This window comes from Achromobacter sp. UBA2119 (assembly GCF_002331005.1).
Classification (GTDB): Bacteria; Pseudomonadota; Gammaproteobacteria; order Burkholderiales; family Burkholderiaceae_B; genus Achromobacter; species Achromobacter animicus.
The window spans coordinates 166,071-223,741 of record NZ_DCYD01000012.1 but is presented as its reverse complement, the minus strand read 5'-3'; the positions used below and the strand labels follow the sequence as shown (position 1 = coordinate 223,741).

The window sequence follows — 57,671 nt, the reverse complement described above, 5'->3', positions numbered from 1 at the left end:
GGATCAGGCGGGCGCCGACGTACACGTGGGCGAGGGCGCCCAAGGTCAGGAAGCGCAGGAAGAATGAGGATTGGCGCAGGGACACGGCGGCGGACGGGCGCGCCGCAGCGGACGCGCAGGGAATCAGTGAACCGCCATTCTATGCTCCGGCGGCGCCGCGATTGATAAACGTGGCGCTGCGCGTCCACCTCGCGCAGCACCTCGGCATGGCGCGTCGGCCTCAGGCCGGCAGATCGCCTTCCCGGCAGATCAGGCTGGCGTCCATCTCGCCAAGGCGGTTGATGCCCAGCATGGCCATGTTGCGGTCGACCTCGGCGCGCAGCAGTCCGATGGCGTGCGCGACGCCTTGCTGGCCGCCGACCGCCGCGGCGTAGTTGAAGGGGCGGCCCACGAACACGCAGCGCGCGCCCAGGGCCAGCGCCTTGAGCACATCGCCGCCGCGCCGCACGCCGCTGTCCATCATCACGGTCATCGCGCCGGCCTGGGCGACCACGCCGGGCAAGGCGCGCAGCGGCGAGATGGCGCCATCAAGCTGGCGCGCCCCGTGATTGGACACGATGATGCCGTCGGCACCATGCTGCCTTGCCAGCGCCGCGTCGCGCGGGTGCAGGATGCCCTTGATGACGAGCGTGCCCGGCCATTGCCGGCGGATGCGCGCCACGTGCTCCCAACTGAGGTGGTCGCGTGCCGTGAAGTCGCGCAGCACCGAGGCGGAGACGATGGGCGCGCCGCGCGTGGCGAAGGAATTCTCGAAGTGCGGCATGCCATGCGCCAGCAGCGTGCGCACGAACGTGCCGGCCAGCCAGCGCGGGCGCGCCAACCCGTCCAGGGCCAGGCGCAAGCTGGGCTTGAGCGGCGTCGAGAAACCCGTGCGCACGTTGTTCTCGCGGTTGGCGGACACGGGAATGTCCACGGTCAGCACCAGGGTTTCGAAACCCGCGCGCCGCGCGCGTTCGATCAGCGCGTCGATCTTGGCGGGGTCGCCGGGCAGGTAGGCCTGGAACCAGGTGCCGGGCGCTTCGGCGATGACGGCTTCAAGAGGAATCAGCGAGGTGCCGCTCAGGATCGCGGGCACGTTCTGCTCGCGCGCCGCACGCGCCAGCACGATATCGCCCCGGTAAGCCGACAGCGCGCTGATGCCCATGGGCGCGATGCCGAAGGGCGACGCGTAGGTGCGGCCAAACAGATCGGTCTGTTGCGTGCGGCGGGAGACGTCCACCAGGACCCGCGGCGTGAACGCGTACTGCGCGAAGGCTTCGCGGTTGCCTTTGAGCGATTGGTTGTCTTCGGCTGCGCCGGCGATGTAGCCGAAGATCGGGCGCGGCAGCCGGCGGCGAGCCGCGGCTTCGAAATCGTCCAGGGACAGCATGCGCCCGAGCGCGCGGGGCAGCTTGCGGGGGAGGGAGCCAGAGGCGGCGTCAGGGGTCGCGGCGGGCAGGGTGGTGGTAGTCATGGCGGGCCGGTAAAAGCCCGTAATCTAGCAACGGCCGTCGAACGCAGAAAGCGAATAAAACTGAAGTGGCCTGTTCGCTTCTGGCGAACAGGCTTCGCGATTTATGGCTGCGTGGGCAGCGCCAGCAGTTCGCCCATACGCACCGGGCCCGTCACCGAGGGCGTGTCGGCCCAGCGGATCTTGTCGGGTCCGAACAGGACGATGGCCGTGGAACCCAGCTTGAAGCGGCCCATCTCGGCGCCCTTTTCAAGAAAGATGGGCGCGCGGGCAGCCGCGTCGTAGCGCACGGACTTGACCCGGCGCTTGAACGGCGTGACCAGGCCTGCCCACACGGTTTCGATGGACGCCACGATCATCGCGCCCACCAGCACCACGGCCATGGGACCGTGCTCGGTGTCGAAGATGCAGACGACGCGCTCATTGCGCGCGAACAGGCGCGGCACGTTGCGGGCGGTCAGCGGGTTGACGGAGAAGAGGCGCCCGGGCACGTGGATCATTTCGCGGAGCGTGCCGGCGACGGGCATGTGGACGCGATGGTAGTCCTTGGGCGACAGGTAGATGGTGGCGAACTGGCCGCCCTGGAACGGCGCGGCGCGCTCGGTGTCGCCACCCAGCAGGTCCGCGAGTCCGTAGCTGTGGCCCTTGGCCTGAAAGATGCGGCCCTGTTCGATCGCGCCCATCTGGCTGATGGCGCCGTCGGCCGGACACACCACCGAGCCAGGTTCTTCGTCCAGCGGGCGCGCGCCGTCTTTCAGCGCACGCGTAAAGAAGTCATTGAAGCAGTCGTAGGCCAACGGATCTTCTTGCAGCGCCTCGCTCATGTTCACGCCGTACTTGCGGACGAAACGCGAGATCATCCAGTTCTTCACCGCGGGTTCGCGGCAGTCCGATGCGTATCCGAAGAAGCGCGACACCAGGTGGTGCGGCGCGAGATACTGGCTGGCAAGAAAAAGTTGGTCTTTGATAGGCATCTATGGCGCTAAAAAAACGCGTCCCGCATACAGCGGGACGTGGTTGATGGTTGCCGTGCGGGCCAGGTTGACGCTGGAGTCCGGCAATTCGGCGCGATTGTAACGCGGTTGCGCGCGCACGGCGCGCAAAAACGCGCTCAGGCCGCCTTGGCCGCCAGCTTGGTCTTGTAGAGCCAGTCCTTGTAGTCGTCCAGATCGCCGTCGAACGGGTTGACCTTGCCGTCGGCAACGATGATGAATTGGTCGGTCGTGGCGCGCAGCAGATGGCGATCGTGCGACACGAGCACCAGCGTGCCTTCGAACTGCGCCAGCGCATCCGTCAGCGCCTCGCGCGTTTCCAGGTCAAGGTGGTTGGTGGGTTCGTCCAGCAGCAGCAGGTTGGGGCGTTGCCACACGATCAGCGCCAGCGCCAGCCGTGCCTTTTCGCCGCCGGAGAAAGGCGCGATCGAGCTGGTGGCCATCGCGCCATTGAAATTGAAGCTGCCCAGGAAGTTGCGCAGTTCCTGTTCGCGTACGGTCGGCGCAATCTTGGTCATGTGCCACAACGGAGATTCGTCGTGCCGCAGCATCTCGACCTGATGCTGCGCGAAGTAGCCGATGGACAATCCCTTGTTGAACTGCGTGTCGCCGGCCAGCGATTCGATCTCGCCCGCGATCGTCTTGATGAAGGTCGACTTGCCTGCGCCGTTGATGCCCAACAGGCCAATGCGCTGGCCCGCCTGCAGCGAGAAGTTGATGCCCGACACGATGATCTTGTCGGACACGGCTTCGGTGGCCTCGTCCTCGATGCGATAGCCCGCGCTGACCTTGTCCATCGTCAGCAGCGGATTGGGCGCGCGCAGCGGCTCGCGGAATTCGAACGAGAACTCGGCCGCGGCGCGCAGGGGCGCCACCTCTTCCATGCGGGCCAGGGCCTTGATGCGGCTCTGCGCCTGGCGTGCCTTGCTGGCTTGCGCCTTGAAGCGGTCAATGAACGATTGCAGGTGTGCGCGCTGGCGCATCTGCTTTTCCATCATGCCCTGCGCCAGTTCAAGCTGCGCGGCGCGCTGGCGTTCAAAGGACGAATAATGGCCCGAGTAGCGCTTGAGCTTGCGTTCGTCGATGTGGACGATCACGTTCACCACGCCGTCCAGGAAGTCCCGATCGTGCGAGATGACGATGAGCGTGCCCGGATAGCGCTTGAGCCAGTCTTCCAGCCAGATGATCGCGTCCAGATCCAGGTGGTTGGTGGGCTCGTCCAGCAGCAGCAGGTCGGACGGGCACATCAGCGCCTGCGCCAGGTTCAGTCGCATGCGCCAGCCGCCTGAAAAGCTGGTGAGCGGCAGGTGCATCTGCGCCTGCGTGAAGCCCAGGCCGGTCAGCAACTGCTCGGCGCGCGAGTGAACGGTGTAGGCATCGGCGTCGGCCAGCGCGGCGTAGATCTCGCCCATGCGCAGGCCGTTTTCCGCGCTTTCAGGCTCCGCTTCCAGCGCGGCCAGTTCTGCTTCCAGCTTGCGCAGCGTGGTGTCGCCGTCGATCGCGTACTCGATGGCGGGGCGGTCCAGCGCAGGGGTTTCCTGCGCGACGTGGGCCACTCGCCAGGAGGCGGGGTAGTCCAGGTCTCCCTGATCGGCGTGCAGCGTGCCGCGCAAGAGGCCGAACAGACTCGACTTGCCCGCGCCATTGGCGCCGATGAGGCCGATCTTGTCGCCGGGGTTCAGAAGCAGGTCGACCTTGTCGAGCAACGGCTTGACGCCGCGCATGAGTGAAACTTGTTGGAAACGGATCATGGATGTAGGGCTGGATGGCGCAATGCGCGCGCGGCAAGACGCCCTCTGGGGGCTGTATGCAGGAATGCAGGAACCGCGGCGGGATGGCACGCGCATCATGCGCGCCGGCGCGAACGTGTTCGGATGAAAGCGGACTCAATCCGAACGAAGGGGGGGATTGTACTCGGCCGGGCAGGTCTGGGCGGGAAGCTCCGGCCGGGCAGGTCCGGCCGGGGAGGTCTGAGCGGGGCGATCCGGCCGGACAGTTCCGGCCGCATCCCCTACGGCGCCTGAATCGCCGCCGCCAGCGCCAGCACGCGCTCGGCCTCGCTGGCATGCAGGTTCTCGACCAAGGCCCCGTCAACCACCGCCACGCCTTTACCTTCGGCCTGCGCGGCCCGCCACGCGTCCAGCCGTTTGCGCGCCGTATCGAGCTCTTCTGCCGTCGGCGCAAAGGCGGCATTCGCAGCGGCGATCTGGCGCGGATGGATCAGCGTTTTGCCATCGAAGCCCTGGTCGCGTCCTTGCCGGCAGGCGTCCTGCAAGCCAGCATCGTCGTTCAGATCCAGATGGACGCCATCCAGAACCGCAAGGCCGTGCGCCCGTGCCGCCATCACGGCAAGCGAGCGCGCCAGCAGCGTCTCGTCGCGCGACGGCGTGTGGCGCGCATGCAGATCCTTCACCAGATCAGACGTCCCGACGACGATGGCGGCCAGCCGCGCATGGCCGCCGGCGATGGCATCGAGCCGCAGAAAGCCCAGCGGTGTTTCGGCCATGGCCCACAACGGCAGATCCATGGGCGCGCCCGCCGCGTCCAGGGCCTGCGCCAGCGCGGCCAACTGGGCGGGGGATTCGACCTTGGGCAGCAGCACGGCATCGGCGCCGGCTTGCGCAACGGCGCGCACGTCGTCCATCCCCCACGGCGTATCCAGCGCGTTGACGCGCACGATGCACTCGCGCCGTCCGTAGCCGCCTTCGCGCAGCGCCGCAGCGACCTGGGCACGGGCCTGCGCCTTGGCGTCGGGCGCCACCGCGTCTTCCAGGTCGAGGATCAGCGCGTCCGCATCGAGCGTGCGTGCCTTGTCCAATGCGCGCGCGTTGGCGCCGGGCATGTAGAGAACGGAGCGGCGGGGGCGGATAGGAGCGTTCATGCGGGCGGTCTCAGAGTTTGGGCAGGCTGCCAACGATGGTGACGGGCGTGGTGCAGACGTAGCCCACGCCATAGACGGTGCGGATGCCCAGGTCGCCACCGGCCAGCTCGCGCAGCTTGCGCCGCAGTCGATGCATGTGGGCGTCCAGCCGATGCGTGTCGTAGGCCTCGGCGCTTGCGCCCAGGGCTTCAACGAGGCGGGCGCGCGTCAGCGGCAGTGGCGCCGCCTGGATCAGCGCGCCGATCAGGCGGCTTTCGGTATCGGTGATGTCGACGCTGATCTGACTGGGCGAGGTCAGCGTGCGGCGCGCGGGGTCGAAGCGCCAGGCGTCCGATTGCGCATCCTCTGCGTCGGCGGCCGGCACGATGCGCAGGCGCCGCGACAGCGACACCAGCGTGGCGCCGAGTTCGGCCAGGTTGACGGGCTTGGTCAGGTAGTGGTCGGCGCCCAGGCTCAGGCCCGACACCTTGTCTTCGCTCAGGAGCCGTCCGGTGAGCATGATGATGCCCATTGACGGATAGGAAGTGCGCAGATGCGACACGCGCGCCAGCCCATCGCCGTCCGGCAGCATGGCGTCCAGCACGAGGATCGCGGGCGTTACGGTGAGCAACAGCTCGTCAAGCTCGGCCAGCGAGCCTGCGGTGAGGATGGTCTTGTCCAGGCCAAGGTCCTGGATGTACTCGGCGATGGAATCGCGCCAATCCCCGTGGTCGTCGACGACGATGATCGTCACGGTGTGGCGCGCTTGGGCGCTCCGGGGGCGAACAGGTGTGTTCTGGTCATGCTGTGAATTCTTGAATGGCCGCGATCGCGCGGAAAAATCAGAGGACGACGGTATACGTCTTTGGCGTGCGTGCGCGCAGAATATCATTCCCGCCGATGCGGCGGCGCGGCATGGATCAAGGATGCGATCCAGGCGGCAGGGAAAAATCAGTTGGTCAAAAATTGCGCAGCCCGGTGCGCATCGCCCGAAAGGCCATCAGCCGGGCGTTTGGGTTTTTCTTATCCACAAATTCTGTGGATAAGAAGAACCGGGGTGGATACCGTCCCGCCTACGAAGGGAGTAATTCGACCGGCACACCCTCGGGCACTTTGCGCATCCGATCGCGTTCAATCCGGGCCGGCGCAAAGCGCGTTTTGCGCGCAGCAGCATTTTGCAGCAGCACGGACAGCACCGAGCCCTTGTCCTGGATCCAGCGCGTCTTGCCGCGCAAGAGCTTGACGGCATTGTCCGCGGTGCCCAGCCGGTACGACATGGCATTGATCTCGATCGAGGACTTGCCGTTGAACCGCGATTCGTCGATCTCGGTGATGGCGGCCGCGTCCAGATTGTTGCTCTCGTGGTCGATGCGGTAGACGTACTTGAGCCCGTGAAACGGGTCTTCCACGACGATGAGTTTTTCCGACCCGGACACGTCGGACATCATGCCGATCACGCGGGACTCGACCATCTGGTTGCCGCGTTGTTCTTCGGTGTAAATGAAAATGCTGTGCCGCATGGGGGCGGACTGGGCCGGTGCGGCCCCTACAAGGCGAGAACGATCCATACCTGAACGAAAAGAAGCGGGAGGGGACGCAAGGCCCCCGAAGACGCGCATGATACCAATTGTTTCAGGTGCGTGCTGTAACAGCTGGCGCGGGGGCGACCCCGCGCCGGGCAACGCGAGCGATCAAGCGCGCGCGGCGAGCTTTTCGCGGCGCTGGCGCACGGCCAGGGCCAGTGCGGCCAGCACGGGCTCGGTCTGTGTCCAGCCCAGGCAGGCGTCGGTGATGGAGACGCCATGACGCAGCGGCTCGCCGGGCTTGAGGTCCTGGCGGCCTTCCTCAAGGTGGCTTTCGATCATGACGCCCGTGATGCGGCTGTCGCCTTCGGCAAGTTGGGCGGCGATGTCGTTGGCCACGTCGATCTGGCGCACGTGCGATTTGTTGGAGTTGGCGTGCGAGCAGTCGATCATGACCTGTTCGCGCTGGCCGGCCTTGCGCAGGGCGTCGCAACAGGCTTGCACGCTGGCGGCGTCGTAGTTCGGGCCTTGCTTGCCGCCGCGCAGGATCACGTGCGTGTCCTGATTGCCGCGGGTTTCGAAGATGGCAGCCATGCCCATCTTGGTCATGCCCATGAACGCGTGCTTGGCGCTGGCGGCGACCATCGCGTCGGCAGCGATCTGCACGCCGCCGTCGGTGCCGTTCTTGAAGCCCAATGGGCAGCTCAAGCCGGAGCTGAGCTGACGGTGGCTGGGGCTTTCCGTGGTGCGTGCGCCGATGGCGCCCCACGCGATCAGGTCGGCGATGTACTGCGGGCTGAGCAGGTCCAGGAATTCCGTGGCGATGGGCAGACCCAGGCCGCCGATGTCCAGCAGCAGTTCGCGGGCGCGGCGCAGTCCTTCGTTGATGCGGAAGCTGCCGTCCAGGCGCGGGTCGTTGATGTAGCCCTTCCAGCCGACGGTGGTGCGGGGCTTCTCGAAGTACACGCGCATGACGATCAGCAGGTCTTTCTTGTGCTCGTCGGCAGCGGCGCGCAGCTTGCGCGCGTATTCCATGGCTTGCGCGTGGTCGTGGATGGAGCAGGGGCCCACCACCAGGACCAGCCGGTCGTCGCGGCCGTGCAGCACGTCGGCGATCTGCGCGCGGCTTTGCTCAACGAGCGTCTGGATGTCGGCCGACACCGGCAATTCATCCTGCAGCAGCGCGGGTGAGATCAGCGGGCGCACGGCGCTGATGCGGGTGTCGTCGGTGCGCGTGTTGTCCTGGGTGGCGTCGGCGGCGCCGACCTCGCGGTCGTGCAGGGGGTCGTCAATGCGGGTCAAGAGAAGCTCCGTGCCGGTAGATGCGGGAAAGTCCGCCATTATCGCACCCGCGGACGGTGGAGGCGGATGGGTGGCTGCGGCAAGTCTGTGCGGCGGGGACAGGCCCCAATGAACGGAGCCGGACGGCGGAGGCGCCGCTGGCTACGCCTATCGGTGACGAACTGAATTAACCCGTTATCGATAAAGACATGTTTCGCGTGGATGCCTTAGCATTGATTCACGCTCTCAGTTGGCCGGGTGCAACCGGCTTGCGGCAGGCGCAGGCGGGGGCCGCGTGCGGCTTCTTACCGTGTATACAGGTCCAGGACGGTCAGCAATGCCAAAACCCGATGCCGGAGCGTCCCGACGGATTCTTCTCGTGGAAGATCACCCAGTCGAACGCGCCTACTTGCAGAACATGCTGCTGGCATTGGGCTATCGCCGCGTGGCGGGCTTGGCAAGCAGCATCGAGGCGGTTGGCGCGATCACGCGTCAATATCATGACGTGCTGATCAGCGACATCGTGATGGGCGAAGGCGATGGCACGCGGCTGCCCAACGACCTGCGCAGGCTGGTGGACGCGGGGCGCCTGAAAAGCATGCCGCCGATCATCTGGATCAGCAGCCTGAGCGACGAACTGCTGCAGTCGCATGTCCGCCTTGCCCTGCAGGCCGGCTGCCCGTCGGCGCAGGCGCTGTCCAAGCCCGTGTCGCGCGTGGCGATGCAGCAGGCCATCAAGAATGCATTGCACAGCATCGACGACGAATCGGCGTCGCCAGACAAACCGAAATCCGTGCGGCGCGAGGTCATGGAAGCCGCGCTGAGCCAGGCGCTGCTTTCCGGCACCGGCATGAGCGTGGTGCTGCAACCCCAGATCAGCCTGTCGACCGGGCGCGTGGTGGCGGCCGAGGCGCTGTCGCGCTGGGTCGACCCCAAGCTGGGCGCCATCTCCGCCGCCGACTTCGTGCCGGCGGCGCATCGGCTGGGCATGGACCGCATGCTGTTCTGCCGCGTCACCGACCGCGTGCTGAGCGTGCTGCGCCAGATGCAGGACGAGGACATCGCCGTGCCCATTGCGATCAACGCCTCGGCGTCCACGCTATGCTCGCGCGATCTGCCCGGCCTGCTGGAGCAGAAGGTGGGGCAGGCGGGACTGCCCGCCCGGCTGATCAAGGTCGAGCTCACGGAAGACGAGCCGGTCAACGATTGGCTGGCGCTGTCGTCGACCCTGAATCTCTTGCGGGTGCGGGGCTTTGAGCTGGCAATGGATGATTTCGGCGCGGGCATTGCATCGATGCGCCTCTTTTCCGCCATGCCATTCAATGAATTGAAGATCGATCGCGACTTCATCGTGCATATGCACCGCGAGCCGGCCTCGCGCGCCGTCGTGGCGGCCGCGATTGAAATGGGGCGGGTGCTGGGCCGGCGCGTGGTGGCCGAAGGCGTCGAGCAGGAGCGCGATGTGCAACTCCTGCGCGAACTCGGGTGCGATGTGGCGCAGGGCTACGGGATCTCGATGCCCTTGGCCCCGGACGACTTCATCGCGTATTGCCGCACCCACTGAGCGCGAACGACCAGCCATTTTTGCCGGACCCTGTTTGATTTGCGTCAAAGGTTGTCCGGGACGCGCGAAATGGCGGTCTTGGGCGAAACTACCATTCTGTCTGCGGCCTGCCAGGGGTTGGCACGGCCGCCGATTTGATGGGAGCGATGCCGATGCGACGAATCCTTTTCTCGATCCTCGCCGTCAGCGTCCTGGCTTGGTCGGCCGCCCTGTGGCTGCAGCCGCCAGCCGCCTTTAACGTCTGGACGTGGCGCGATCAACTGATTTTGCTGACCGGTTTGACGGCTTATGTGCTGATGGCACTCATCATGCTGCTGTCGGTCAGGCCGGTCTGGTTGGAAAAGCGGCTGGATGGCCTGGACAAGATGTACCGGCTGCACAAGTGGTGCGGGATCCTGGCCACCGCGCTCGCCGCGGTGCATTACCTCATCAAACTCGCCAAGCCGCTGCTGCTCGCTATTTTCGATCCGGTTCCCAAGACGCCGCGCGCGGCGGCCATGCTGGATGTGTTCCGGGGATCGGCCAAGGACTTGGGCGAGTACGCCGTCTGGATTCTGGTGGCGATGGTGCTGCTGACCCTGTGGCGCCGGTTTCCGTACCACGTGTGGCGCCAGGTCCATCGCATCGCCGCAGTGATCTTTCTGGTGGCGGCATTTCATGGCGTTGTGCTGACGCCCGCCGCGTGGTGGTCGCAACCGGTGGGCTGGCTGGTGGGCGTTGCGACCGCGGTGGGGTCGGTTTGCGCGGTCATGGCGCTGACGGGCCGCATCGGGCGGGCGCGCCGCTACAAGGGCACCGTGCTGGACGTCGATCACCTTTCAGACGACATCCTGCGCGTGACCTGTCGTGTAGAGGGCGATTGGCATCACCGCGCCGGCCAGTTCGCCTTTCTGACGGCCGACCGCAACGAAGGCGCGCATCCGTTCACGGTGTCGGGCGCTGACGATGGCTCGGGCCGGGTGCAGTTTTCGATCAAGGCGCTGGGCGATTACACGCGGCGCCTTCAGAAGACGCTGGCGGTCGGGCAGGCGGTGACCGTTGAAGGGCCCTATGGGTGTTTCGACTATCGCCGCGACGAGGACCGCCCGCAGATCTGGGTGGGCGCGGGCATCGGCGTGACGCCCTTCATTTCATGGCTTGAGGCCTTGCAGACGCATCCCGAAGACGCGCCCGTCGCCACCCTGTATTACTGCGCCCGCAATGCGGCCGATGCGCCGTTCGCCGACAGGCTGCGCGAACTGTGCGCGCGCGTTCCAAGCGTGAAATTGGACGTGCGTTACAGCGACCAGCACCCGCCCTTGACTGCCGACGTCCTGGCCAGGGCGCGTCCGGACGGCGCACCCTGGCCAAGTATTTGGTTCTGCGGTCCGACGGGCTTTGCCGACTCGTTGAAGGACGGCCTGTACCGGCGCGGCATGCCGGTTCGGCAGCTGTTTCACCAGGAAGCCTTCCAGATGCGTTAGCGCATCAGAGGCCGTTCACGTCGATGTCGCCCGGATAGTCCACAGAAAACTTCAGCACGGTCTCGCGCGACTTGCCCGGCTCCAGTTCCCAGTCCCACACCAGCTTGCCGTCTTCTTCGCGCTTGATGTCGCGCTCGGACGGCGACAGCAGCTTGACCACGATCTTCTCGTTGCGCGAGATGGGCAGCCGGTCCGCGAAGGACACCTTTTCCGTGGTGGCCTTGTTGTTCTTGACGGTGATCTTGTACTCGTAGGTGACGCGCTTGCCGCTGCCCGAAAAGCCGGTGCTTTCGGTGTAGCGATTCACCAGCTGGCGCTTGATGGAAATGCCATCGTCGGCGCCGAGGGCCAGCTCCAGTTTTTCGCCCGGCATCACGGCCTTCATGGTGCCTGACGCCACGAACGCGTCGTCCAGGAAGGTATTGAGCGGACCGGCCAGGAAGGGGAAGTCGGTGTTGTTGCTGGCCTGCGCAGTCAGGTAGACGGTCTCGCGCAGCCCCGGCGTGGATTGGTATTGCAAGGTCGCAGGCAGCTGGGTCGTTGCGATGGCGACGCGTTGCGTGGTGTTGTCCGACAGCAGCGTGGCCGGATTCTTGATCTGGAACGACGCGCTGGTCGCGGCGTTCTGGACCTGGGCCGTCGAGACATCGATGACTTCGGCTTCGGGCTCGGGCAGCACGGCGCTGTCTTCCACCGCACTGGCGCGCGGCGCGCGCTTGGCGTGCCTCTCGGCCTGCACGGCGGCGGGGGCGGGCGCGGCAACGGGCCGGGGCGGCGGGGGCGGCGCGGCCACGTCGATGATCCACGGACGCAGCGTCGGCGCGCCGCCGCCCAGGGACGGCCGGGCGGTGGACAGCGTCAGCTTCACGTTCTTCCAGTCTTCGCCGGTGTTCTGGCGGATGACGCCGAAGTAGCCCAGATCCACATTGCGGTCGGCGGGGCGCAGGCGCGCGTCGTAGGCCGGCGTCCAGCGTGCGCCCGCCACCGCATACGACAGCGCCAGGTCCAGCTTGCCCGCGCGCGCCATGTTGACCCGCAACGTGACGGTCTTCGTGCGACGGCCCGATTCGCCGCGCACCAGGCCAAGCTGGGTTTGCAGCGCCGTCATCTCGCGCTCCAGCTCGGTCTTTTGTTCTGCCACGCGCCGCAGGCCCGCCAGCGTCGTGGCCAGCGACTCGGCGCTGAGGGTCTGGATCGCCTTCAGTTCGTCCAGCGTGAGCCGCGCGCCGTCCTTGGCCGGTTCCGTGGCGCCGCGCTGCATCATCAGGATGAGTTCGCGCTGGTTATCCAGCACCGCAGCTTCGTCGTCCAGCGCGGCCTGGCGGCTGACCAGCTTGTCGATCTGCGCCTCGATCTGCCGCACGCGTTCGTTGGCGGTGGCGGCCTGATAGACGTCGCTGACCTTGACGTCAAGCAGTGTGGCCTGGCCGGTGCTCTTGGCAGACACCTGCAGGGAGTTTTCCTGGAGCGACGCGGGCAGGTTTTCCAGCACCAGCTCGTGTTCGCCCGCGGCAAGCTCGCTGCTGGCGGCGCGGGTGACTACGGCGCGATCCTGGTAGACAGTGACGGCGCCGATGGAGGAGGGCAGCGCGGCGGCGGCAGCCAGTCCGGGGATCGACGCAAAAGCCAGGGCCAGAAGGGTACGTCTCACGGGAGCACCTTTATAAAGTTGAACGCGGCTGACAGCGGGTCTCCCACGGGGACGCATCGCCGGCAAGCGCGTGAGTCTATCGCCGGCATCGCCCGGACGGTTTACAGGAAATGACAAACGCGACAGGGGGAAACGGCGGGTTCGTGGAAACTCAATCGCGTTCGGGATGCGCCAGGCGCCGCAACATGCCGACCGCGTTTTCCGCAGCCACTGATCGGTCGTGCCGCCGGTACGCCATGTCCAGCAGGGCGTGCGGGGCATCGCCCTTGATGGGCCGGTACTCGATGCCTTGCGCGCCCATGTGCCGCATGGCGGCGGGCACGATCGAAATGCCGACGCCCGCCGCCACCAGACTCACGATAGACGCCATCTGCGGGGCCTCCTGGATGACGCGCGGCACAAAGCCGGCGCGCTGGCAGGCGGACTGGATGGCGTCATACAGGCCCGCGCCGATGGGCCGCGGATACAGCACAAAACCCTCGTCAGCCAGTTCGGCGATGGGAACGGCACGTTTGCGGCTGAGCGGATGGCCGGGCGGCAGGGCGATCAGCATCGGCTCGTCCAGCACGCGCTCGGATTCGAACTCGGCGTCCAGCACGTAAGGGGGGCGCACAAAGGCGACATCCACCTCGCCGGCGCGCAGGCCGCGCAGCAGCGAGATGGTATTGCTTTCGGTCAGGGTGATGCGCACGTCGGGATAGCGGTCGCGGTAGGCGCGGATGGCACGGGGCAGGTAGGGGTGGAATACGGCCGATGCGGTAAAGCCCACCGTGATGGCCCCGCGTTCGCCGCGGCCCAGCCGTCTGGCCATGTCGATGGCGCGGTCGGCGCTAGCCAGGATGGCGCGCGCGTCGTCCAGGAATTGGGCGCCGGCCTCGGTCAGCGCGATGCCCCTGGGCAGGCGCAGGAACAGCGGTGTGCCGATCTCGCGTTCCAGTTGCTGGATCTGCTGGCTGAGCGGAGGCTGGCCGATGCCCAGGCGGGCCGCCGCGCGCGTGAAGTGCAGTTCCTCGGCAACAGCGGTGAAGTAACGCAGGTGGCGCAATTCCATCGTTTTTAAATATGAACGGGTCAAGTTTCATATATTGGACATATGCAGGGGAAAAGTCTACTTTGTCGGCACGGGCTCAAGCCCGGTGTTTTTCGAGAATCCTGATGTCTACCCCTTCTGCAAGTCCCGCAACCGAACGTGCCGCCACGTCGCCCGAATATCTGGCGCGCGGTACGCCGGGACTGCGCCGTGCCCAGTGGGCGCTCTTTGCCGCCGGTTTTTCCACCTTTTCCCTCCTGTATTGCGTGCAGCCGCTGATGCCGCTGTTCACGCATGCGTTCAACGTATCGCCGGCGCAGAGCAGCCTGGTGCTGTCGCTGTGCACGGGGTTGCTGGCCATCGCGATCTTCTTTGTCGGCCTGTTTTCCGCCGCCTTGCCGCGCAAGCGGGTCATGGCGTGGTCCCTGTTTGCCTCCGCCGTCCTCGGAACCGTCGCGGCCGTCGCGCCGGACTGGCAGAGTCTCCTGGCGCTGCGCGCGCTGCAAGGCGTGGCGATGGGCGGGGTGCCCGCCGTAGCCATGGCCTACCTGGCCGAAGAGGTGGAGCCCGGCACACTGGGCTTCGCGATGGGCCTGTACATCAGCGGCAGCGCATTCGGCGGGCTGTCGGGACGGGTCATCACCGGCCTGGTGTCCGACCATTTCGGCTGGCGCGCGGCGATGGGCACGCTGGGATTGCTGGGCCTCATCGCGGCCCTGCTGTTCGTGTGGCTGCTGCCGGCCTCGCGCCGGTTCACGCCACGCCGGGGCCAGGGATGGGCTGGCGTGTGGGCGGACGTGCGGGAAGGCGCCGGCGCGCACCTGAAGAATGGTCCGCTGTGCGCGCTGTTCGCCATGGGCGGGCTGCTGATGGGCGCGTTTGTCGCGGTCTACAACTATGTCGGCTTTCGCCTGCTGCTGCCGCCGTTCTCGCTCAGCCAGACCTTCATCGGGTTCATCTTTGTCGTCTACCTGGTGGGCATCTTCGCCTCGACCTGGTTCGGCCGCCTGGCTGACCGGCACGGGCGCGGCGCGATGCTGGCCGCAGCGTCCGGCCTTGCCCTGGCGGGCCTGCTGTTGACCCTTTCCAACGGGTTGCCCGTGCTGATCGCAGGCATCGTCGTCTTCACCTTCGGCTTTTTTGCGGCCCACGCCGTCGCGAGCGGCTGGGTCGGGCAGATGGCGCGTGGCTACAAGGCGCTGGCCGCCTCGTTCTACCTGCTGGTCTATTACGTGGGGTCGAGCGTGCTTGGGGCGCTTGGCGGCCAGTTCTGGACCGCGGGCGGCTGGCATGGCGTTGCCGCCATGGCGGGCGGCTTGCTGGCCGCCGCGCTCGTGATCAGCGCGGGTCTCGCCTGGCGCACGGGACGGCGGCATCCCGCGGCTGGCGCCGCTGGCCCCGCCTGACCGCACCCTTTTTTTCGGGGAAGGGTAGCGTCGCGTTACGCAGGGTTGCGCCACGCGCGCTTCTATCGCGATACATTCTGTATTGCGATAGGGGGAACCATGCTGACCAAGCAAGACCGCGTGTCCCTGCCATGGACCGACACGCTAGCTCGTCTGGAAGACGAACGCATCATGCTGGAGCGCATAGCTGCCGGCGTACCGATCCGGCAGGTACTGGAACATGTGCTGAACGCCGTCGAGGCGCAGTCGAGTGTGACGCTGCGCGCGTCCATCGCGGTGGTGGACGACGCGGGAACCGAATTGCGGCATTGCGCCGCACCCGGCCTGCCGGACGCGTTCAATGCCGCCGTGGACCGCGTAGCCATCGGGCCGATGACCGCCTCGTGGGGCGCGGCAGCGCATTCGGGCAAGCCGGTCTACACCGACGATATTGCCAACGATCCGCGTTGGGCGCCGTGGCGCGACCTTGCCTTGGAGAATGGCTTGCGCGCGTGTTGGTCCACGCCGATCAAGGCGCCAGACGGACGGCTGTTGGGCGTCTTCTCCAATTACTACGAAGAAAGCCGGTTGCCGACCGCGCAGGATATCGACGCGATCGCGCTGGTCACGCGCAGCGCGGCGCTGGCGATCGAAAGGCATCTGCTGGACGTGGCCTTGCGACGCAGCGGAGAGCGCTGGCGGGCGATGTTCGACGGCATGCAGGAAGCGTTTTTTCTTGCCGAAGCCCTGCGCAGCGAAGACGGCCGCATCGCCGACTTCCGCTTTCTGGAGGTGAACCCCGCCTTTGAACGCCAGAGCGGCATGCGCGAGGGCGACACGCTGGGCCACACGCTGCGCGAGATGATTCCCGGCGTTCCCAGCCAGATCCTGGATACGTTCGCGCAGGTCGTGGAGTCGGGCGAGCCCGCCCAATTTGAATTTGCCGTGCCCGCGCCCAAGGATGCGTGGTACGAGGCGCGGGCGCGCAAGGAAGGCCCCGATCGCATCATGGCGCTGTTTCTTGACGTCACCGCGCGCAAAGCCGCCGAGACCGAGCTGTGGGAAGGCCAGCATCGCAAGAATTTCCTGCTGGCGCTGGGCGATCGCATGCGAGAACTCCATCTGCAGCCGGCCATCGAGGAAACCGCTTGCGCGGGATTGGGGCAGCACCTGTCGCTGGGCCTGGTGGCGGTTCTGGACTGGGCCGGCGACGGCGCGGCGCCGGTGGTGTCGACCTGCTGGCGTTCCGAGCATGATGTGGCGAGCCACGGCGCACTGGCGACAGAACAACTGGGCGAAGATTTTTTCGACGCCGTCCGCAAGGGGCGCACGACCTATCTGCAGCCGCTGGTGGCGCAAGAGGGCGGCGACATCCGCCCGTCGGCCATCGTCGTGCCGATGCGCCGCTGGGCGCGGCAAGGCGGTGCGCTGCTGGTCCGCCCCTTGTCGAGCAGCCGGCTCAAGCCGGCGGATCTGGCGTTCATCGAGGAAGTCGCCGAACGGATGTGCGACGCGGTCGAGCGTTCGCAATACGCACGCATGCTGGAGCAGCGGGTGGAGCACGCCATTGCCGAGCGGGATCGCATCTGGCGAATGTCCCCCGAGCTGCTGGCCGTCATCGACAGCAGGGGCCGGTTTGCCAGCGTGAATCCGGCCGTGCAACCCATTCTGGGCTGGAGTCCCGACCAGTTTCTGTCGATGGGGCTGGCCGAGCTGATCCACCCGGACGACCTGGATGCGACGCGCAACGCCTGGTCGCCGCACGCGCAGGCGGACGGCACGCAACCCGCCCGGCACCTGGAAAACCGGGTCCTGCGCCGCGAGGGCGGCTACAGCTGGATCACCTGGAGCATGTCGTGGTCGCAAGACAGCCTGTACGTCGCGGGACGTGATGATTCCGATCTGAAAGCGCAGGCCGAGGCGCTGGCCGACACCGAAAACGCATTACGCCAAGCCCAGAAGATGGAGGCGGTGGGACGCCTGACCGGCGGCATCGCGCACGATTTCAACAACATGCTCCAGGGCATCACCGGTGCGCTGTATCTCATTCAGCGCAAGCTGTCTGCCGGCGTGCCCGAACAGGCGCAGCGGTTCATCACGGTGGCCATGGATTCGGCGAACCGTGCCGCACACCTGACGCAGCGCCTGCTTACCTTCTCGCGGCGCCAGCCGATCGACCCCAAGCCGTTCAGCGTGGAGGGCACGCTGCATTCCATGATGGACCTGTTCCATCGGTATACCGGCGAGCGCGTGAATCTGGTCTTCGATCTGGACCCGGACCTGTGGCCGATCAATTGCGACAAGAACCAGTTTGAGAACGCGATGCTCAACCTGGTGATCAACGCCTGCGATTCCATGCCAAATGGCGGCGTGTTGACCATTGCGGCGGCAAACACGCAACTGGACGAAGCGTCGCTTCGCCAGAGCCCGGGCGTCAAGCCGGGCCCGTTTGTCGAGGTCACGGTGTCAGACGTGGGCTGCGGGATGTCGCCCGATGTGCTGGCCCACGCCTTCGACCCGTTCTTCACCACCAAGCCGCTGGGCGAAGGCACGGGGCTCGGGCTGTCCATGACTTACGGTTTTGCCAAGCAGGCCGGCGGCAGTGCCGTGCTGGAAAGCGCCGTAGGCGTCGGGACGTCGGTGCGGCTGTACCTGCCTCGCCATCAAGGCGTGCCGGAACAGGCCGCGGATGCGCCGCGGGCGACCGGCACGCAAGCGGCGTCGGCCGGCCAGGCTTTCGTCATCGTCGTGGAAGACGACACGAACGTGCGCGAAATGGTGCGCGAGTCGCTGGTGGATATGGGCCTGCATGTATTGACGGCCGGTGACGGGGAGGCAGGTCTGGAGCTGGTGACGTCCACGCGTAACCTGAGCCTGCTGGTGACCGACGTTGGCCTGCCCAACCTGAACGGCCGGCAGTTGGCGGACGCCGCGCGCGTCGCTCACCCCGGCCTGCGCGTGCTGCTCATGACGGGCTACGCCGAAAGCGCGGCCAGCGCGGGTGGTTTCCTGGAGGACGGCATGGAACTCATTGTCAAGCCGTTCTCGCTGGATGCGCTGGGCGAACGGGTGCAGCGGATGCTGGAGGAGAGCGCGGGGCCGCAGCGGGCGGGGTAGAGGTCAAATAGGCGGTCAAGTGTTTCAACGGCAGGTAAAAAATGCCCCGCATGGCGGACTACCGCAGGGGGAGTAGATAAAGCGGGGGTCAGGCACGGGGCTTGCGACTAGGTTGAAGCATTTCAACCAAGGAAGGAGCTACGCTATGAAATACCGTGCCATGACTTGCGCGTTTGCCATGATTGCCGGCCTTGCCGCTGGCGGTGCCTATGCCCAATCCACGGGCCGCAGCTCGCCCCCGACCTCGCCGTCCACGACGCCGAATGACGGGGCTGCCGTGCCGCCCAACACCCAGGTGCCTCCAGGCCAGATTCCGCCCGCCCCGAATGCGGCGCCCCAGACCGGCACCACGCCGCCGAACCTGGATAAGAGCGGTCACATGAAGTCCGACAAGCATGGGTCGGAAATGCCGAATCGCAAGCGCGAAGCCAATGACAATGTGCCGAATACCCCGGCCGGCGGCGCCGCGCCTCCTCCGGGATATCCGAACACGGGCGGCAGCAAGTAAGCAGCCCCACACAAAAAGGCTTCCGAAAGGAAGCCTTTTTTTTTGTGCCGCGGAAATCAAGTCGGAGTCAAAGGCCGTCCCTGCGCAACTAATCGCGGCACCGGTTCATGCCGGTGCCGCGATTCAATGCTGGCGGCGCAATTCAGCCGGCGGCACGCGCAACTGGCCGCGGTATTTGGATACGGTGCGGCGGGCGAGAAGAATGCCGTTGGACGCCAGTTGCTGCGTTAACGCCACGTCGGAAAGCGGCATGGACGGATCTTCGGCGTCCACCATTTCCTTGATCAGCGCGCGGACGGCTGCGGCGGAACACGAGCCGCCCGATTCTGTTGCGAGTTCGCGCGAGAAGAAGTGGCGGAATTCAAAGACGCCGCGCGGGGTCGTCATGTACTTGCTGACCGTGGCGCGCGACACCGTGGACTCGTGCATGTTCAGATCATCGGCGACTTCGCGCAGCATCAGCGGACGCAGGGCGACTTCGCCGTACTCAAAGAACATCTGCTGGCGCTTCACGATCGCTTCGGCCACGCGCTGGATGGTGGTGTAGCGCTGCTCGACATTTCGCACCAGCCAGCGCGCCTCCTGCAGCTCTTGCGCCATGGGGCTGCGGTCGTCCAGCCGGGCGCGGCGGAAGAGGTCCGCATAGGCGCTATGCAGACGTGCGCGCGGCATGGCGCTGCGATTGGGCAGCACGCGCCAGCGTCCCTGCCATTTGTCGACAAACACATCGGGCACGACGTACACCGGCGCGTCGCCGCTATAGCGGCCGCCGGGCTTGGGATCCAGGCGCCGGATCAGCGCGCAGGCGTCGCGCAGGGCATCGTCCGAACATGCCAACGCGCGGCGCAGGCCGGCGTAATCGTTCTTGCCCAGACGTTCCAGATGGTCCTGCACGATGCGCTGGGCCAGCGCCCGCGTGGCGTCGTCTTCGTCGGGCAGCGCCGCCAGTTGCAGCGTCAGACATTCGCGCAGATCGCGCGCAGCGATCCCCGGCGCATCCAGTTGCTGCACCAGGCGCAGGGCCGCCATCCATTCGCTTTCGTCGGGAATCGGATTGATGTCTTCGTCGGCGGCCGTACAAAGATTTTCCAGCGGGGTGCGCAGATAGCCGTCGTCGTCCAGGGCGTCGATGATGAATTCAGCCAGCAGGCGGTCGCGCGGCTGCAGGTGGTAGTTGCCTAATTCGAAGGACAGGCGGTCACGCATCGACACGTTGGCGCAGGCCCATTGGCCCAGATCGCTGTCGCCGCCGGACGGGGCGTGCGTGGGATAGTCGCCGGAATAGGCCGGCGCGTCGGGCAGGGGTTCATCCATGTCCGGGCTTTCGGATGCCGCGACCGGTGCTGGCGCGGACTGTCCGTCGGCCTGCTCCGTCATCTCACCGCGGACGCCGGGCGCAGCCGGGGCCGCCTCGGGCTCCGATTCGTCCGGATCTTCGAGAAAAGGGTTCGTCGCAAGCGCGTGTTGTACGGCCGTGGTGAACTCCAACGCCGACATCTGAAGCAGCTTGACGGATTGTTGCAGACGCGGCGCCAGCGTCATTTGCTGGCGCAGGCGAAGTTCTTGCATCGGGTGGCCCAATCGAGTCTCCTGAAGGGGCAGCCGCCGGAAGGCGGCTCGTTCCTTTCATAGACGCAAAAATCGTGCCAACCCCATTTGAAGGGGGGAGCCGCGGCGGGAACGCGGCATGCTGGGAGAGTATTACAAAGGGGGTGGTAATAACTGCTCAGGCGGCCGCTTCGGGCTCGTCCTTTTCATAGACATCCAGACGGTTGTACAGCGTCTTCAGACTGACGCCGAGCGTCTCGGCGGCCAGGCGCTTGTCGCCGGCATGATGCGCCAGCGTGGCCAGGATGAACTCGCGCTGGGCCCGGCCAAGCGGCATACCTACGGGAAAGTTCAGCGAGCCTTCGCGCATCTGAGCCTGGTTTGGGCCGCGCTTGCGCGTGAGCAGCTCGGCGTCCAGCTCCGTGTCGGCCATGATGTAGGCGCGCTGGATCACGTTGCGCAGTTCACGCACGTTGCCCGGCCAGTCGTGCGCCTTGATCGCTTCCAGCATGTGCGGCGAAAACGTCTTCTGCGTGCCATGCTGCGCATTCAACGTGTCCAGGAATTGCTTGGCCAGAAGCAGGGCGTCGTTGCCGCGCTCGCGCAGCGGCGGCACGCGCAGCGGAATCACGAGCAGACGGTGCAGGAAGTCCTGACGCAACCGGCCGTCCGCGACGGAGGCAGCGGGGTCGCGGTTGCTGGCGCAGATGACGCGCACATTGGCGCGCAACACGTCGGTGCCGCCCACGCGTTGATACGTGCCGACTTCGAGCACGCGCAGGAAGTGCACTTGCATGTCCGGCGGCATTTCGGTGACTTCGTCCAGAAACAATGTGCCGCCGCTTGCAAACTCGAAATAGCCGGCATTCTGGGACACGGCGCCGGTGAAGCTGCCTTTTTCGTGACCAAAAAGTTCGGCATGCGCCAACGATCCGCTGATCGCGCCGCAGTTGACCGCCACGAACGGCTGGTCGCGGCGATCGCTCGCATCGTGGATGGCCCGCGCTACGATTTCCTTTCCAGCGCCACTTTCACCGATAATGAACACGCTTGCATCGGTGGCCGCCGCAAGGGCGATCTGGTTTCCCAGCTTTCGCATTTGCGGCGACATGCCGCTGGTGTCGGCGAACACGGAAGTGGGCGAAGGCGCGGTGGTGCGCGTAGCGGTATTTCGACTAGCCATGCTTGATCCTCAGTCCCGGAAGCGGGCCTGCAATAAGTGCATCGTAGAGTGCAGCCTACTCTCTGATTGCGACGAGTTGCAAGCATTGGAAAACGTTGGTGGAATCCGAAAAATTTTTGCACTGGCCGCCCCCATAGTGACTATTCTGAGCGTTATAGAAGGGATACGGAGATAGCATGCCTCACCTGCTAATCGTCGATGACGACGATGCGATACGAGAAACACTGGCCGAAATCGGCCGCGATAGCGGGTTTTCGGTGGCCCTGGCAGCCAGCGTCAAGGACGCCCTGATCCAGCTCGAACGGCAAGCGCCCGACCTGGTGCTGACTGACGTCCGGTTGCCGGGCGGCAGCGGCATGGACATTTTCAAGAACGTTAATGCGAGTAGCGCGGAAGTGGTGGTGATGACCGGCCACGGTACTGTCGACAACGCCGTCCAGGCTTTGCGCCTGGGTGCGACCGACTATCTGGTCAAGCCGATCTGCATGGAGCGCCTGGAAGAAATCCTCAAGCGCATCATGGTGAATTCGGGCGGCGAGCTGCCCGGCACGCCTTTCGAGGAACCGGGCCGTTTCGGCAAGCTGTACGGCAAGTCCGAACGAATGCAGACGCTGTACCGCCAGATCGGGCGCGTGGCGCCCACCACCGTCACCACCTTGCTGATCGGCGAAAGCGGCACCGGCAAGGAATTGGCTGCCCATGCCATCCACGAACTCAGCCCGCGCCGCCAGCGGCCGTTCATCGCGGTCAACTGCGGCGCGATTTCGCCCAACCTGATCGAAAGCGAAATGTTCGGCCACGAGCGCGGCAGCTTTACCGGTGCCGACCGCCAGCACAAGGGTTACTTCGAACGCGCGGACGGCGGCACGCTGTTCCTCGATGAAGTCACCGAAATGCCGCTTGACCTGCAGGTCAAGCTGTTGCGCGTGCTGGAGACGGGGCAGTTCATGCGCGTGGGGACCAATCGCGAAATCGCCTGCGACATCCGCGTGGTGGCCGCCACGAACCGCAATCCGGAACAGGCCGTGCAGGAAGGCAAGCTGCGCGAAGACTTGTACTACCGCTTGAGCGTGTTTCCCATCGAATTGCCGGCGCTGCGCGACCGCGGCAGCGACATCCAGTTTCTGGCCCAGCGCTTCCTGCAGACGCTCAACGAAGAATCCGGCAAGAACAAGGCGTTTTCGCCGGAAGCGGCCGCGGCACTGGAGCAATACGAATGGCCGGGCAACGTGCGCGAACTGAAGAATTTTGTTCGCCGCGCGTTCATCATGGCTGACGGCGATGTGCTGGATCTGGAAATGCTGGTGCCGCAGGTCTCGCCTGCTGGCGAGTCGTCTGGCGGTCAGGTCAGCGTGCCTGTCGGAGAGACGCTGGCAGAGGCCGATCGGCGTCTTATCCTGGCGACGCTCGAACGCTGCAACGGCGTGAAAAAGCAAGCCGCTGCCGTGCTGGGCATCAGTCCCAAGACGCTCTACAACCGTCTTGAGGAATATGCGGCAGCGGGCTATCCGCTGCCTGGCGAGAATTCCCGGGCGGGTGGACCGTCCCGGGAATCCGCCTAGACCCGCTTATTTGTTGTAGCGGGTCTTCAGGTCTGCCATGCAGGCGTCCTTGGCATTACCGGACATGGCGTCGCACTTTTCCTTGCCGACTTTATAGTCGGCGTCATTGCGCGTTTTCGCGGCGTCATGCGAGGCTTCGGCCTTTTCCTTGGCGGCCTTGGCGTCTGCCTTGGCCTTGTCGCGCGTGGCTTCGGCCTGTTGCTGGCAGACATCCTTCTGGTTGCCCTTCATGCCGTCGCATTGCTTTTTGTCCATCTTGTATTGGTTGTCGATCTGATCGTTCGTGCGAACGCCGGCAGCGCCAGTCTGCGCGGTGGCCTGGAACGCGAGGACCGAAAAGCACAGGGCGAAAGCGGGGCAAATCGTTTTGGACAGCTTCATGACTGACTCCTTGGGAAAGTGGTCCGGTAGTTGGCGGACCCGACCAGGGTCAGAGCAAGCGCCGTGCCCAGGTTGTTCAGGCACGGCGCTTGCGCATTGAGCCGGTGCCTGTCCGCCATCTTCGGACGGGCGCGTTTCAAGGAGAGCATTCATGACGACCCAACACGAACAACAGCCGGGAAAGTCCAAGGCCAACACCCCTAAGGACGAAACGGAAGCGTCGAATCAGAGCGGACAGTTCGGCGCGGATAAACCGACCGACAAGGAAGAACCCTACAAGCGTCAATCAGACAAGAAGCCTAACCGCGGAGGGCCTGAGTTCGAAGAGGGCGGTCAGTATCCAGGGAAGCGGCCCGAAGGGAAGTAACCGTTGCGCTTCGCGCTGCGCGTCTGGCGCCGCGCGAAGCAGACGCCGGGCTTAGCCGCCATTGCGGACCGGATCGGGCGCATCGCGCGAGATGCCGGCTTCGTCTGCGTCCGTGACGCGATCAGTGGCGACGTCTGCACCGTCGTCGTCCACGAAGTCCGGTTCCACGCTCTCGCGTTCGCCGGTGGCCTGGGAGTCGGTGTCGGTATGCCGGCGGTCCAGCGGCAGGTCGCTGGCCGAATCGGAAGAGTCGCTTGGGCCCAGGTCGGGCCGGCCGCTGTCGTCAAGGTTCAGGTCGGTGTCGGGGATACGGGGCATGGGGATCTCCAAGTTGGGAAAAGCGCGTCCAGGACACATCCGCGGACGTCGCCATTTGCCGCCGAATTGCAGCAAGCGCCATGCCGCGATTGCCAGACAAGGACCAAGCGGCGCCGCGCGGGTATGGAAGTTGCTCCTGCTGGGTGAATTTTCTACCGGGAGATTGTCATGTCCTTGATTGTCGCTGCACGGTTCCAGACCTTCGACGAAGCCACGCTGGCCGCCCAGAAGCTGTTTGCCGAGGGCTATACCGAGGACGACATCCACACGTTCTACGTCAGCATTGCGGGCGAGCACGGGCGCTTTCCGTTGGGCGGCGACCGCGTCGCCGATCCGGACGCCAAAGGCGGGCACTTCGGCGCCGTGGCCGGCGCGTCGCTGCTGGGCCTGGTGTTCGCCTTGGTGGCGGGGGTGATTGCCGCGCAATTGGCCGCGTCCATCTTCATCACCATCGCGGCAGCGGGCGTGGGCGCTTATATCGGCGCGCTGGCGGGCGCCATGTGGGTGATCGGCCGCAAGAAACGCGTGCGCACGGCGCCGGGTGAACCGGAGAAGTCCCATCCGCCGGTGCGGCAGGCGGGCGTGATGCTGGCGCTGCATGTGGATATTGGGCGCGAACAGCAGGCGCGTCAGATTCTGCGCGCGGCAGGCGGCACGGACATCGAGCGCGCGAATGGCCGCTGGCAGGACGGCAAATGGCAGGATTTCGATCCGCTGGACCCGCCGCGCCGCGTCGAAGCGCCGACCACCGCGAACTGAAGGCCGCCTGGCCGCTCACGGAGACAGAACAATGAAGCCATTTACCATCCCCTCGCTGGCGGCTGTGGCCGCTGCGGTCGTCCTGGCGGGCGTTGGCCATGTGAGCCACGCCGCCGAACTGGACGCGTCCGACGCCCGCTTTCTGCAGGCGGCGTCGGGCTCGGGCATGTTTGAAGTACAGGCCGCCGAGCTCGCCGGCAAGCGCGCGCAGGATGCGCAGGTGCGCGCATTTGCGGCGAAGATGCTCAAACAGCACACAGCGGTAAACAAAGAACTGAAGGCGCTGGCCGCGGCGAAAAACGTGGCGCTGCCGGATCAGCCGGCCGAGCCTGAACGCGCGACGCTCCACGAGCTGGGCGGGTTGACCGGTGCGTCGTTCGACCAGCTTTACATCCAGAAGGCCGCCGTGGACGCGCACGCAACCGCAAACCGCCTGTTTGAGACTGCTGCGAAAGCGTCAGAAGACGCGCAGGTGCGTGACTTTGCGGTCCGCACCTTGCCGATGCTGAAAGATCACTATGCGATGAGCCGCGCGCTGCAGCGTGAGCCGGCCGTCAATGGTGAAAAGATCCACCCCGCGCCGAAGGGGGAAGCACCGCCGGTGTCCCCGGCGTCCCGCGCCGCGCCGGCTTCTGTGGTGCCGGAAAAGTGAAGGCCGGCGCGCGGTGCGGCAGGTGTCCGGGGGATCGGCCGTTAAAAGGTACGGCCCCTCGCTCATGTCCAGCCGCTCAGTCGCCGGCGCTGCCGGTGATGGGCAGCACGATGCCCGTGATGTAGCTCGAGCATTCGGGCGATGCCAGAAAGACGTAGGCCGGTGATATTTCCTCGGGCTGGGCGGGGCGTTTCAAGTCCGTCTTTTCGCCAAACGACTTGATCTCTTCGGCGCTTCGGTCGGCCGGGTTCAGGGGTGTCCACACGGGGCCCGGCGCCACCGCATTCACGCGGATGCCTTGCTCGGCCAGATTGGATGCGAGTGATCGCGTAAACGCATGGATCGCGCCCTTGGTCGATGAGTAGTCCAGCAGCTTGCCGCTGCCGTTCAGGCCCGTGACGGATCCTGTGTTGATGATGGCGTCGCCCGTCTTCAGGTGTTCCAGCGCCGCGCGCGCCATGTAGAAATAGCCGGTGATGTTGGTGCGCAGCGTCTTGTCCCATTTCTCGTCGCTGATTTCCGGCAGGGTGTCGGTATGCAACTGGAAGGCGGCGTTGTTGACCAGGATGTCGAGCTTGCCGAAATGCTTGACGACCTGCGCCACCGCTTCGTTGCAGAAGGCTGAATCCTGCACGTCGCCGGGGATCAGCAGGCACTGGCGGCCTTCGGCCTCGACCGCGCGGCTGGTCTCCTTGGCGTCTTCGTGTTCGTTCAGGTACAGCACCGCGACGTCAGCGCCTTCGCGGGCAAACAGGACGGCCACCGCGCGGCCAATGCCGGAGTCGCCGCCGGTGATGATGGCGACCTTGTCCTGCAGCTTGCCGCTGCCTTTGTAGCCGGGCGCCCGGTATTGCGGTTTGAGCACCATGTCGGCTTCAACGCCTGGCTGTTCGTCCAGGTGCTGGCCCGGCATGGGCGGCGTGGGATGCGGGCGGTCGCCGGTCTGGGCGTTCTTGGGTGTGCTCATGTTTTCTCCCATTGGGCGGCGCGGGATGCGCCTTGCGCCCGGGAGTCAAGCAAACGCCGTTCCCGGCGACCGTGCCGACCGGCTACTGACGGCCGACGATGATGCCGAGCAGAAACGCCGCACCCGCGGCCAGCCCGACTGCCTGCCAGGGGCGCGCGTGGATGTATTCCTCGGTGCAATCCAGGGTTTCGCGCATCAGGTCATGCGCGTTGTCGGAGGCGTCACGCAAGCTTTGACGCGTGGCTTGAAGCTGGTCGCCCAAGCGCGCCTTCAAGGCCTCAAGGTCGGTTGCCGAGCTGTCGCTGAGCGTGGCTTCCAACTCGTCGATCCAGCTTTCCGGATGCCGCGAGCGCCTGTAGGCGCCACGATTGTCGGGGCCGTTCTCGGGGAAGTCGGAAGGCATAGGGGTATTCGTCGTGGCCATCGAAAGCTCCTTGACTGTCGGGCGGAAAATGCGCCGTCGCGGCCGGCCCGGACGGCCGCGTGGCGGGGCGAGGCTTACGCCTCGACCATGTCTCGGCATGCCAGCGTGCAGGCGATGCAGGCGCCCGCGCAGATCTGGCACTTTTCGGATTCGTGCGTCGAACACTCGCGCGCGCAGGCATCGCAGACCAGCGCGCACAACGTGCACAGCGCTTGCGCAAATTCGCCATCGCGCGCAAGCATGGCCGCGCATAGCCGGCAGACTGCCGCGCAGTCGACGCACAAGGCGATGCAGGCCCTGAGCTGCGCCGGATTCTGCCGCAGGCAGCTGGCGGCGCACTGGTCGCACGCCACCGCGCATTCATAGCAGGCTTGCACACATTGCTCGAAGTTTGGGTCTCGCATTGCATCTCCTTGTGAACGGCCGACGACGCGCAGCCACACAAGGGCAGGGCGCCCGGCGGCACATCCGCTTGCAATTTGAAGGTCTTGACAGTTTGTCCAGCGGGCGAGGGGCCGTAGGATGAAGGTTCGCACTGGCTGGAGACCACCATGAAACCTTCGTCCGCACCCAAATCCACCCCGTCGGCGCGCGCCGACAAATCCGCGCAGGACAACGCTAAGATACTGCCGCCGAGCGGTCCCGTCGACGTGCCGAATCTACCGGACAAACCCGATGCCGATACGCCCGACGAGGCCGCCCGCGACAAGCGCGAAGTCGTCGACAACAAGACCGAGTCGAACTGGGCCGACGGTTCCGCGCCGCAGCCCCGTGCCAAAAACGCGCGCTCGTCGATCTTCTGATTACGCATCGGCCGCCTGCTGTTCATGAAGGAAAGCGAGCAGGCGCCGCTCGTCGGCGCTGAGCCCGCGTGGGCCCGCCGGCGCGGCCTTGCGGGCCGGCAACGTGCCGGTCAGGTAGGCTTCCATGATCGCCGGATGCACGTAACACGCGCGGCAGACGGCCGGCGTATTGGCTAGACGCTTGGACACCTGTTTGATGACGTCCACGGCCTCCTGTTTGGATTGGCGCTCGTCCTCGAACGGACGCGCCTGCAGCGCGGCATAGGCCATGACCGACCCCGCCCAGGTGCGATAGTGTTTCGCGGTGTATTCCCCGCCACCTGCGTGGCGCAGGTAGGCGTTGACCGCGCCCGAATCCACCGGACGCTTGTCGCCGTCCGCATCCAGATATTGAAATAGCTGCTGGCCGGGAATGTCGAGGCATTGCTTGATGATGCGGGCGACCCGCCGGTCCGTGACCGTGACATCGTGCGCCACGCCGCTCTTGCCCTGAAACCGGAACCGGAAGCGGCTGCCGGCCACGGTGGTGTGGCGACGCGTCAGCGTCGTGAGGCCGTAGGATTTGTTTGCCCGCGCGTATTCGCGTCCGCCAATGCGGATCAGCGTGATCTCCAGCAGGCGCACCAGTACGGCAATCACCTTGTCCTGCGTCAGGCCCGGAATCTTCATGTCGCGCTCGACCTGGCGCCGGATGCGCGGCAGGGCATGGCCGAAGGAAAGGAGATTCTTGTACTTGGTGGCATCGCGCACCGCCGTCCAATCCGGGTGGTAGCGGTACTGCTTGCGGCCACGCGCGTCGCGCGCCGTAGCCTGCAGGTGCCCATCCTTCAACGGACAGATCCACACGTTTTCGTAGGCCGGCGGAATCGCCAGCGCGTTGATGCGCTGGATTTCCGATTCGTTGGTGATACGGGCGCCTTTCTCGTCCAGGTAGTGGAACGTATGGCCATTCACCCGCACGCGGGTATAGCCGGGTTCCGTGTCGTCCACATAGGTCAGCGCCGCCTCTTCGACGGGCAGGGGATCCGGGTCCTTTTGCGTGCGGGTGCTCATTCAATCTCCGGGTGCGCGCGGTAGCGCCCCGACCCAGCATGCCGCGTTCCCGAACGCCCCGCGCCGGGCGGCGCGCGGGTTTGGGCACGGCGCTTGCTGAAGGCGTTGTCGGCAATGGTGCTACCGGAACCGCCCGCCGGACCGGCAGCGCCCCCCGCGAGAGAATCTTCAGAGGAGAGTGCAATGCAAACCGTCCTGCAACTACATGTGCCGCCGAAGCCGGACCCGATTCCGCCCGGCTCGCCGCCGGGCGACCTGCCCGTGGACCCGGATACCGATGAGCCGGACGTGGATCTGCCGCCGCTGTCGCCGCCGGTCAAGGAAATCGTGCCGCCGAAAGACGCTTGAGGCGTCGCTCTTACACAACTCGAATCAATAAGACCAAGGAGTCATTATGTCGACCATCCTGCTGATCATCCTGATCCTGCTGCTTATCGGCGCCGTGCCTGCGTGGCCCCATAGCCGTAGCTGGGGCTATTACCCCAGCGGCCTGCTTGGCATCGTCGTGATCGTGCTCATTGTGTTGCTGCTGATGGGACGCATATAGCGCCTTGACGCGCTGACGGCCGCCGGGCGCGTGCGCGCGTCTGGCGGGCCGCATCAGGATGGACTGCGGCGGCACACGCCGCATCGGTGGGCCATCCCGGCGCAGTCCTGGCGCGCTCGCCGCGTCGGGCGTAAGATCTGCGGGTTTCAGCAGCAACCCACATAGACCCGCAGCCCGACATGAGCATCCCCTTATTGATCCTGATCGACAGCGTTCAGGACTATCTTCCCGTCATCGAATCCCAGGGCTTTCGCCCGATCCTCGCCACCACCGACCAGACCCGCGCCCAGGCCATCCAGGACCACGGCGCCGGGATTCTTGCCGTCCTGACGCGCGGCGCCACCGGCCTGCGCGCTGATGAAATGGCGGCGCTGCCCCAATTGAGCATCGTGTGCTCGCTGGGTGTCGGCTATGAAAATATCGACCTTGCTGCGGCGCACGCGCGTGGCATCGAGGTCACGAATGGTCCCGGCGCCAACGCCGTGTCCGTTGCCGACCACGCGATGGCGTTGCTGCTGGGCGCCGCGCGCCGGCTGCCGCAGGCTGACGCCTGGGTCCGGCAGGGACACTGGAGCGGGTTCATGGGCCCGCAGGTCAGCGGCAAGCGGCTGGGCATTCTGGGCCTGGGCACGATCGGCCTGGAAATCGCCCGTCGCGGCGCGAACGGCTTCGGCATGAGCGTGGGGTATTACAACCGCCGCGCCCGTCCTGAGTCCGGCTACACGTATTTCGACAATCCGCGCGCGCTGGCGGCCGAGTCCGATTTTCTGGTGGTGGCCACGCCCGGCGGCGCCGGCACGCATCATCTGGTGGACGCCGGCGTGCTGGAGGCGCTGGGGCCGGACGGCTATCTGATCAACATCGCGCGCGGCAGCGTGGTCGACACCGACGCGTTGATTGCCGCGCTGGCCGAAAAGCGCATTGCCGGCGCCGGACTGGATGTGGTGGACGGCGAGCCGAACATCCCCGATGCGCTCAAGCAACTGGACAACGTGGTGTTGACGCCGCACAGCGCAGGGCGTTCGCCGGAAGCGGTAGCGGCGACCGTGGCGCTGTTCCTGGAAAACGCCACGGCGCATTTTGCCGGCAAGCCCGTGCTGACGCCGGTTCGGGACGCGAATCTCGTGGCTGCGTGAAGCCGGGCGGCCGTTTGCTGACGCGATCGTGGCGTTGGTGGACGCGCCGATGTTGAATGCGCCGACGCCGCGTCCTTGGTGGACGCGGCGTCGGCGTTTGTGCAGCCACGGGGCGCAGCTACGGAGTGCAGCTACCGCGCGGCTGCGCCGTCAGTGCGAGAACATGATCGGCACCGTCATGCTCTTCAGGATGGAGGCGGTGGCGCCGCCCATCGCCCATTCCCGGAATTTGCTGTGGCCGTACGCGCCCATGACAATCAGGTCGGCGCTGTAATCGGCGGCGGCGTTCAAGATGGTGCTGCCGACGCCAACGCCCTTGATGTCGCGGCGCACGTGGTCCGGCGCGGAAATGCCGTGCGCCACGAAGTAGGTGACCAGATCTTCGAAGGGGATGGATTCGACGTTGCGGGTGGCCGCGCCTTCGTCCATGGTCAGCACGACCACATGCGAGGCGCCTTGCAGCAGCGGGGTGGCATCGGCCAGTGCGCGGGCGGCTTCGCGGCTGCCGTCCCAGCAGAGCAGGACGCGGTCGCCGACGACCGGGAATTCGCCGCTGGACGGCACCACCAGGACGGGGCGCCCGGCGGTCAGCAGGGTTTGTTCGACGAATTCGTTTTCGTGGGCGGCCTCGACGTCGTCGCGGTTTTGCTGGCTGACGATGATGAGGTCGCTGGCCCGGCCGTGCAGGGCGACGGTGGCGCTGGGCGAGGATTCACCGGCGCGGACGACGGCCGGTACGTCTGCGATGGCGGCGGATTCCAGAAAGGCGTTCTGCACCTCGCCCCGGTTCTGGGCCTGCAGGTTCTTCATGATGTTGAGCGTGCGCGACATCATGACGGATTCGCCGTAGTAGTACTGCGGCGGCGCGGAGCTGGCGTAGACCCCCACCAGTTCGGCCTTGTGGCGCTTGGCCAGGTCCAGCGCCAGCGCGGTGCGGCGCTTGCAGTCAAACCCGTGGTCCAGGTGGACGGAAATGCGGCGGTACATGGTGGGCCTCCTTGGTTGAACAAGCCATGTCCGTATGGTTGCCGTTTAACCAGGGCGCTCCATTGATGCGCATCAAGCCGGTTGGAGTTTCGCCCCGCCGGCTCAATGCAAGCCGCTATTGCGGCGCCGGATCCCGCTGCACGCGCTCGCGCAGTTGGCGGATCTGGCGCGCCTGCTGTGCGATGCGGTCCAGCGGCGCGGCCAGCGCCGGTTCCGCCGCGGCGATGACCGCGGGTACGGCCATGCCCCGCGCGTCGGTGACGGGCGAGGTGCTGGGTTCGGGGCCTTCAGGATGCAGCACGTGCGCCAGCACCGCGCCGTAGTCGCGCAGCGCGGCTGCCGCCGGGGATGCAGGCGGCAGCGCCGGCTGGATCTCCAGCACGGTGCCCGCCGCCGTGATGCGGCGCATGGCGTTGAGCAGATTCACGGCGGTGTCCACGTTACGCTCGCGATGCACCGGATTCTGCTGGAGCCGCTGCAGCGACGCCTCGGCGTTGTCGGCCGACAGGCAGGCAAGCCGGCGCAGGCCGACGATGTCGCGGCCGGCGGCGTCGCCGCTCTTTTCCTGCGCCAGGGCCTGCGCGTAATCGGCATGCCGCTGCAACGCGCGCGCCAGGGCGCCGGCAAGCTGCCGGGGCTCTTTCTCGGGCCAGACCAGAAAGCCGACCAGCAGCGCCAGGATGCCGCCCAGCACGCTGTTGAACGCGCGCAATGCCGCAAGCGTCGGCTCGTAGATCTCGGGCTGCTGGATGTGGCTGACCAGCACGAACTGAGACGTCAGGAAAAAGGTGTACAGCGCGTAATGGACAGTGCGTGCGGCGAACGTGCCCAGCGCGATGGGCAGGACTGCCAGCGCCACGGACAGCGGCGTGGTGAGCAACAGTCCCAGCAACGAGGCGCTGATGGCGCCGGCCACGCTGCCGATCACCCGCTCGACCGTGCGCTGCCAGGTCGTCGCAAAGTAGGGCTGCAGGATGAAGATCAGCGTCAGCGACATCCAGTAGCCGTGGTTGACGGCGAACGTCTTGGACAGCGCCACCGCAATGGTGGCGCCCACGCCGACGCGCAGCGCGTGGCGGAAGGCGTCGGATTCAAACCGCAGGTTCTGGCGCAGCGTGCGCCAGGCCTGCCGGGCGCCGGTGCCATCGCTGGCGCGGTGCGCGGGTGCGGCAGGGGTCGCGCCCAGATCGAACAACGACTGCGTCACCGCCTGGGCGTTGTGCAGCAGGCGGTCCAGCACTGGCACCACGGAGGCCAGGTCCGGCGCATAAGCCATGGCCCCGCCGCGCAGGTCGCGCAGTCCGGCGTTGTAGTGGGCCAGGCGCTCGCGCAGGCACTCGGCCTGCTTGGCGTCGCTGACGTCGGACGTGCTGGCGATCGCGTTGCATACACTGGCGTAGCGATGCAGCGCGTGCGACAGGTGCGCCCCGGCGCTGCGGCCCAGCCAGCGCGGGGCATTGGACTCCAGCAGGTCGGCGGCGGCGACCAGCGCAATGAAGCTGTCCTCGGCGCTGTCCAGCAGGTAAAGCAATTGATGCGCGCGGGCCCGGCGAGACGGGCGGGCGTCCAGCACTTCGCGGATCCGGACGCGGGCGGCTTCCAGCGCGGCCCGTTGGGCGCTGCGCTGCGGGCGGACGACGGCGCTCCAGGCCTGCGGCCCCGCGGCCGGCGCGAGGCCGGAATACATGCGGGCCAGCGCATCGGAAAAGTCCGCGAGACCCCGGTAGCAGTGGGCGACCGCATGGGTGGCGTCCTTCCAGGGCCGGCGGCGCCAGACGAGCGCCGTCATCAAAATTGCCCACACCGCGCCCGCCAGGAAGAACAACGTGTACCAGAGGCTTTCGGTGAGCGTCGGGGCCGGCAGCTCGGCGGCCACGACGAAGCCGGCCGACAGCAGCGTGCCCACGATGGCGGCGGCGGGGCCCAGCACGCGCAGCAGTCCGCCGAAGGTGCAGCACACAAAGGTCAGCGGCAACAGCACCCAGACATGTGAGGCGCTGGCGCTGGCCAACAGGCAGTACAGGGCGCCGATCAGGCCCAGCGCCAGCATTGACCCGGCGCGCTTGCGCAGCGGACCGCCGGGGTCGCCGAAGCAGGCCCAGAACGCGGCGATGGCGGTCCAGCCCAGGCGCGGTTCGTGAACCAGCACGGCAAGGATGACGGGGGCCGCGCTGATGGCGGCGGCTTGCAGGGCATCGAGCCACAGCACATTGCGCAGGGAGGCGCGCCAACGGGTAAGCAGACTAGTCACGCGGATGAGATGCAGCGGAAAAATTGGCTGGGCAGGCCGGAAAGATGGCAACCCTACCATGTCGACAAGACAAGGGCGGGAGATTGCACCACGCGGCGGAGACCCGCGGCACAAAGGCCGGACGAAGCGGCACTCGAGCCGCCCGGAAACCCGCGCCAAACATGAATTTGCGCACCTTAACACCGTTGGTTACATGTGTGTGACTTTATGGCGTGGAGAGCGCAGAATGCGTCAATATCGTGTCCCGATCTGCGCCCGGACAGCGCAGGCAACTGTCGGGACGCATCTGGAGCAAGCCGATGATCAATACCGAGTCTTGCCAACAACCCGTGGTCAGCGATGCGGAAATTACCGCCATGATCACCGGACGCGATGGGCTGCGCGTACTCTTGCAGCCGCAAGTCGACCTGCTCACAGGTCGCATCGTTTCTGCCGAAGCGCTGGTGCGCTGGCAGCATCCGCAACTGGGCATCGTCATGCCTGCCGACTTCATCCCTGCGGTGAACCGGCTGGGGCTGGACGGCATGCTGTTTGAGCGCGTATGCGTGCGGGTCATCGACGCGCTGCAGACGCTGCGCCGCGTCGGCGTGGCCGTGCCGCTGGCGATCAACGCGCCCGCCACGACACTGTCCGAACTGCGCTGCGTGGATTTCCTGCTTGACCGCGTACGCGCCGCGGAACTTCCCCCGTCGCTGGTGCGCGTCGAACTGACCGAAGACCAGCCCATCCACGACCTGGATGTGCTGCGCGCGTCGCTGCTGCGGCTGGAAGAGGCGGGCTGCGAGGTCAGTCTGGACGACTTCGGCACCGGCCATGCGTCACTGAAGCTGCTGTCCGCGCTTCCCCTGTCCGAAGTGAAGATCGACCAGTATTTCGTCACGCGCATGCGGCGCAGCGCCGTTGCCTTCGAGGTTCTGCGCACCGCTGCGGAGCTGGCGACCCGACTGGGCTGGCGCGTGGTCGCGGAAGGCGTGGAGAACGTGGCCGACATACCCGCTCTGCGTGCGGCCGGATGCCGCTATGGGCAGGGGTTCTCATTGGGCCGACCCATGCCGCTGGACGAATTGATTCTGCGCCTGCGCACGCAGCGGGACGGCGGCGAGCCGCTGGCGGCGCCCGCCGCCTATGCGTCGTCTTGGCTGGATGCGTTCGACGGTCCCAGCCAGGAAGCGGAACCGGGCCGCCCGGTTGTGCACTCCACCTTGCTGTAGCGCCTGTGCAAGGGTAGTTTTTACCGATCGGCGCGGGAATTGCGCCCGCTGCCTCCGTCCCCGGAAACAGCCATCCCCGCTTCCCCCCAGCGCACCGGGTTGGGCACGGCGGTTGCTCAAGGATAAGGGCGGAATATCTCCGCTTCTATTCAGGAGACGTGTAATGGCCAACCAGAACCAACCCGACCAGCAGAAGCAACCGCAAAAGCAACAATCCCAGGAGAATCCCCGGGACCGCAACCAGCAGGGGCAGCAACCCGGCCAATCGGGTCAGCAGATGGAAAAAGACCGTAATCAGCAGGGTCAGTCTTCCAATCAGCAAAACAAGACTCAGCGCTAAATGCGTTGGCTACGCCAGCCGCGTGACCAGCGCGCGGCTGTTTGCGTAGTACTTGACGGCCCCGGCCGCGTCCCCCTCCGTGACGCGTCCGGGGCCGAATTGCATTTGGAAGCTGTTGACCGCCGCCCTAGGCAGACAGGCAGAGTACGGCTGGCCCGTTGCGAAGCAACTCCATCATCGGCAGCAGCCCGTCGGCGCCAGCGCGCACGCGGCGTCCTGTCAGGGCGTCGTGCAGTGACAGGCCGGGAATGCCGTCGGGCAGGCGCAGCGCCGTGTCGCCCCAGAATCCTCGCGCCCCGGCGGCATCGCCCCGCGCATACCCGGCCAACTGCAGCGCGCACGTCCGCGCGCCGACGATGAGGGCGGTCTGGCCGCCGTGCTGCCGCACATAAGCCAGCACGTGACCGGCTTGCGGGCCCTGCGCCGAAACAGCCTGGAAGCTGCCGCCCGCGAAAGGCTCGGGTGCCCGCTGGCGGGCCATCAGCAGCCGGTGGATCAACGCCTGCTTGACTGCACCCGTGCGCCAGGCCGATTCGGACAGGTCCATCGCTACGTCGTGCGAAGCATCCGCGAGCAGCTTGGCGCGCAGGGCGTAATCGACCGGCCGGCGATTGTCGGGGTCGACCAGACTGAAATCCCACAGATCCGTGCCCTGATAAAGATCCGGCACGCCCGGCAACGTATTGCGCAGCAGCGTTTGCGTGAAACTGTTGACCATCCCGGCTGGCGCAATGTCGAGCGCAAAGGCGGCAATGCTGGCCAGCACGCGGCGGCCTTCGGGATCACCGCCCAGCCATGCCAGGCATTCTTTCGCGGCGGCTTCGTAGGTGGGATCCTGATCGGTCCAGCTCGTGTGCAGCTTGGCCTCGCGCAGGGCCTTTTCCTGCCATTGGCCGATCCGGTCCAGCCATTGCTGCAGGGCGTCGGGCGCCCAGTCGGCCGGGTCCGCACGCCATTCGCAGGGCCAGGCGCCGATCAGCGTCTGGATGAGCATGTAGCGGTCTGCGCGGCTGATGCCGCCGGGCAATGCGTCTATCCAGCCTCGCGCCGCTTCCTGCCAGCGGTCGGGCATCTCGGACAGGACGGCGAGCCGCATCCGCGTATCTTCGCCGCGCTTGTGGTCGTGCGTGGCGGTGGCCAGCATGGCGCGGGGATGCGTCCGCGCGCGGGCGGCGCTGGCGGCGAAGAAGTTCTCGGCGGACAGGCTGAAGCAGCCCGGCGACGCGCCAACCTCGTTGCGCGACAGCAGCGGGCCGTATCGGTAGAAGAGGGTGTCTTCCAGCGCCTTGGCTGCCAGCGGCGGCGTCAATTGCTGGAAGCGGCGCAGGGCGGTGGGGTGATCCGTTTCGCCGTTCAACCACTGCGCAAGTTGCGCCAGCAGCGTCGTGTCGGCGGAGCCTTCGCGGGCCGCCATCGCCGTCGCCGCGCCCTGGACCGCGATCTCGCGCTGCTGCGCGTCTGCCGGGTTGCGGCCCTCGTCCTCCGCATAGGTGCGGTACACGGGGAAGGCGGCCAACAGGGCGCTCAGCGCGCGGTCGATCGCCGTGGCGGTCCAGTCGCGCGTGCGCAGGTCGCGAGCGGCGATCTGTTCCAGGCAGCGCACCAGCGCCTGCCTTTCCGCCGGGAAATGGCGGGCAAGCATGCGCACCCGCGCTGCGCGCAACTGTTCGGCGGGGTCGCGCTCATCGCCGGTCAGCGTTTGCCAGAACTCCCGCAGCGGCGCTTCGGCCTGCGGGTCGTGCAGCACCGCGCTCACCTGATCCATGAAGTCGTAGCCGGTGGTGCCGTCCGTCAGCCAGCGCGGGTCCAGCGCCTCGTCATGCGCCAGGATCTTTTCGATCACAAGGTAGGGCTGGTCCTGGCGCAGCGCCGCGGGGCGGTTGGCGTTGGCCTGCTCAAGCCGCGCCGACAGTCGGCGCAGATACCCGCCCGGCGACGCCAGCCCATCGATATGGTCGATGCGCAGGCCGTCGAGGACGCCTTGCGCGTACAGCCGCAGGACCAGCGCGTGCACGGCATCGAACACCGCTTCTTCCTCGACGCGCACGCCGACCAGTTCGCTGATCTCAAAGAAGCGCCGCCAGTTGATCTGGTCCGGCGCCGTGCGCCACCACGCAAGACGGTAGTGCTGGCGTTCCAGCAGTTCATGCAGGCGCTGACGGCCGCCGGGCTGAGCCGGGTCGTGCTCGCGCAGCCAGGCCTGGCGCTCGGCGCCGCGATGCACGGACGACGGTGTCAGCGGGAAGCGTTGTCCATGCACGTCCAGCTCGGGGGTGGACGCGCCGGTGTCCCATTGCGGCGTGATGGCGCCGTGCTCCAGCGCCGCGCCGTACGGGTCGCCCAGCACCGGCAGCAGCACCTTGTTGCGCAGTGCCGGCGCGGGCGGGTTCCATTCGATATCGAAGTAGCCCGAGAACGCGCTTGCCCGTCCATTGGCCAGCACGTCGCGCCACCACGCGTTAGCGGGATTTGCCGCCATGTGATTGGGCACGATGTCCGCGATCAGGCCCAGGCCGCGTGCGCGTGCGGCGCTGGCCAGACGGAGCAGGGCGGGCTCGCCGCCCAGTTCCGGACTGACGACGGCATGGTCGATGACGTCGTAGCCGTGGGTGGAGCCCTCGCGCGCGCGCGTGATGGGCGACAGATACAGATGACTGACGCCCAGGTCTGCGTAATAGTCCACCTGCGCGCACGCCTCATCGAGCGTGAATCCTGCATGCAGTTGCAGGCGGGCGGTGGCTAGCGGTGTGCTCAAGATTGTCTCCTTCCGGCGCGCGCGGCATCCAGGCGGGTTTGCGCGGCGGGGTCTGCAAAGGTCGCGCGGATGCTCAAGGGCAAACGCTGGCGCCAGTTAGGGTGGGTGTCGATGGTGCCCGGCAGGTTCGGCTGATCCAGAACGCCGGCGATGTCTTCCATCGGCACCAGCAGCAGCGGGCAGGGACTGGACGACACAAAGCGCAACAGCTCGGGGACCGGCGCCTCGTCGGGCGGTGCTTCGACATCGAGGTCCAGGGCGCGGCAGAGCATCTCCCGGTCCTGCGCGCGGGCGGCCCGCAGGCTTGCCTCGTCGTCGTCGGCGCCCAGCAGATCGAGTTTGACGCGCCAGTCGATGTCGCGCGCTTCCCACCAGCCGAGCAGTGTCGGCAGGTCGTGGGTGGTGGTCATGGCGGCGGCGTTCTCGGGCCATTCGGCGGGCGGCGTGAATCCGGCAGGCGATTCGGCGTCCACTTCGTCCGGGCCCACTTCTTCTGCACCCGCAGCATGGGAGCGTGGCGCCTTTGCACCTTCGGCCCCCGCTTCCGGCTGCGCTTGCGGCGCCTGGCGCATGAACCACAGCACATTCATGCCGAGCACGCCGTTGTCTTTCAGCCGGTCGTCAAACCCTTCGGGCACCGTGCCCAGGTTTTCGCCGATGGCGCAGGCGCGGTGGCGCCACGCCTCCAGCGCAATCAGCGCCAGTATCTCGTCCAGCGGGTAGCGCAGATAGGCGCCGTCGGCGGGCGACGCGCCTTCCGGCACCAGCCACAGCCGCGCCATGCCCAGGATGTGATCGATGCGCACGCCGCCCGTGTGGGCCAGCACCGCGCGCAGCATCTCGATGAACGCGGCGTAGCCGTTCGCGTGCAGCGCGCGCGGCGAAAACGCGGTCAGGCCCCAGCCCTGTCCAAGCGGGTTGTAGATGTCAGGCGGCGCGCCGACCGACATGCCGCGCATCAGGTCGGCCTGCCGGCTCCATGCGTGGCTGCCGTCCGGACTGGCGCCCACTGCCAGGTCGGCAAGCAGGCCAAGACGCATGCCGGCCTCGCGGCCGGCCGCGTGTGCCGCGGCCAGGTTTTCCGCTGCGAGCCACTGCGCGAACTGATGAAAGTCCACCTCAAGCGGATGGTCCTGCGCAAAACGCCTGACCTGGGACGAGGCCGGATCGCGCAGGGCGGCCGGCCATTTCTGCCACGGCGGGATGGTGCCGTCCGGCGCGCGCTGCGCGGCATGCAGCGCTTCGAATATCGCGTGGTCGCGCAGCGCCTGGCCGCGGTCTTCGCAGAACTGCGCGTAGCGCGCCCGCTGGCTGTCGGCGCCGCTGCGCCCAAACTCCCCATGCAGCGCGCGCAGCACCTGCAACCGGATCGCGGCGGCCGCCGGCCAATCGATGAGATCCAGCCCGTCCAACGCGGTGAGTTCGGCGGGCTCCACACCGGACAGCGCGCGCATCATCGCGTCCTGCCCGAGTACCGAGGCGGGTGCCGCGTACAGCACGTTCAGGAAGAGGCGGTTGGACGGCGAATACGGGCTGGAGCGCTCGGGTTGTGCCGTGTACATCGCGTGGACGGGGCTGATGGCCAGCATGTCCGCGCCTTGCTCCGCGGCGGCCACCGCCAGTTCGCGCAGCGCGCCGAAATCGCCGAAGCCGTGGGTGCGCGGCACGGCGGCACGCGCATCCTGGCGCAGGCTGTAGACCTGCGCGGCCAGACCCCAGCAGCGCGGGCTGGCCGCGCCGGTCAGGTCGGCCAGGCTGGGCGCCTTTAGCGGGGCAACCGCCAGCGTCGCCTCGGCCGATGACAGCAGCAGGCGGTGATAGCCGGGTTCGTCAGGCGCAACCAGGCAGGGCACGCCGTCCGCGCCCGCCTGTATGTGGCCGTCCAGGATGCGGCCGGAATCGCACAGGATGCGATACGGCCCGCGCGCCGTCTTGGGCAATGCGGTGCGGGCGTTGCAGCGCGTCACCACCATGGGCGGCAGGGCGTCCGCGGCCTGCTCCGCCAGCCGGCGGCGGCTGTCCTCGATATCGCGGGCCGTGGCGGCCGGAAGGTCCATGGCGGCCAGCAGCGCACGCAACGTATCAGGCGACACCTGTTGCGGCCGCTGCCGAGCATCCGACCAGTGCTCCGCGATGCCGGCGTCTTGGGCCAATGCGGATAAGCCGTCCGGCTCGGCCTTGGCGCGCTTCATGCCGGTTCCTCCAGCAGCCACACGGTGCAATCCGGGCACAGCTCGCCTTGTGCGAGGCGGTCACGTCCGCCGGCGGGTGATTCGAACAGCAGCGTCGCGAACACGTCCGGGCCGGGCATGAGCGATTCCGGGACGGTCTGAGGCATGGGTCCCAGGTTGGAGTAGACCGTCAGGCGGGCGCCGTCGGCCAGTTCCCAACGGGCGAAGACGCTGCGATCGCCGACCGCCGCGGCACCCAGGCTGACCGCACCCGCCAGGCGCGGCGCAATCGACCGCGCCCGCAGTTGCAGTAGCGCGGAATAGTCGCGCATCCACTCGGCCGCATCCGGCTCGTCCTGCCAGGGCGAACTGGCGTGGTAGGTGGATTCGTCGTTCGGGTCGGGCAACTGCGCGGTGGGCGAGTCGCCCGCAAACTCCGGAAAGGCCGAGAACTCGCGCTGTCGGCCGTCTCGCACGGCCTGCGCCAGTTCCGGGTCGGTATGGCTCGTGAAGTACAGGAACGGCGCGCGCGATCCCCGTTCCTCGCCCATGAAGATCAAGGGGATTTGCGGCGCCAGCAGTTGCAGCGCCACGGCCGCCCGCAGCCGCTGGGTGTTGTCGACCAGGGCGGTCAGCCGTTCGCCGCGTGCGCGGTTGCCGGTCTGGTCATGGTTTTGCAGGAACAGCACGAAGGCGGTGGGTGGCAGGTCCGCGCTGCGCTCGCCCCGCGGCTGGCCACCGCGATAGGGCGACGGCTGGCCTTGGTACACCCAGCCCTCGGCCAGGCAGCGGGCCAGCGCCTGCGCGGGCGCCTCGGCGTAGTCGGCGTAATAGCCACGCGATTCGCCGGTCAGCAGATGGTGGAGCACATGGTGCGCATCGTCGTTCCATTGCGCCTCGAAGTCGCCGCGCAGCAGGCTGGCGCGGTTGTCGTCGTTTTCAACGACCAGATGCACGTTGCGCTCGGCCGAGACGCCATCGCGCACGAAGCGGGCCAGCTCGTGCAGCCACTCGTGTCCGGCGATGGCGTGGACGGCGTCCAGACGCAGGCCGTCGAAGCGGTATTCGGTCAGCCAGTACAGCGCGTTTTCCTTGAAGTACGTGCTGACGGCTTCCTGGCGGAAGTCGATGGCGGCGCCCCACGGCGTATCGATGTCGGAGCGGAAGAAGGGCGCGGCGTAGCCGGACAGATAATTGCCGTCCGGCCCGAAGTGGTTGTAGACCACGTCCAGCATCACACCCATGCCGTGGCCATGCGCTGCGTCGATGAGCTGTTTCAGGTCGTCCGGCGAGCCGTATGCCGTGTCGGGCGCATACGGCAGCACGCCGTCGTAGCCCCAGTTCCGTTCGCCGGGAAAATCGGCGATGGGCATGAGTTCCAGCATGGTGATGCCCATGGCCGCCAGTTCAGGCAACCGCGCGATCAGGCCTGCGTAGCCGCCGGCCAGACCCGCGTGGACCTCGTAGATGACCGTTTCTTCCCACGGCCTGCCGGTCCACTCCGGATGGCGCCAGCGGTAGGCGCCAGGCTCCACGACGATGCTGTCGCCATGAACGTCGCCGTCCTGAAGGCGGGAGGCGGGATCGGGCATGACGGTGTTCTCGTCCAGCCGATAGTGGTAGCGCGAGCCCGGCGCGCAGTCCACGTCGGCCTGCGCGTAGCCGTCCGGGCCGGGGCGCATCGGAATGGGCGGATGGCCCTCGACCTCCAACGCGAGGCCGGGCGGGGCGCTGGGCGCCCACAGCCGGAAGCGCGTGACGCCGCTTTCCAGCGGAATCGCGCCATAGGAATATGAATGCGTCATGGCGCTTCTCCGGGTTCCGCACGCTGGGCCAGCAGGACCAGGCTATGCGGGGCCACCGTCACGGTCGGCTCGTCCCACGGCGCGGGCGCGGCGGGCTTGTCCGAATCCAGCTCCAGCGACCAGGCGATCGCGGGCTCCGGCAGCGTGAAGGTGACCGCTTCGTGGGTAGGGTTCATCAGCAACAGCGTCACGTCGGCGCCGCCTTCGGGGCGCTGCGCGGCGCGCCGCAAGCCCATCACGCGTTCCTGCTCCGCTTCCCAGGCCGGACCGTCCAGCTGCGCGCCCGAAGCGTCGAACCAGGAAATCGCGGGGATGCCCGGCAGAATCTCTTGGCCGGCATCGCCGTAGCGGGCGCTGCGCACGCTGGGATGCGCGCGGCGCAACGCGGTCAGGCGGCCGACATAGCGGCTGAGCGCCCGGCCAGCGTCGCTCTGCGCCTGCGTCCAGTCCAGCCACGAAATCGGGTTGTCCTGGCAGTAGGCGTTGTTGTTGCCTTCCTGGCTGTTGCCGAATTCGTCGCCGGCCAGCAGCATCGGCGTGCCGTCGGACAGCATGGCCGATCCCAGCAGCGCGCGCTGCACGCGGCCGCGCGTCTCCAGGATTTGCGGATCGTCGGTGGGCCCTTCGGCGCCCCAGTTGTGACTGAAATTCTCGGAATGGCCGTCGTTGCCGTCCTCGCCGTTGGCCTCGTTATGGCGGCCGTCGTAGCTGACGATGTCTGCCAGCGTAAAGCCGTCGTGCGAGGCCACGTAGTTGACGGTCGACCAGGGGCGGCGATGGCGGCGGTCGAAGATGTCGCGCGACCCGCACAGCCGGGCCGCCATGTCACCGCGCATGCCCTCGTCACCGCGCCAGAAGCGGCGGGTGGTGTCGCGGAACTTGTCGTTCCACTCCGCGAACCCGGGCGGATGGTTGCCCAGCTGGTAGCCATCCGGGCCGATGTCCCACGGCTCGGAAATGAGCTTGAGCTTGGACAGGACCGGGTCCTGCAGGATGACGTCAAAGAACCCCGAGCCGGGATCGTACCCGTTGCCCTCGCGACCCAGCGTCACGCCCAGGTCGAAGCGAAAGCCGTCCACGCCGTAGGACGTGGCCCAATAGCGCAGCGAGTCGGTCACCATCTGCAGGACGCGCGGATGCGACATGTTGACCGTGTTGCCGCAGCCGGTGTCATTGATGTAGTAGCGCTCTTCGCCCGGCATCAGGCGGTAATAGCTGGCGTTGTCCAGGCCGCGCCAGGACAAGGTCGGTCCCATCTCGTTGCCTTCGCAGGTGTGGTTGTAGACCACGTCCAGGATGACCTCGATGCCCGCCGCGTGCAGGCGGCGGATGGCGAGCCGCAGCTCGTTGGGGTGCTGCATCAGGTAACCGGGCTCGGGCGCAAAGTACGACAGGGTGCTGTAGCCCCAGTAATTGCGCAGGCCGCGCTCGGTCAGGAAGTGGTCCTGCAGGAAGGCATAGACGGGCAGCAGCTCTACCGCCGTCACACCGAGCCGTTGCAGATGTTCAATGAAATGCGGATCGGCCAGGGCGGCGCAGGTGCCGCGCAGCGGCTGGCGCAGGTCTTCGCGCTGCATCGAGGCGCCGCGCACGTGGACCTCGTAGATGGTGGTGTCGTTCCACGAGGTGCACGGCGCCTTGCTGTTGCCCCAGTTGAACGGGACGTCATCGGCCACGATGGCCTTGGGCATGGCGGGTGCACTGTCGCGGCGGTCAAAGCTCATGTCCGCGCGCGAGTGATTCATGCGGTAGCCAAACAGGGCGGGGCTCCAGTGCAGCGGCCCGCTCAACTGGCGGGCGTACGGGTCCAGCAGCAGCTTGTGGGGATTGAAGCGGTGCCCGTTCTGCGGATCGTACGGGCCGTGGGCCCGGTAGCCATACAGCAGGCCGGGCTGCGCATCCGGCAGGTAGCCATGCCAGATTTCGTCCGTGCATTCGGGCAGGTCGAAGCGCCGCAATTCCTTGCGGCCCTTGGGGTCGAAGATGCACAGCTCGATGCGGGTGGCGTGCGCGGAGAACACGGCGAAGTTCACGCCGAGGCCGTCGCTGGTGGCGCCCAGCGGTGTCGGCTGGCCGCCGGTGATACGGGTCAGTTGGGACGGATCCATGGATTCAGCCTTCGTGCATCAGGAAGAGGGTCGAGAGAGGCGGCAGGGTGAGCGACAGGGCCTGCGGCTGCCCATGGGCAGCCATGTCGCCGGTGTGAGCCCCGCCCTGGTTGCCCTGGCCGGACCCGCCGTAGTGGGACGCATCGGTGTTCAGCCGTTCGGCCCAGCGGCCGGCGCGCGGAACGCCAATGCGGTAATCGTGCCGGGTGACCGGCGTGAAGTTCGACACCACCAGCATCTGCTGCTGGCCATCGGTGCGCAGGAAGGCAACGACGCTGTTGTCCTGATCGTCCAGGATCGTCCACGCGAAACCCGACGGGTCCGCATCCCGCGCGTGCAGCGCCGGCACGTCGCGATACAGCCGGTTCAGGTCGGCCACCAGGCGCTGGATGCCCAGGTGGCCGGCGTGGTCCAACAGGTTCCAGTTCAGCGTGGCGTCGTGGTTCCATTCGGTGGGCTGGGCCAGTTCGCCGCCCATGAACAGCAGCTTCTTGCCGGGGTGCGCCCACATGAAGCCGTAGTACGCGCGCAGATTGGCCAGCCGGGTCTGCGTGTCGCCGGGCATCTTGCCCAGCAGCGAACCCTTGCCGTGCACTACTTCGTCATGCGACAGCGGCAGGATGAAGCGCTCGCTGAAGGCATACACCATGCCGAACGTGATGTCGTGGTGGTGGTAGCGGCGATGGATGGGATCCTGCGACAGATAGCGCAGCGTGTCGTGCATCCAGCCCATGTTCCATTTGTAGTGAAACCCCAGGCCGCCTTCCGACACGGGCGCGGTCACGCCGGGCCACGCGGTCGATTCCTCGGCCACCATGATCGCGTCCGGCACCTCGGCGCGCACCGTGTCGTTCAACTCCTGCAGGAATTGGACGGCTTCCAGATTTTCCCGGCCGCCATAGCGGTTGGGAATCCATTCGCCAGGCTGGCGGCTGTAGTCGCGGTAGAGCATCGACGCCACGGCGTCCACCCGCAGCCCGTCGATGTGAAAGCGCCGCAGCCAATGCATCGCGCTGGCGATCATGAAGGCCTTCACCTCGTTGCGGCCCAGGTTGTAGACCATGGTGTGCCAGTCGGGGTGATAGCCTTCGCGCGGGTCCTCGTATTCATAGAGCGAGGTGCCGTCGAAGGCGGCCAGCCCGTGCGCATCGTCCGGAAAGTGGGCGGGCACCCAATCCAGAATCACGCCGATGCCTGCCGCGTGGCAGCGGTCGATGAAACGCGCGAAGGCCTCGGGCGGGCCGTAGCGCGCGGTCGGCGCAAACATGCCCAGGGGCTGATAGCCCCACGAGCCGCCGAACGGATGCTCCATGATCGGCATCAGCTCAAGATGCGTGAACCCCATGGCGCGGGCGTAGCCGGGCAGCTTGTCGGCCATCTGGTCCCAGCCGCAGACGCCAGACTCGCAGCCTGCCCAGGACCCGGCGTGGACTTCGTAAATGGAGATGGGGGCATCGGGCGACTGACGCGCGCCGCGTCCCTGCATCCAGTCTTCATCGGACCAGGTGTAGGGCGCGGGATCGTCCACGATCGAAGCTGTGGCGGGCGCCATCTCGCTGCGCCGTGCCATCGGATCGGCCTTCATGAACTGGTTGCCGTTGCGGTCGGTGATGGCGAACTTGTAGCGCTCGCCAGGCCGCACGCCCGGAATGAAGATCTCCCAGACGCCTGCCGCATGGCGCAGCCGCATGCCATGACGGCGGGCGTCCCAGCCGTTGAAGTCGCCCGCCACGGCGACGCGTCGGGCGTTGGGCGCCCAGACCGCGCAGCGCAGGCCGCTGACGCCGTCGACCTCGACCAGATGCGCGCCGAGCGCCTCGCCGGCCTCGCGCCAGGCGCCTTGCGCCAGCCGTTGCAGCGTGGTGTCGTCGAGCAGCGCGCCGAAGGCGTACGGGTCCGCGGTGATCTGCTCGGCCGCCGGCCATTGGATAGCCAGGCGGTACGACGACCCATCGCCAGCCTGCGCGTACGGCGCGCGGCCGGTGAACAGACCTTGCGCCTGCTCCGTCAATGCCGTGCGTTCGCCGTCCGGATCCAGGACCGCCACCTTTGAGGCGCCGGGCACGAAGACGCGCAGCCAGCCGTTGTGCGGGCCCAGCACGCCGAACGGATTGTCATGCAGCCCGTGGGCCAGCGCCGTGAGTTCCTGGGGGTTGATATGACCCTCCGCCACATCGGCGGAGGGCGAAGAGGTTTGAGCTCCGCTCATGGCGTTTTTCCTTCGGCGTCGATGGCGGCGGAAAGCAGGACACTGCGCGCCAGTTCGGTCAGGGCGCACAGCGGAATCGAGATCCAGTCCGGACGGTGGGCGGCTTCGTAGCTGACTTCGTAGGCGGCCTTTTCAAGCTGCGCCAGCGTCAGCAGCGTGTTCTCGCGGTCCGCGCCATCGGCCAGGTCGCCGCCGCGCGCGCCGCGATAACCTTGCAGGAAGGCGTCGCATGCCTGCTGCCGGAACCGCGACAGGAGTGCGTCGCGCTGTTCGGCCGGCGCAACGGTCGGCGCCGGCACCTCGTCCGCGCCCGCGTTGGCGTCCAGATGTGCGCCGCCGATGAGGTCGGTGCGGGCAATGGATGCCGCCGCGTAGTCGAACGAGCGCAGCATGCCGGCCACGTCTTTGTACGGCGAGGCCAGCGCGCGCCGCGCCTCCAGGCTGCTGATCGGTTCGCCCTCGAAGTCGATGAGGTAGGCGTCCGTCTGCGCGACCAGCACCTGGCCCAGGTGGAAGTCGCCATGGATGCGCAGCCAGGGCGACCCGGCCTCGGCCTGCGCCATGGCGGACACCCGCTCGGCCAGGCGCGCGTGATGCTCGAAGAACCATTCGGCGCAGGCGCGCGACGGCTCTTCCAGCTTGTCGAGCGCGGTCCGCAGGTTCTTTTCGGCGCGGTCCAGCAGCGCGCGCACCTGTTCGGCCCGGGCCTCGGCGTCGGCCTCGCTGGCCGGGCGCGATTGGAAGCCGGCGTCATCGGTGGGCGCCGCCAGCACCGTGTGCATCTGGCCCAGGCGCTCGCCGATGGTTGCGGCCATCACCGCGTAGCCCTGCAGCGTTTCCTCGTACTCCTCGGGCGAGGTCCCCACCAGCAGCGCGTTGGCCAGCGTGCGCTTCAGGAAGTCCAGCGTCCAGCTCCAGGCATCGCCTTCGTTGGGCACGTAGCCGTGCGCCACCGCCAAGGTATGCACGATCCCGTCGGCGTCCACGCGCTGCACTTCGCCCAGCAGCGGCGGGATGTTGCCGTAGCCCGCGCGGGTCAGGTAGCGCGTCATTTCCGATTCCGGAGACAGGCCAGGCTGCACGCTGCGGATGATCTTCAGGATGACCTGGTTTCCGACGATGACCGAGCTGTTGGACTGTTCGCCCGACAACCAATGCATGTCCACGTCGCCATCGAAGTCCATGTCTTTCAGGCCGGCCTCGGGCAGGAAGCGGATCACGCCCGGCTTGTCGCCCGGCTTGCCGCCGCTGCGTCCGTCCAGCTCCGCACTGGCCTGCATGGCCTTGAGCGTGCTGCGCACGAACCCCGGCTGCAGGAAGGCGTCGGCCAGCACGCCGACCTCGGCGCCGCGGCGCACGCGGGCAATCGCGTACTGGATGACGGCGGTTTCGTCCCAGACCAGCACGAAGGGCGCTTGCGCACGGATGCCCTCGGCGCCGTCCTCGGGCTCGATCTCGGCCCAGTAGTATTCGCCGTCCGCCGACTCGAACGGGGTGGCGTAGGCCAGCCGCGCACGAGAGGGCGGTTCGGAACCCGGAAACCAGCGCTGGCGCGCCAGATACTGCGGCAGGATTTCACGTTCCAGCGTGGCGCGCGACGCATCGGTCAGCGCCGCGCCACCGCGGGTCTTGAGCACCAGCGTGATCAGTTCGGGCATCTGTTCCGGTGCTGTCGCATGCCATCCGGGCGGCGCGGCGTCTTGGCTGAGGTCCATCCAGTAAAAGCCGTAGGGCGGCAACGTCAGCAGGTAAGGCAGTTCACCGATGGCGGGGAAGGGCGTGCCCCCCAGCATCTCCACCGGCACCCGGCCATTGAACTCCTGCATGTGCAGCTCGACCGGCTGCGCCGCGTTCGACAGGTTGGCGACGCACAGGATCGTGGTGTCTTCCCATTGCCGCAGGTAGGCCAGGATCTTGCGGTTGCCGGCAAAGATGAAACGCAGCGTGCCGCGCCCGAAGGCATGGCTTTGGCCGCGTTGCGCCAGCAGGCGGCGCGTCCAGTTCAGCAGCGAATGCGGGTCGCGTTGCTGCGCCTCGACGTTGACGGCCTCGTAACCGTACAAGGGGCCCATCAACACCGGCAGCGGCAGGCGCTCCGGATCGGCGCGAGAGAAACCGCCATTGCGGTCCGGCGACCATTGCATCGGCGTGCGCACACCGTCGCGGTCGCCCAGATGCACGTTGTCACCCATGCCCAGTTCGTCGCCGTAATACAGCACCGGCGTGCCGGGCATCGACAGCAGCAGGCTGTTCATCAGTTCGACGCGGCGGCGGTCACGCTCGAGCAGCGGCGCCAGGCGGCGGCGGATGCCCAGATTGATCCGGGCGCGCGGCTCGGCGGCATAGACATTCCACAGGTAATCCCGTTCGCGGCTGGTCACCATTTCCAGCGTCAACTCGTCGTGGTTGCGCAGGAAGATGGCCCATTGGCAGGTGGGCGGAATGTCGGGCGTCTGGCGGATGATGTCGGTGATCGGGAAGCGGTCTTCCTGAGCGATCGCCATGTACATCCGCGGCATCAGCGGAAAGTGGAAGGACATGTGGCATTCGTCGCCTGCGCCGAAATACTCCTGCGCGTCTTCGGGCCACTGGTTGGCTTCGGCCAGCAGCAGGCGGCCCGGATACTCGGCCTCGATGACCGCGCGGATCTGCTTGAGCACGTCGTGCGTCTCGGGCAGGTTCTCGTTGTTGGTGCCTTCGCGCTCGACCAGGTAGGGCACCGCGTCCAGGCGCAAACCATCCACGCCCATGTCCAGCCAATAGCGCATGACGGACAGCACTTCCTTGAGCACCTGCGGGTTGTCGTAGTTCAGGTCGGGCTGATGCGAATAGAAGCGGTGCCAGAAATAGGCGTTGGCCACCGGGTCCCAGGTCCAGTTCGACTTTTCGGTGTCGCAGAAGATGATGCGCGTGCCGGCGTAAGCCTTGTCGTTGTCGGACCACACATAGAAATTGCGCGCCGCCGAACCGGGCTTGGCCGCGCGCGCCCGTTGAAACCACGGGTGCTGATCCGACGTGTGGTTGACCACCAGCTCGGTGATGATGCGCAGGCCGCGCGCGTGCGCGGCCCGGATCAGCTTGCGCACGTCGGCAATGGTGCCGTAGTCCGGATGCACGCCGCGGTAGTCGGCGATGTCGTAGCCATCGTCGCGGCGCGGCGAGGGGTAAAAGGGCAATAGCCAGATGGTGTTGACCCCCAGGCTGGCGATGTAGTCCAGCTTGGAGATCAGGCCTGGCAGGTCGCCGACGCCGTCGCCGTTCGAGTCAAAAAAGGATTTGACGTGCAACTGGTAGATGACGGCGTCCTTGTACCAGAGGGGATCGTCCTGAATAGGTTGGGCTTTACTCATCATGGCGTTGGGCGCGGGCTTCATCCGTGCAGCGAAAGCCGCCACACGCGATAAGGTTGGTCGGGGGTCAGCGTCAGCGTGCGGTGCTTCTCGTGCCAGGTCTCGCGGGTTTCAGTCAGCAGGTCTTCGGCGGACAGCTGGCCGGCGTCGGCCTCGCCGAACAGCCAGAACGGCGCCTCGACCCGCGTCTGCTGCGCCTGGAACGGATCCAGGCTGATGACGGCCAGCACCACGTTGCCGTGGCCCGGCGTGGACTTGTAGAACGCGAGCACACGGTTGTTGGTGCTGGTGGTCAGCGTCAGGCCGCGATGCGTCTGCAACGCCGGATTGGCGCGGCGGATCTGGTTCAGGCGTGTGATTTCCGCGCGGATGTTGCCCGGCGCGTGCCAGTCGCGTTGGCGCAGCTCGTATTTTTCGGAGTCCAGATATTCTTCCTTGCCCGGCAGCGCCGCGCCTTCGCAAAGCTCGAAGCCGCTGTAGACGCCCCACAGACCAGACCCCAGCGCGGCCAGCGCCGAGCGGATCAGAAAGCCCGGGCGTCCCGAGGTCTGCAGGAAGAACGGGTTGATGTCCGGCGTGTTCACAAAGAAATGCGGCCGGAAGAAGTCGGCCGCGGGCGGCGACGAGATCTCCTGCAGGTAGGCTTCCAGTTCGGCCCGCTCGTTGCGCCACGTGAAGTAGGTATACGACTGCGTGAAGCCGATCTTCGCCAGGCGGTACATCATCTTCGGGCGCGTGAACGCCTCGGACAGAAAGATGACGTCCGGATGCTTGGCCTGGACCTCGCAGATCAGCCACTGCCAGAACGGCAGCGGCTTGGTGTGCGGATTGTCGACGCGGAAGATGCGCACGCCGTGGTTCACCCAGAACAGCACCACGTCGCGCAGCGCACGCCACAATCCCAGCTTGCGGCTGCGGCGGTTCTGGCCGCCGTAGAAGGACACGTTGACGATGTCCTCGTATTTCTTGGGCGGATTCTCGGCGTAACGCATCGACCCATCGGGCCGCCACGAGAACCAGTCGGGATGCTGGGCCAGCCACGGGTGGTCCGGCGAGCACTGGATGGCAAAGTCCAGCGCGATCTCCATGCCGTGCTGCGCGGCGGCATCCACCAGGTTCAGGAAATCCGTCAGCGTGCCCAGCGCGGGCTCGATCGCGTCGTGCCCGCCGCTTTGCGCGCCGATGGCGTAGGGACTGCCCACGTCGCCGGGCTCGGCGCGCAGGCTGTTGTTGCGCCCCTTGCGGTTGCGCTGGCCGATCGGGTGGATGGGCGGCATGTACAGTACATCGAAGCCCATCTCGCGCACGTCGGGCAGCCGCGCGATCACGTCGTCGAAGGTGCCGTGGCGCCCGGGTTCGGCGGCTTGCGATCGCGGAAACAGCTCGTACCAGCTTGAATGGCATGCCTGGACGCGGTCCACCCAGACCGGGTAGGCAATGGCGGTGACGGCTTCAAACGGATGGTCGTCCAGTTCGTGCATCGCCCGCGCCAGCGCGGGATCGAGCAGCACGGCGACTTGCTCGGCCGTTGGAGGAGCGGGGTTGGCCAGGTCGGCGTCCGCAAAGGCGGCCAGCGCCTCGCGCACCGGCTCTGCGTCAGCGCCAGCGGGTGAGCCCGCCTGCGCCCGCGCCAGGGCATCCCGCAGCAGCGCCAGGCCCTCGTGCACTTCCAGGCTCAGGTCGCGGCCGGCCTGGTGCTTGACCTCGATGTCATGCGTAAACGTGTGCCACGCGTCAAACCAGGCGGCGACGACGAATTCATGCGCGCCGATGCGGCGGGGCCGGAAGGCGGCCTCCCAGCGGTCGTTCAGGCCGCGCGTCATGGGCACGATGTGCCAACGGGCCTCGTCCTTGGCGCGCCAGCGCACTTCAGCGGCCAGCTGATCGTGGCCGTCCATGAAGATGTCGGCCTGCACGACGATACGCGCGTGCGGAATGGTCTTGACGGGATAGGCCCCGCCATCGACGGCCGGACTGATGTTCTCCAGCGCGACGCGCTGGTTGGCCAGATCATCGGCCCGGGTGCGGTGATGGCGCACGGCGTCGCGCACCGGCTGCGTCGGCTGGAACATCAGCATCGCGCACTCGCCGCCCGCCAGATCGTTGGCCTGATTCTGCAGACCGGTGGGTGGCGTGAACGGCACGAGATCTGCCGGCGGCAACATAGGCGCCAGCGCGTCCCAGTCCATCGCCGCATCCTGGGTGGCCGAGGGGTTGATCGCCAGCGCCAGCGTGGCGCCGTCGCCCGCGTCGCGCAGCAGCGCCGTGCAACTGCCATCGCGGCCGCCCAGCATGCACAGTGGCCCTTTCAGCCGCGGTCCGGCAAACCAGGCGTTCACCGTTTCCACATCCGGCAGCCGCCGTTCGTCCTCGTCCGTCAGCATCAAGCCATCGCCGGTGACGGCCGCGCTCCAGATGGCGCGTCTGCCGTCCTCCGAGGGCCTCAGGGCACCGGACTGCGGCGGCGCCGCGATGACCTCGCCGATGGCGCGCAGCCGCGCATCTTCTTCGGCCAGCCATGAGGACTTGAAGTCCCACCACGGCAGCGACGAGAACGCCGCGTCGAACGCCGCGTCGCGCAAGGCCGCCAGATCCGCGGGCGACAGACCGGGTGTCCACGCCAGCAGCCGCACGTCGGGATTCTGTGCGCGCAGGGCGCCGCCCAATTCGCGCCACGCCTCGGCGGGCAGGCGATGAGGCGCCTGGAACACCAGACCCTTGACGCCGCTGCGGGCCCATCCCAGCAGGCGTTCCGTCCAAGCCGTCAGAAAGCCAGGCGGCAGGGCGCCTTCGGGCAAATGCAGCACCCCGCGTTCTTCCTGCGTCAGCCGCGGATCACGCGCGGGCTCTTCATGCAGCGAGCGGTACCAGCCCGGCGCGGCGGTTGCCGCCACGGCGTTGCGCGCGCTGCGGTCCAGAATCACATCCACGTACAGCGCCAGCCCGTGCGCCGCCAATTGCGCCGTGGCCTGCGTGTACCACTCGATGATCGGCGTTGGCTGCCCATCCCGCATCGCCATGTCGGCGTCCTGCGCGGCCAGCGAGCCCGGCTGAGGCCCGGTCAACCAGGGGGCCGGCACCAGCACGGCGTTGAAGCCGCGCTGCGCGAGCCGTTTGCCCAAGGCCTGGATGGCGGCTTCGCCTTCCGGCAGGCCGTTGCGGGCGTGATAAAGACGTATCGGGGCGCGGGACGGCGCGGGGACGGCGGGATGGGACACCGGTATCGCTCCTTAGATGGCGGCTGGCATGGCGCCACCTGTGCGCGGCTGGCGGCGGTTGACGGCGGAAACGCTGGCCGGCTGCAAGGCAGGGGCGGGCGCCGCATCGCGGTAGTTCGGCTCCACCAGCGACCGGTACAGGCTGGCGTACAGACTGACGGCGGCGCGCCAGCCAAAGTCGGTATTCATCGCGTTGCGCTGCATCAGCCGCCACAGAATGCCGTGGGCGCGCAGATCGATCGCGCGCTCGATGGCGGCGCTCATTGCCTGCGGCGTGTCGCCCTCGAAGAGCAGGCCGGTGGCCGATGACATGGCCGACAGCGGCGCGCGCGGGCCCGGGTCCTGGATGGTGTCGGCCATGCCGCCGACGCGAGATCCGATGGGCAGCGTGCCATAGCGCATGGCGTAGAGCGGCGTCAGGCCGAAGGGTTCGAAACGGCTGGCGTGCAGCAAGATGTCGGACCCCGCGTGCAGGCGATGGGCGATGCCCTCGTCGTAGCCGATGTGGGTGCTGCAGCGCCCCGGGTAGCGCCGGGCGATGTCCTGCAACGCTTCTTCAAGCCGGTGGTCACCCTGGCCCAGGATTGCGATCTGCAGGTTGGGGTGGCGGTCCAGCGCTTCCGGCAGCGCATGCACGGCGACGTCTGCCATTTTCTGTTCGGTCAGGCGGTTGCCCATACCCATCAGCGTCGCGCCCGGATCGGGGCGCAGGCCGAACTCGCGCTGCAGCGCGGCCTTGCAGTGGATCTTGTTGGTCAGGTCGCGGACGGAATAGCGATGGCTGCGCAGGTACGGATCACGCGCAGGATTCCACAGCACGTCGTCGATGCCGTTCGGAATCGGCAACAGGTCGTCCGCACGGCTGCGCAACAGCTCGTCCAGGCCGCAGCCGAACGCGGGGGTCATGATCTCGCGGGCGTACGTGTGGCTGACCGTCGTCACGCGGTCGGCGTAGCGGATGCCAGCCTTCAGGAAATTGAGCTGGCCCCAGGCCTGCGCGCCGTCATCGTTGCGAGCCCATTCCGGCACCCCGAATTCGTCCGCGTGGGCCATCGGGAACAGGCCTTGGAACGCGAGGTTGTGAATGGTCATCACGCTTTTGACGTCCGGCAGGTCTGCGGCGCGCAGCAGCAGCGGCACCAGACCGGCGTGCCAATCGTGCGCGTGCACCAGTGTGGGGCGCATGACGCCCGGCAGGCCGGCCGCCACGCGCACGGCAGCGTGCGCCAGCGCCGCATAGCGCAGTCCATTGTCCGGATGTTCCTTGCCGTGCTCGTCGACATACAGGCCGCCGCGGTCATACAGGGCATCGTTTTCCAGAATCAGGTAGTCGATGCCGGACTGCGGGCACTTGCCTTCCAGCAGCGCGGCCGGGCCGCCCGGCAGGTCCTGCAGCGTGGCAACCTGGCGGACGCGGTTCAGCTTGGCTTTTACGCCGCGATACCCGGGCAACATCACGCTCAGGGGCATTCGCGCCTCGATCAGCGCGCGCGCCATCCCCGTTATCGCATCCCCCAGGCCGCCTGTTTTGGCCAGAGGGAAAGCTTCTCCCGCCACGATCAGGATTCTCGTCTTTGCCATGCTTGCTCCAGTTGATAGGCCGGTCGAGACAGTTGCGACTCGATCGTGATTACGCCGAGGCCTCTCCTTACGCAAGCGCTGTGCCCAAACCGTGGCCCGCACTAAAAATTGCGCAATGCAGCAGAAATACCTGTCATCCAAATGATGGACAGGCGACGCGCGCAACGCTTATCGCCCGAGCGCTTTGTAATTTTTATCTGCGCACGACCTCCCAAATTCCCATCGGGGCCAGGAACGGCGGTTGCTGAATGCAGTCGCTTTCAACGACGACCGCCGGGAGAAATGTATGGAAACAGTGTCGGACTTCGTGTTGAAGCGGCTGTCGCAGTGGGGTGTGCGCAAGGTGTACGGTTACCCCGGCGATGGCATCAACGGGCTCATCGGCGCCTTCGGCCGCACCGAGGAGCCGCTGGAATTCATACAGGCCCGTCACGAGGAAAGCGCGGCATTCATGGCCTGCGCGCACGCAAAGTTCACCGGTCAGGTGGGCGTGTGCCTGGCGACGTCGGGTCCGGGCGCCATCCACCTGCTCAATGGTCTGTACGACGCCAAGCTGGATCACCAGCCGGTAGTCGCGCTGGTCGGGCAGCAGGCGCGCAGCGCACTGGGCGGCGACTACCAGCAGGAGGTCGACCTGATCAGCCTGTTCAAGGATGTGGCGCACGATTACGTGCAGATGGCGACGACCGCCGAGCAGGCGCGTCACATGGTGGATCGCGCCATGCGCATCGCCCTGGAGCGCCGCAGCGTCACCTGCGTCATCTTTCCGAACGACGTGCAGGATCTGCCGGCCGTGCCGGTGCCGCCGCGCGAGCACGGCACGGTGCACACCGGCATCGGCATCACATCCCACGCCGCCGTGCCGGGGCCGGACGCGCTGCGCAACGCGGCCGACATCCTGAATCGCGGCGAAAAGGTGGCGATCCTGGTCGGGGCCGGCGCGCTGCAGGCGGGCGAGCAGGTCAGCCAGGTCGCCGAACTGCTGGGCGCGGGCGTGGCCAAGGCGCTGCTCGGCAAGGCGGTGCTGCCTGACAGCCTGCCTTACGTGACGGGCGCCATCGGCCTGCTGGGCACGCAGCCCAGCTGGGACATGATGAACGAGTGCGACACGCTACTGATGGTGGGGACGTCGTTTCCGTATGCGGAATTCCTGCCACAGGAAGGCCAGGCGCGCGCGGTGCAGATCGACCTCGACGGGCGCAAGCTCAGCCTGCGCTACCCCGTCGAAATCGGCCTGGTGGGTGATAGCCGGCTGACGCTGGAGGCGTTGATTCCACTGCTGGAACCCAAGAAAGCGCGCCGCTGGCGTGACCGCATCGAAAAGCAGGTGTCCGCCTGGCGCGAGACGGTGCATGCCCGCGCCATGGTCGACGCCAAACCGATCAATCCCCAGCGGCCGTTCCTGGAACTGTCCAAGCGGCTGCCGCCGCAGACCATCCTGACGTGCGATTCGGGCTCGGCCGCCAACTGGTACGCGCGCAACGTCGACCTTCAGGCGGGCATGATGGGATCGGTGTCGGGCGGGCTGGCCACGATGGGTTGCGGCGTGCCGTACGCCATCGCGGCGAAGGTGGCCTATCCCGACAGGCCGGTCATCGCGCTGGTGGGCGACGGCGCCATGCAAATGCTGGGCATCAACGAACTGATCACTATCGCCCATCGCTGGAAGGACTGGAGCAACCCCACGCTGGTCGTCATGGTGCTGAATAACGGTGACCTGAATCTGGTGACGTGGGAGCAGCGGGTGATGGGCGGCGATCCGCGGTTTCCGGATTCGCAGTGGCTGCCCAAGTTTTCGTACGCGGAGTATGGCCGGATGCTGGGCTTGGAAGGCATCCGGGTCGACAGCCCCGACGACGTGGGTCCGGCGTGGGACCGCGCCCTGGCGGCAGGACGTCCGGTGGTGCTGGAGATGGTGACCGATCCCGAGATGCCGCCGTTGCCCCCGCACATTCCGGCCAAACAGATCGGCGCGTACTTCAAGGCGTTGCGCAAGGAAGATGCCGCCTCGGGCGGCGCCGCGCTTCGCGCCACGATCAAGCAATGGTGGGCAGGCTGACACGCCGGCCCGACGATCTTTTCATTTCAGGAGGCACATCATGGCAAATACCGGAGGGACGAGTTCCCAACAGCCCGGGCAGGGCGGTCAGCAAACGCCCGACCATTCGCCCGCCGAACAACCCAAGCCGGATGTCCCGGAAACGGGCAAGGACGAGAAAGGCAACTGGCCTCCCGACAGCATTCCGAATCCCATGCCGGGTCTGGACCCGCAGCAGACGCCGGGCATCGACCATCTGTGATGGTCCTGCAAGGCATGCGGCCTGCGGGCCGCGCTCCGCGTGCGCCGTGCCGCGGGGGGAGCGACCCGCAGTTTTTCAAGGAGAACTCATGAACAAGCGAGATAGGCTGCGCGATATGTTTCACTCGTCGGACACGTCTACGCAAACGATGCGTGACCTGATTTCGGGCACCGAGGATCTGCTGCGCAGCACTGCCAGCTACAGCGGATCCGAAATCGAATCGGCGCGCGACAAGCTCAAGCAGCGGCTGGACGCCGCGCGCGATCAGGCACGCGGCTGGGAACGCGCCGCGTGGTCGAGGGCACGCGAGGTATCGCACGCGACGGACGACTATGTGCATGAAAACGCCTGGAAGAGCATCGCAGGCGCGGTGCTGCTGGGCGTGCTGGCCGGCATCTGCATGATGTCGGATCACAGCAAGCGCCGCTAACGCCCGCCGGGCGTAATGCCACCGCCGGAGCCGACTCTGCGCACTGCAGGGCCGGCTCCGGCATTTTTGTGGGGACGAATGTAAAAAATGCCGCTACTCCAGGCGCCGGTCCCGCGCAGACAAGACTCCGCGGCTTTGGCACACGGCTTGCTTGATGGCGGGGCGGCGTGGCGAGCCGTTCGCCACGCGGACCATTCATCGAAGGAGACTCACCATGAACCAACCATTGACAGGCGCCGGGCAGTCGCAAGGTGAAACCAAGATCGTGGGCGGCCCGAAGAGCGATCCAAGCGGCCCCGGACCGGAAATCATGGCGGCCAGCACGCTGGAAGGCAACGACGTGTACAACCCCGCCGGCGAAACGCTGGGCAGCATCCAGGAAATCATGGTGGACGTGCCCCGCGGCCGCATTGCGTATGCCGTGCTGTCGC

47 protein-coding genes (2 of these 47 cut by a window edge) are annotated in these 57,671 nt (G+C 66.8%); 19 read left to right on the top strand and 28 right to left on the bottom strand.

All coding sequences use genetic code 11. The annotated features are described in order from the left end of the window. The 8 genes from B3098_RS12220 to B3098_RS12185 all read right to left on the bottom strand — a co-directional run. Window positions 1–85, bottom strand: partial view of a metallophosphoesterase gene (locus B3098_RS12220; protein ID WP_286896468.1) — the 5' portion only. 1,085 nt of this gene lie to the left of the window's left edge; 85 of the gene's 1,170 nt are visible here — the first part of the coding sequence; the start codon lies at window positions 83–85; its stop codon lies off the left edge, out of view. Window positions 86–220: 135 nt separating this feature from the next. Next, window positions 221–1,369, bottom strand: a complete 1,149-nt coding sequence (locus B3098_RS12215; protein ID WP_414631276.1) for an alpha-hydroxy acid oxidase — start codon at window positions 1,367–1,369, stop codon at window positions 221–223. 185 nt (window positions 1,370–1,554) lie between these two features. After that, complete coding sequence (gene asd, locus B3098_RS12210; protein WP_286896462.1) at window positions 1,555–2,424, bottom strand: archaetidylserine decarboxylase; 870 nt, start codon at window positions 2,422–2,424, stop codon at window positions 1,555–1,557. Window positions 2,425–2,561: 137 nt separating this feature from the next. Further along, window positions 2,562–4,193: an ATP-binding cassette domain-containing protein gene (locus B3098_RS12205; RefSeq protein WP_175121607.1), complete on the bottom strand. Its 1,632-nt coding sequence runs from the start codon at window positions 4,191–4,193 to the stop codon at window positions 2,562–2,564. Between the two features lie 260 nt (window positions 4,194–4,453). Then, complete coding sequence (locus tag B3098_RS12200) at window positions 4,454–5,323, bottom strand: HpcH/HpaI aldolase/citrate lyase family protein (RefSeq protein WP_286896457.1); 870 nt, start codon at window positions 5,321–5,323, stop codon at window positions 4,454–4,456. 10 nt (window positions 5,324–5,333) lie between these two features. Then, on the bottom strand, window positions 5,334–6,056 hold the full coding sequence (locus tag B3098_RS12195; protein WP_286896454.1) for a response regulator transcription factor: 723 nt from the start codon (window positions 6,054–6,056) through the stop codon (window positions 5,334–5,336). A gap of 319 nt (window positions 6,057–6,375) precedes the next feature. Next, a complete protein-coding gene (locus B3098_RS12190) occupies window positions 6,376–6,870 on the bottom strand; it encodes a hypothetical protein (protein WP_175121604.1) in 495 nt (164 codons plus the stop codon). Window positions 6,871–6,993: 123 nt separating this feature from the next. Beyond that, window positions 6,994–8,127, bottom strand: a complete 1,134-nt coding sequence (locus tag B3098_RS12185) for a 3-deoxy-7-phosphoheptulonate synthase (RefSeq protein ID WP_286896449.1) — start codon at window positions 8,125–8,127, stop codon at window positions 6,994–6,996. A gap of 316 nt (window positions 8,128–8,443) precedes the next feature. Between B3098_RS12185 and B3098_RS12180 the strand changes: the two genes are divergently transcribed. Then, the gene (locus tag B3098_RS12180) at window positions 8,444–9,670 is read left to right on the top strand and encodes an EAL domain-containing response regulator (RefSeq protein ID WP_286896446.1); all 1,227 of its coding nucleotides are present in this window, start codon (window positions 8,444–8,446) and stop codon (window positions 9,668–9,670) included. A gap of 152 nt (window positions 9,671–9,822) precedes the next feature. Further along, window positions 9,823–11,133: a ferredoxin reductase family protein gene (locus B3098_RS12175; protein WP_286896443.1), complete on the top strand. Its 1,311-nt coding sequence runs from the start codon at window positions 9,823–9,825 to the stop codon at window positions 11,131–11,133. 4 nt (window positions 11,134–11,137) lie between these two features. On the opposite strand, the gene B3098_RS12170 is transcribed toward B3098_RS12175, so the two are convergent. Both B3098_RS12170 and B3098_RS12165 read right to left on the bottom strand, forming a co-directional pair. After that, window positions 11,138–12,784, bottom strand: a complete 1,647-nt coding sequence (locus B3098_RS12170; protein ID WP_414631274.1) for a mucoidy inhibitor MuiA family protein — start codon at window positions 12,782–12,784, stop codon at window positions 11,138–11,140. A gap of 151 nt (window positions 12,785–12,935) precedes the next feature. Then, window positions 12,936–13,835, bottom strand: coding sequence for a LysR family transcriptional regulator (locus B3098_RS12165; protein WP_286896440.1), 900 nt, complete (start codon window positions 13,833–13,835; stop codon window positions 12,936–12,938). A 104-nt stretch (window positions 13,836–13,939) separates the two neighbouring features. Here B3098_RS12165 and B3098_RS12160 point away from each other — a divergent pair, with 104 nt between their 5' ends. From B3098_RS12160 to B3098_RS12150, 3 genes are all read left to right on the top strand, one after another. Continuing rightward, window positions 13,940–15,220 (top strand): MFS transporter, encoded by a 1,281-nt coding sequence (locus tag B3098_RS12160; protein ID WP_286896438.1) that lies wholly within the window; start codon window positions 13,940–13,942, stop codon window positions 15,218–15,220. Window positions 15,221–15,319: 99 nt separating this feature from the next. Further along, a complete protein-coding gene (locus tag B3098_RS12155) occupies window positions 15,320–18,316 on the top strand; it encodes a GAF domain-containing protein (protein WP_286896435.1) in 2,997 nt (998 codons plus the stop codon). A 145-nt stretch (window positions 18,317–18,461) separates the two neighbouring features. Beyond that, a complete protein-coding gene (locus B3098_RS12150) occupies window positions 18,462–18,824 on the top strand; it encodes a hypothetical protein (protein ID WP_175121599.1) in 363 nt (120 codons plus the stop codon). A gap of 123 nt (window positions 18,825–18,947) precedes the next feature. Here B3098_RS12150 and B3098_RS12145 read toward each other — a convergent pair whose 3' ends face one another. After that, window positions 18,948–20,393, bottom strand: a complete 1,446-nt coding sequence (locus B3098_RS12145) for an RNA polymerase factor sigma-54 (protein ID WP_286896431.1) — start codon at window positions 20,391–20,393, stop codon at window positions 18,948–18,950. Window positions 20,394–20,550: 157 nt separating this feature from the next. Continuing rightward, complete coding sequence (locus B3098_RS12140; protein ID WP_286896429.1) at window positions 20,551–21,555, bottom strand: sigma-54 interaction domain-containing protein; 1,005 nt, start codon at window positions 21,553–21,555, stop codon at window positions 20,551–20,553. 176 nt (window positions 21,556–21,731) lie between these two features. Between B3098_RS12140 and B3098_RS12135 the strand changes: the two genes are divergently transcribed. Beyond that, window positions 21,732–23,117: a sigma-54-dependent transcriptional regulator gene (locus tag B3098_RS12135; RefSeq protein ID WP_175136551.1), complete on the top strand. Its 1,386-nt coding sequence runs from the start codon at window positions 21,732–21,734 to the stop codon at window positions 23,115–23,117. Window positions 23,118–23,123: 6 nt separating this feature from the next. On the opposite strand, the gene B3098_RS12130 is transcribed toward B3098_RS12135, so the two are convergent. Continuing rightward, a complete protein-coding gene (locus B3098_RS12130; RefSeq protein WP_286896427.1) occupies window positions 23,124–23,498 on the bottom strand; it encodes a hypothetical protein in 375 nt (124 codons plus the stop codon). 151 nt (window positions 23,499–23,649) lie between these two features. On the opposite strand from B3098_RS12130, the gene B3098_RS12125 reads away from it, so the two are divergent. Beyond that, the gene (locus B3098_RS12125; RefSeq protein ID WP_279974020.1) at window positions 23,650–23,865 is read left to right on the top strand and encodes a hypothetical protein; all 216 of its coding nucleotides are present in this window, start codon (window positions 23,650–23,652) and stop codon (window positions 23,863–23,865) included. A 51-nt stretch (window positions 23,866–23,916) separates the two neighbouring features. On the opposite strand, the gene B3098_RS12120 is transcribed toward B3098_RS12125, so the two are convergent. Continuing rightward, a complete protein-coding gene (locus tag B3098_RS12120) occupies window positions 23,917–24,183 on the bottom strand; it encodes a hypothetical protein (protein WP_286896425.1) in 267 nt (88 codons plus the stop codon). Window positions 24,184–24,351: 168 nt separating this feature from the next. Here B3098_RS12120 and B3098_RS12115 point away from each other — a divergent pair, with 168 nt between their 5' ends. Further along, window positions 24,352–24,942, top strand: a complete 591-nt coding sequence (locus tag B3098_RS12115; RefSeq protein ID WP_175121594.1) for a hypothetical protein — start codon at window positions 24,352–24,354, stop codon at window positions 24,940–24,942. A gap of 100 nt (window positions 24,943–25,042) precedes the next feature. Continuing rightward, window positions 25,043–25,594: a DUF4142 domain-containing protein gene (locus B3098_RS12110; protein WP_286896422.1), complete on the top strand. Its 552-nt coding sequence runs from the start codon at window positions 25,043–25,045 to the stop codon at window positions 25,592–25,594. 76 nt (window positions 25,595–25,670) lie between these two features. On the opposite strand, the gene B3098_RS12105 is transcribed toward B3098_RS12110, so the two are convergent. The 3 genes from B3098_RS12105 to B3098_RS12095 all read right to left on the bottom strand — a co-directional run bounded on the left by B3098_RS12105 (window position 25,671) and on the right by B3098_RS12095 (window position 27,389). Further along, a complete protein-coding gene (locus B3098_RS12105) occupies window positions 25,671–26,561 on the bottom strand; it encodes an SDR family oxidoreductase (protein ID WP_239213352.1) in 891 nt (296 codons plus the stop codon). A gap of 82 nt (window positions 26,562–26,643) precedes the next feature. Further along, window positions 26,644–26,964, bottom strand: a complete 321-nt coding sequence (locus tag B3098_RS12100; RefSeq protein ID WP_224776797.1) for a DUF883 family protein — start codon at window positions 26,962–26,964, stop codon at window positions 26,644–26,646. Between the two features lie 95 nt (window positions 26,965–27,059). After that, the gene (locus B3098_RS12095) at window positions 27,060–27,389 is read right to left on the bottom strand and encodes a four-helix bundle copper-binding protein (protein ID WP_239213350.1); all 330 of its coding nucleotides are present in this window, start codon (window positions 27,387–27,389) and stop codon (window positions 27,060–27,062) included. A gap of 147 nt (window positions 27,390–27,536) precedes the next feature. On the opposite strand from B3098_RS12095, the gene B3098_RS12090 reads away from it, so the two are divergent. Further along, window positions 27,537–27,788: a hypothetical protein gene (locus tag B3098_RS12090; protein ID WP_056561187.1), complete on the top strand. Its 252-nt coding sequence runs from the start codon at window positions 27,537–27,539 to the stop codon at window positions 27,786–27,788. On the opposite strand, the gene B3098_RS12085 is transcribed toward B3098_RS12090, so the two are convergent. Then, entirely contained in the window at window positions 27,789–28,841 is a 1,053-nt protein-coding gene (locus B3098_RS12085; RefSeq protein WP_279974024.1) for a DNA topoisomerase IB, read from the bottom strand. A gap of 183 nt (window positions 28,842–29,024) precedes the next feature. Here B3098_RS12085 and B3098_RS12080 point away from each other — a divergent pair, with 183 nt between their 5' ends. From B3098_RS12080 to B3098_RS12070, 3 genes are all read left to right on the top strand, one after another. Further along, on the top strand, window positions 29,025–29,189 hold the full coding sequence (locus tag B3098_RS12080; protein ID WP_167427925.1) for a hypothetical protein: 165 nt from the start codon (window positions 29,025–29,027) through the stop codon (window positions 29,187–29,189). A gap of 46 nt (window positions 29,190–29,235) precedes the next feature. Continuing rightward, window positions 29,236–29,388: a DUF3309 family protein gene (locus tag B3098_RS12075; protein ID WP_076520934.1), complete on the top strand. Its 153-nt coding sequence runs from the start codon at window positions 29,236–29,238 to the stop codon at window positions 29,386–29,388. A gap of 179 nt (window positions 29,389–29,567) precedes the next feature. Continuing rightward, on the top strand, window positions 29,568–30,524 hold the full coding sequence (locus B3098_RS12070; RefSeq protein ID WP_286896405.1) for a 2-hydroxyacid dehydrogenase: 957 nt from the start codon (window positions 29,568–29,570) through the stop codon (window positions 30,522–30,524). A 150-nt stretch (window positions 30,525–30,674) separates the two neighbouring features. Here the strand turns inward: B3098_RS12070 and B3098_RS12065 are convergent, their stop codons facing one another. Together B3098_RS12065 and B3098_RS12060 are read right to left on the bottom strand one after the other, a co-directional pair. Then, on the bottom strand, window positions 30,675–31,511 hold the full coding sequence (locus tag B3098_RS12065) for a universal stress protein (protein ID WP_279974032.1): 837 nt from the start codon (window positions 31,509–31,511) through the stop codon (window positions 30,675–30,677). Between the two features lie 115 nt (window positions 31,512–31,626). After that, window positions 31,627–33,762: an FUSC family protein gene (locus B3098_RS12060; protein WP_286896402.1), complete on the bottom strand. Its 2,136-nt coding sequence runs from the start codon at window positions 33,760–33,762 to the stop codon at window positions 31,627–31,629. Between the two features lie 299 nt (window positions 33,763–34,061). Here B3098_RS12060 and B3098_RS12055 point away from each other — a divergent pair, with 299 nt between their 5' ends. Beyond that, entirely contained in the window at window positions 34,062–34,973 is a 912-nt protein-coding gene (locus tag B3098_RS12055; RefSeq protein ID WP_286896399.1) for an EAL domain-containing protein, read from the top strand. A gap of 163 nt (window positions 34,974–35,136) precedes the next feature. Then, complete coding sequence (locus B3098_RS12050; protein WP_191577107.1) at window positions 35,137–35,313, top strand: hypothetical protein; 177 nt, start codon at window positions 35,137–35,139, stop codon at window positions 35,311–35,313. Between the two features lie 127 nt (window positions 35,314–35,440). Here B3098_RS12050 and treY read toward each other — a convergent pair whose 3' ends face one another. From treY to glgA, 8 genes are read right to left on the bottom strand one after another with little or no spacing between them, the layout of a single operon-like run. Next, window positions 35,441–38,068, bottom strand: a complete 2,628-nt coding sequence (gene treY, locus B3098_RS12045; RefSeq protein WP_286896394.1) for a malto-oligosyltrehalose synthase — start codon at window positions 38,066–38,068, stop codon at window positions 35,441–35,443. Beyond that, window positions 38,065–40,260 (bottom strand): 4-alpha-glucanotransferase, encoded by a 2,196-nt coding sequence (gene malQ, locus B3098_RS12040; RefSeq protein ID WP_286896391.1) that lies wholly within the window; start codon window positions 40,258–40,260, stop codon window positions 38,065–38,067. The genes treY and malQ overlap by 4 nt, the downstream gene beginning before the upstream one ends. Then, window positions 40,257–42,044 (bottom strand): malto-oligosyltrehalose trehalohydrolase, encoded by a 1,788-nt coding sequence (treZ, locus tag B3098_RS12035; protein ID WP_286896389.1) that lies wholly within the window; start codon window positions 42,042–42,044, stop codon window positions 40,257–40,259. Before treZ ends, malQ begins: the two co-directional genes overlap by 4 nt. Continuing rightward, entirely contained in the window at window positions 42,041–44,152 is a 2,112-nt protein-coding gene (glgX, locus tag B3098_RS12030; protein ID WP_286896385.1) for a glycogen debranching protein GlgX, read from the bottom strand. The genes treZ and glgX overlap by 4 nt, the downstream gene beginning before the upstream one ends. Before the next feature lie 4 nt (window positions 44,153–44,156). Continuing rightward, window positions 44,157–46,361 carry a 1,4-alpha-glucan branching protein GlgB gene (gene glgB, locus B3098_RS12025; RefSeq protein WP_286896382.1) on the bottom strand — a complete coding sequence of 735 codons (2,205 nt, stop codon included), beginning with the start codon at window positions 46,359–46,361 and terminating at the stop codon, window positions 44,157–44,159. Beyond that, complete coding sequence (gene treS / locus B3098_RS12020; protein ID WP_414631273.1) at window positions 46,358–49,735, bottom strand: maltose alpha-D-glucosyltransferase; 3,378 nt, start codon at window positions 49,733–49,735, stop codon at window positions 46,358–46,360. The genes glgB and treS overlap by 4 nt, the downstream gene beginning before the upstream one ends. Further along, window positions 49,732–52,935, bottom strand: coding sequence for an alpha-1,4-glucan--maltose-1-phosphate maltosyltransferase (locus tag B3098_RS12015; protein WP_414631275.1), 3,204 nt, complete (start codon window positions 52,933–52,935; stop codon window positions 49,732–49,734). Before B3098_RS12015 ends, treS begins: the two co-directional genes overlap by 4 nt. 6 nt (window positions 52,936–52,941) lie before the next feature. Beyond that, window positions 52,942–54,510: a glycogen synthase GlgA gene (glgA, locus tag B3098_RS12010; protein WP_175121578.1), complete on the bottom strand. Its 1,569-nt coding sequence runs from the start codon at window positions 54,508–54,510 to the stop codon at window positions 52,942–52,944. A 286-nt stretch (window positions 54,511–54,796) separates the two neighbouring features. Between glgA and B3098_RS12005 the strand changes: the two genes are divergently transcribed. The 4 genes from B3098_RS12005 to B3098_RS11990 all read left to right on the top strand — a co-directional run. After that, window positions 54,797–56,569 (top strand): thiamine pyrophosphate-requiring protein, encoded by a 1,773-nt coding sequence (locus tag B3098_RS12005; protein WP_286896374.1) that lies wholly within the window; start codon window positions 54,797–54,799, stop codon window positions 56,567–56,569. 40 nt (window positions 56,570–56,609) lie between these two features. Beyond that, window positions 56,610–56,810: a hypothetical protein gene (locus B3098_RS12000; protein ID WP_175121576.1), complete on the top strand. Its 201-nt coding sequence runs from the start codon at window positions 56,610–56,612 to the stop codon at window positions 56,808–56,810. An 88-nt stretch (window positions 56,811–56,898) separates the two neighbouring features. Further along, window positions 56,899–57,240, top strand: coding sequence for a DUF883 family protein (locus B3098_RS11995; protein ID WP_279974053.1), 342 nt, complete (start codon window positions 56,899–56,901; stop codon window positions 57,238–57,240). Window positions 57,241–57,454: 214 nt separating this feature from the next. Continuing rightward, on the top strand, window positions 57,455–57,671 hold the 5' portion of the coding sequence (locus tag B3098_RS11990) for a PRC-barrel domain-containing protein (RefSeq protein WP_279974055.1). It continues 212 nt past the right edge of the window; only the first 217 of its 429 coding nucleotides appear in the window; the start codon lies at window positions 57,455–57,457; the stop codon falls past the right edge of the window.

Coding starts and splice junctions, on each gene's coding strand:
- B3098_RS12155 (WP_286896435.1), top strand. CDS start 15,320: ATGCTGACCAAGCAAGACCGCGTGTCCCTGCCATGGACCGACACGCTA.
- B3098_RS12050 (WP_191577107.1), top strand. CDS start 35,137: ATGGCCAACCAGAACCAACCCGACCAGCAGAAGCAACCGCAAAAGCAA.
- glgB (WP_286896382.1), bottom strand. CDS start 46,361: ATGAGCGGAGCTCAAACCTCTTCGCCCTCCGCCGATGTGGCGGAGGGT.
- B3098_RS11995 (WP_279974053.1), top strand. CDS start 56,899: ATGAACAAGCGAGATAGGCTGCGCGATATGTTTCACTCGTCGGACACG.
- B3098_RS12005 (WP_286896374.1), top strand. CDS start 54,797: ATGGAAACAGTGTCGGACTTCGTGTTGAAGCGGCTGTCGCAGTGGGGT.
- B3098_RS12000 (WP_175121576.1), top strand. CDS start 56,610: ATGGCAAATACCGGAGGGACGAGTTCCCAACAGCCCGGGCAGGGCGGT.
- glgA (WP_175121578.1), bottom strand. CDS start 54,510: ATGGCAAAGACGAGAATCCTGATCGTGGCGGGAGAAGCTTTCCCTCTG.
- B3098_RS12105 (WP_239213352.1), bottom strand. CDS start 26,561: ATGAGCACACCCAAGAACGCCCAGACCGGCGACCGCCCGCATCCCACG.
- B3098_RS12095 (WP_239213350.1), bottom strand. CDS start 27,389: ATGCGAGACCCAAACTTCGAGCAATGTGTGCAAGCCTGCTATGAATGC.
- B3098_RS12160 (WP_286896438.1), top strand. CDS start 13,940: ATGTCTACCCCTTCTGCAAGTCCCGCAACCGAACGTGCCGCCACGTCG.
- B3098_RS12200 (WP_286896457.1), bottom strand. CDS start 5,323: ATGAACGCTCCTATCCGCCCCCGCCGCTCCGTTCTCTACATGCCCGGC.
- B3098_RS12075 (WP_076520934.1), top strand. CDS start 29,236: ATGTCGACCATCCTGCTGATCATCCTGATCCTGCTGCTTATCGGCGCC.
- treZ (WP_286896389.1), bottom strand. CDS start 42,044: ATGACGCATTCATATTCCTATGGCGCGATTCCGCTGGAAAGCGGCGTC.
- B3098_RS12115 (WP_175121594.1), top strand. CDS start 24,352: ATGTCCTTGATTGTCGCTGCACGGTTCCAGACCTTCGACGAAGCCACG.
- asd (WP_286896462.1), bottom strand. CDS start 2,424: ATGCCTATCAAAGACCAACTTTTTCTTGCCAGCCAGTATCTCGCGCCG.
- B3098_RS12120 (WP_286896425.1), bottom strand. CDS start 24,183: ATGCCCCGTATCCCCGACACCGACCTGAACCTTGACGACAGCGGCCGG.
- B3098_RS12100 (WP_224776797.1), bottom strand. CDS start 26,964: ATGCCTTCCGACTTCCCCGAGAACGGCCCCGACAATCGTGGCGCCTAC.
- B3098_RS12205 (WP_175121607.1), bottom strand. CDS start 4,193: ATGATCCGTTTCCAACAAGTTTCACTCATGCGCGGCGTCAAGCCGTTG.
- B3098_RS12085 (WP_279974024.1), bottom strand. CDS start 28,841: ATGAGCACCCGCACGCAAAAGGACCCGGATCCCCTGCCCGTCGAAGAG.
- B3098_RS12135 (WP_175136551.1), top strand. CDS start 21,732: ATGCCTCACCTGCTAATCGTCGATGACGACGATGCGATACGAGAAACA.
- B3098_RS12090 (WP_056561187.1), top strand. CDS start 27,537: ATGAAACCTTCGTCCGCACCCAAATCCACCCCGTCGGCGCGCGCCGAC.
- B3098_RS12165 (WP_286896440.1), bottom strand. CDS start 13,835: ATGGAATTGCGCCACCTGCGTTACTTCACCGCTGTTGCCGAGGAACTG.
- B3098_RS12180 (WP_286896446.1), top strand. CDS start 8,444: ATGCCAAAACCCGATGCCGGAGCGTCCCGACGGATTCTTCTCGTGGAA.
- treS (WP_414631273.1), bottom strand. CDS start 49,735: ATGAAGCCCGCGCCCAACGCCATGATGAGTAAAGCCCAACCTATTCAG.
- B3098_RS12215 (WP_414631276.1), bottom strand. CDS start 1,369: ATGCTGTCCCTGGACGATTTCGAAGCCGCGGCTCGCCGCCGGCTGCCG.
- B3098_RS12065 (WP_279974032.1), bottom strand. CDS start 31,511: ATGTACCGCCGCATTTCCGTCCACCTGGACCACGGGTTTGACTGCAAG.
- B3098_RS12055 (WP_286896399.1), top strand. CDS start 34,062: ATGATCAATACCGAGTCTTGCCAACAACCCGTGGTCAGCGATGCGGAA.
- malQ (WP_286896391.1), bottom strand. CDS start 40,260: ATGAAGCGCGCCAAGGCCGAGCCGGACGGCTTATCCGCATTGGCCCAA.
- B3098_RS12080 (WP_167427925.1), top strand. CDS start 29,025: ATGCAAACCGTCCTGCAACTACATGTGCCGCCGAAGCCGGACCCGATT.
- B3098_RS12130 (WP_286896427.1), bottom strand. CDS start 23,498: ATGAAGCTGTCCAAAACGATTTGCCCCGCTTTCGCCCTGTGCTTTTCG.
- B3098_RS12150 (WP_175121599.1), top strand. CDS start 18,462: ATGAAATACCGTGCCATGACTTGCGCGTTTGCCATGATTGCCGGCCTT.
- B3098_RS12070 (WP_286896405.1), top strand. CDS start 29,568: ATGAGCATCCCCTTATTGATCCTGATCGACAGCGTTCAGGACTATCTT.
- B3098_RS12145 (WP_286896431.1), bottom strand. CDS start 20,393: ATGCAAGAACTTCGCCTGCGCCAGCAAATGACGCTGGCGCCGCGTCTG.
- B3098_RS12125 (WP_279974020.1), top strand. CDS start 23,650: ATGACGACCCAACACGAACAACAGCCGGGAAAGTCCAAGGCCAACACC.
- B3098_RS12190 (WP_175121604.1), bottom strand. CDS start 6,870: ATGGATCGTTCTCGCCTTGTAGGGGCCGCACCGGCCCAGTCCGCCCCC.
- glgX (WP_286896385.1), bottom strand. CDS start 44,152: ATGGATCCGTCCCAACTGACCCGTATCACCGGCGGCCAGCCGACACCG.
- B3098_RS12175 (WP_286896443.1), top strand. CDS start 9,823: ATGCGACGAATCCTTTTCTCGATCCTCGCCGTCAGCGTCCTGGCTTGG.
- B3098_RS12140 (WP_286896429.1), bottom strand. CDS start 21,555: ATGGCTAGTCGAAATACCGCTACGCGCACCACCGCGCCTTCGCCCACT.